General features: G+C 71.2%; 46 protein-coding genes (2 of these 46 only partly in view). 20 read left to right on the plus strand and 26 right to left on the minus strand.

Annotation, left to right across the window (positions count from 1 at the left end; all coding sequences use genetic code 11):
* The 3 genes from ABZT47_RS01230 to manA all read right to left on the minus strand — a co-directional run.
* Positions 1-702: the 5' portion of a sulfite exporter TauE/SafE family protein gene (locus ABZT47_RS01230; RefSeq protein WP_354834736.1), read on the minus strand. The gene continues 36 nt to the left of window position 1, outside the view; 702 of the gene's 738 nt are visible here — the first part of the coding sequence; it begins with the start codon at positions 700-702; its stop codon lies off the left edge, out of view.
* Between the two features lie 162 nt (positions 703-864).
* Positions 865-1,386, minus strand: coding sequence for a hypothetical protein (locus tag ABZT47_RS01235; RefSeq protein ID WP_354834739.1), 522 nt, complete (start codon positions 1,384-1,386; stop codon positions 865-867).
* Between the two features lie 12 nt (positions 1,387-1,398).
* Positions 1,399-2,484, minus strand: coding sequence for a mannose-6-phosphate isomerase, class I (gene manA / locus ABZT47_RS01240; protein ID WP_354834742.1), 1,086 nt, complete (start codon positions 2,482-2,484; stop codon positions 1,399-1,401).
* A 465-nt stretch (positions 2,485-2,949) separates the two neighbouring features.
* On the opposite strand from manA, the gene ABZT47_RS01245 reads away from it, so the two are divergent.
* A complete protein-coding gene (locus ABZT47_RS01245) occupies positions 2,950-3,993 on the plus strand; it encodes a DUF2293 domain-containing protein (protein WP_354834745.1) in 1,044 nt (347 codons plus the stop codon).
* A 58-nt stretch (positions 3,994-4,051) separates the two neighbouring features.
* Here ABZT47_RS01245 and ABZT47_RS01250 read toward each other — a convergent pair whose 3' ends face one another.
* The 3 genes from ABZT47_RS01250 to ABZT47_RS01260 form a co-directional block, all read right to left on the minus strand.
* Positions 4,052-4,645, minus strand: coding sequence for a TIGR03086 family metal-binding protein (locus tag ABZT47_RS01250; RefSeq protein ID WP_354834748.1), 594 nt, complete (start codon positions 4,643-4,645; stop codon positions 4,052-4,054).
* Positions 4,646-4,969: 324 nt separating this feature from the next.
* Positions 4,970-5,416, minus strand: a complete 447-nt coding sequence (locus ABZT47_RS01255) for an SRPBCC domain-containing protein (RefSeq protein WP_354834751.1) — start codon at positions 5,414-5,416, stop codon at positions 4,970-4,972.
* Complete coding sequence (locus ABZT47_RS01260) at positions 5,413-5,754, minus strand: metalloregulator ArsR/SmtB family transcription factor (protein ID WP_354834754.1); 342 nt, start codon at positions 5,752-5,754, stop codon at positions 5,413-5,415. The genes ABZT47_RS01255 and ABZT47_RS01260 overlap by 4 nt, the downstream gene beginning before the upstream one ends.
* A gap of 263 nt (positions 5,755-6,017) precedes the next feature.
* Between ABZT47_RS01260 and ABZT47_RS01265 the strand changes: the two genes are divergently transcribed.
* Positions 6,018-8,075: an N-acetylmuramoyl-L-alanine amidase gene (locus ABZT47_RS01265; RefSeq protein WP_354834757.1), complete on the plus strand. Its 2,058-nt coding sequence runs from the start codon at positions 6,018-6,020 to the stop codon at positions 8,073-8,075.
* 131 nt (positions 8,076-8,206) lie between these two features.
* Here ABZT47_RS01265 and ABZT47_RS01270 read toward each other — a convergent pair whose 3' ends face one another.
* Entirely contained in the window at positions 8,207-9,595 is a 1,389-nt protein-coding gene (locus ABZT47_RS01270) for a glycine--tRNA ligase (protein WP_354834760.1), read from the minus strand.
* 190 nt (positions 9,596-9,785) lie between these two features.
* On the minus strand, positions 9,786-10,070 hold the full coding sequence (locus ABZT47_RS01275) for an antibiotic biosynthesis monooxygenase family protein (RefSeq protein ID WP_354834763.1): 285 nt from the start codon (positions 10,068-10,070) through the stop codon (positions 9,786-9,788).
* A gap of 80 nt (positions 10,071-10,150) precedes the next feature.
* Here ABZT47_RS01275 and ABZT47_RS01280 point away from each other — a divergent pair, with 80 nt between their 5' ends.
* Positions 10,151-10,609: a DUF6703 family protein gene (locus tag ABZT47_RS01280; RefSeq protein ID WP_354834766.1), complete on the plus strand. Its 459-nt coding sequence runs from the start codon at positions 10,151-10,153 to the stop codon at positions 10,607-10,609.
* Between the two features lie 26 nt (positions 10,610-10,635).
* Here ABZT47_RS01280 and ABZT47_RS01285 read toward each other — a convergent pair whose 3' ends face one another.
* The 4 genes from ABZT47_RS01285 to ABZT47_RS01300 form a co-directional block, all read right to left on the minus strand.
* Positions 10,636-11,025, minus strand: coding sequence for a Fur family transcriptional regulator (locus tag ABZT47_RS01285; RefSeq protein ID WP_354834769.1), 390 nt, complete (start codon positions 11,023-11,025; stop codon positions 10,636-10,638).
* Between the two features lie 74 nt (positions 11,026-11,099).
* Entirely contained in the window at positions 11,100-11,933 is an 834-nt protein-coding gene (locus ABZT47_RS01290) for a metal ABC transporter permease (RefSeq protein WP_354834772.1), read from the minus strand.
* Entirely contained in the window at positions 11,930-12,685 is a 756-nt protein-coding gene (locus ABZT47_RS01295) for an ATP-binding cassette domain-containing protein (protein WP_354835438.1), read from the minus strand. The genes ABZT47_RS01290 and ABZT47_RS01295 overlap by 4 nt, the downstream gene beginning before the upstream one ends.
* Positions 12,686-12,759: 74 nt before the next feature.
* Positions 12,760-13,752: a metal ABC transporter substrate-binding protein gene (locus ABZT47_RS01300; protein WP_354834775.1), complete on the minus strand. Its 993-nt coding sequence runs from the start codon at positions 13,750-13,752 to the stop codon at positions 12,760-12,762.
* A gap of 208 nt (positions 13,753-13,960) precedes the next feature.
* On the opposite strand from ABZT47_RS01300, the gene ABZT47_RS01305 reads away from it, so the two are divergent.
* Positions 13,961-14,509 carry a CGNR zinc finger domain-containing protein gene (locus ABZT47_RS01305; protein ID WP_354834778.1) on the plus strand — a complete coding sequence of 183 codons (549 nt, stop codon included), beginning with the start codon at positions 13,961-13,963 and terminating at the stop codon, positions 14,507-14,509.
* A 104-nt stretch (positions 14,510-14,613) separates the two neighbouring features.
* Here the strand turns inward: ABZT47_RS01305 and ABZT47_RS01310 are convergent, their stop codons facing one another.
* Positions 14,614-15,387, minus strand: a complete 774-nt coding sequence (locus ABZT47_RS01310) for an isoprenyl transferase (RefSeq protein ID WP_354834780.1) — start codon at positions 15,385-15,387, stop codon at positions 14,614-14,616.
* A gap of 98 nt (positions 15,388-15,485) precedes the next feature.
* Positions 15,486-16,214 (minus strand): DNA repair protein RecO, encoded by a 729-nt coding sequence (gene recO / locus ABZT47_RS01315; protein WP_354834783.1) that lies wholly within the window; start codon positions 16,212-16,214, stop codon positions 15,486-15,488.
* 302 nt (positions 16,215-16,516) lie between these two features.
* Here recO and ABZT47_RS01320 point away from each other — a divergent pair, with 302 nt between their 5' ends.
* Positions 16,517-18,094 (plus strand): CDP-alcohol phosphatidyltransferase family protein, encoded by a 1,578-nt coding sequence (locus tag ABZT47_RS01320; RefSeq protein ID WP_354834786.1) that lies wholly within the window; start codon positions 16,517-16,519, stop codon positions 18,092-18,094.
* On the plus strand, positions 18,091-18,810 hold the full coding sequence (locus tag ABZT47_RS01325) for a DUF5941 domain-containing protein (protein ID WP_354834789.1): 720 nt from the start codon (positions 18,091-18,093) through the stop codon (positions 18,808-18,810). Before ABZT47_RS01320 ends, ABZT47_RS01325 begins: the two co-directional genes overlap by 4 nt.
* A gap of 46 nt (positions 18,811-18,856) precedes the next feature.
* Here the strand turns inward: ABZT47_RS01325 and ABZT47_RS01330 are convergent, their stop codons facing one another.
* Together ABZT47_RS01330 and ABZT47_RS01335 are read right to left on the minus strand one after the other, a co-directional pair.
* On the minus strand, positions 18,857-19,582 hold the full coding sequence (locus ABZT47_RS01330; RefSeq protein WP_354834792.1) for an ABC transporter permease: 726 nt from the start codon (positions 19,580-19,582) through the stop codon (positions 18,857-18,859).
* A complete protein-coding gene (locus ABZT47_RS01335) occupies positions 19,579-20,340 on the minus strand; it encodes an ATP-binding cassette domain-containing protein (protein ID WP_354834795.1) in 762 nt (253 codons plus the stop codon). The genes ABZT47_RS01330 and ABZT47_RS01335 overlap by 4 nt, the downstream gene beginning before the upstream one ends.
* Positions 20,341-20,433: 93 nt before the next feature.
* Here ABZT47_RS01335 and ABZT47_RS01340 point away from each other — a divergent pair, with 93 nt between their 5' ends.
* The gene (locus tag ABZT47_RS01340; protein WP_354834798.1) at positions 20,434-20,901 is read left to right on the plus strand and encodes an Lrp/AsnC family transcriptional regulator; all 468 of its coding nucleotides are present in this window, start codon (positions 20,434-20,436) and stop codon (positions 20,899-20,901) included.
* Between the two features lie 36 nt (positions 20,902-20,937).
* Here the strand turns inward: ABZT47_RS01340 and ABZT47_RS01345 are convergent, their stop codons facing one another.
* Positions 20,938-21,396, minus strand: coding sequence for a hypothetical protein (locus ABZT47_RS01345; RefSeq protein WP_354834801.1), 459 nt, complete (start codon positions 21,394-21,396; stop codon positions 20,938-20,940).
* Between the two features lie 662 nt (positions 21,397-22,058).
* Between ABZT47_RS01345 and ddaH the strand changes: the two genes are divergently transcribed.
* The gene (gene ddaH / locus ABZT47_RS01350) at positions 22,059-22,859 is read left to right on the plus strand and encodes a dimethylargininase (protein ID WP_354834804.1); all 801 of its coding nucleotides are present in this window, start codon (positions 22,059-22,061) and stop codon (positions 22,857-22,859) included.
* A complete protein-coding gene (gene rocD, locus ABZT47_RS01355) occupies positions 22,856-24,124 on the plus strand; it encodes an ornithine--oxo-acid transaminase (protein ID WP_354834807.1) in 1,269 nt (422 codons plus the stop codon). The genes ddaH and rocD overlap by 4 nt, the downstream gene beginning before the upstream one ends.
* A 54-nt stretch (positions 24,125-24,178) precedes the next feature.
* Here rocD and ABZT47_RS01360 read toward each other — a convergent pair whose 3' ends face one another.
* Positions 24,179-25,054 (minus strand): endonuclease/exonuclease/phosphatase family protein, encoded by an 876-nt coding sequence (locus ABZT47_RS01360; protein ID WP_354834810.1) that lies wholly within the window; start codon positions 25,052-25,054, stop codon positions 24,179-24,181.
* 815 nt (positions 25,055-25,869) lie between these two features.
* Here ABZT47_RS01360 and ABZT47_RS01365 point away from each other — a divergent pair.
* A complete protein-coding gene (locus ABZT47_RS01365; protein WP_354834813.1) occupies positions 25,870-34,611 on the plus strand; it encodes a DNRLRE domain-containing protein in 8,742 nt (2,913 codons plus the stop codon).
* 256 nt (positions 34,612-34,867) lie between these two features.
* On the opposite strand, the gene ABZT47_RS01370 is transcribed toward ABZT47_RS01365, so the two are convergent.
* Together ABZT47_RS01370 and ABZT47_RS01375 are read right to left on the minus strand one after the other, a co-directional pair.
* Complete coding sequence (locus ABZT47_RS01370; protein WP_354834816.1) at positions 34,868-36,448, minus strand: alkaline phosphatase D family protein; 1,581 nt, start codon at positions 36,446-36,448, stop codon at positions 34,868-34,870.
* A gap of 175 nt (positions 36,449-36,623) precedes the next feature.
* Entirely contained in the window at positions 36,624-37,142 is a 519-nt protein-coding gene (locus ABZT47_RS01375; protein ID WP_354834819.1) for a MarR family transcriptional regulator, read from the minus strand.
* A 97-nt stretch (positions 37,143-37,239) separates the two neighbouring features.
* Between ABZT47_RS01375 and ABZT47_RS01380 the strand changes: the two genes are divergently transcribed.
* The 5 genes from ABZT47_RS01380 to ABZT47_RS01400 all read left to right on the plus strand — a co-directional run bounded on the left by ABZT47_RS01380 (position 37,240) and on the right by ABZT47_RS01400 (position 41,792).
* Positions 37,240-38,334 (plus strand): substrate-binding domain-containing protein, encoded by a 1,095-nt coding sequence (locus tag ABZT47_RS01380; protein WP_354834822.1) that lies wholly within the window; start codon positions 37,240-37,242, stop codon positions 38,332-38,334.
* Between the two features lie 226 nt (positions 38,335-38,560).
* Positions 38,561-40,012, plus strand: coding sequence for an APC family permease (locus tag ABZT47_RS01385; protein ID WP_354834825.1), 1,452 nt, complete (start codon positions 38,561-38,563; stop codon positions 40,010-40,012).
* Complete coding sequence (locus ABZT47_RS01390) at positions 40,009-41,019, plus strand: acetamidase/formamidase family protein (RefSeq protein ID WP_354834827.1); 1,011 nt, start codon at positions 40,009-40,011, stop codon at positions 41,017-41,019. Before ABZT47_RS01385 ends, ABZT47_RS01390 begins: the two co-directional genes overlap by 4 nt.
* A 234-nt stretch (positions 41,020-41,253) precedes the next feature.
* Positions 41,254-41,535, plus strand: coding sequence for a hypothetical protein (locus ABZT47_RS01395; RefSeq protein ID WP_354834829.1), 282 nt, complete (start codon positions 41,254-41,256; stop codon positions 41,533-41,535).
* Entirely contained in the window at positions 41,532-41,792 is a 261-nt protein-coding gene (locus ABZT47_RS01400; RefSeq protein ID WP_354834832.1) for a hypothetical protein, read from the plus strand. Before ABZT47_RS01395 ends, ABZT47_RS01400 begins: the two co-directional genes overlap by 4 nt.
* 168 nt (positions 41,793-41,960) lie before the next feature.
* On the opposite strand, the gene ABZT47_RS01405 is transcribed toward ABZT47_RS01400, so the two are convergent.
* The 5 genes from ABZT47_RS01405 to ABZT47_RS01425 form a co-directional block, all read right to left on the minus strand.
* A complete protein-coding gene (locus tag ABZT47_RS01405; protein ID WP_354834835.1) occupies positions 41,961-42,890 on the minus strand; it encodes a Gfo/Idh/MocA family oxidoreductase in 930 nt (309 codons plus the stop codon).
* 87 nt (positions 42,891-42,977) lie between these two features.
* Entirely contained in the window at positions 42,978-43,493 is a 516-nt protein-coding gene (locus ABZT47_RS01410; protein ID WP_354834837.1) for a hypothetical protein, read from the minus strand.
* Between the two features lie 53 nt (positions 43,494-43,546).
* Positions 43,547-44,476 carry an NAD-dependent epimerase/dehydratase family protein gene (locus ABZT47_RS01415; RefSeq protein WP_354834839.1) on the minus strand — a complete coding sequence of 310 codons (930 nt, stop codon included), beginning with the start codon at positions 44,474-44,476 and terminating at the stop codon, positions 43,547-43,549.
* 38 nt (positions 44,477-44,514) lie between these two features.
* Positions 44,515-44,859, minus strand: coding sequence for a YrdB family protein (locus ABZT47_RS01420; RefSeq protein ID WP_354834842.1), 345 nt, complete (start codon positions 44,857-44,859; stop codon positions 44,515-44,517).
* A gap of 214 nt (positions 44,860-45,073) precedes the next feature.
* Entirely contained in the window at positions 45,074-48,691 is a 3,618-nt protein-coding gene (locus tag ABZT47_RS01425; protein ID WP_354834845.1) for a S8 family serine peptidase, read from the minus strand.
* 578 nt (positions 48,692-49,269) lie between these two features.
* On the opposite strand from ABZT47_RS01425, the gene ABZT47_RS01430 reads away from it, so the two are divergent.
* Positions 49,270-49,590: a CU044_2847 family protein gene (locus ABZT47_RS01430; RefSeq protein WP_354834848.1), complete on the plus strand. Its 321-nt coding sequence runs from the start codon at positions 49,270-49,272 to the stop codon at positions 49,588-49,590.
* Position 49,591: 1 nt separating this feature from the next.
* The gene (locus tag ABZT47_RS01435) at positions 49,592-55,879 is read left to right on the plus strand and encodes a trypsin-like peptidase domain-containing protein (RefSeq protein WP_354834851.1); all 6,288 of its coding nucleotides are present in this window, start codon (positions 49,592-49,594) and stop codon (positions 55,877-55,879) included.
* On the opposite strand, the gene ABZT47_RS01440 is transcribed toward ABZT47_RS01435, so the two are convergent.
* On the minus strand, positions 55,842-56,312 hold the full coding sequence (locus ABZT47_RS01440; RefSeq protein ID WP_354834854.1) for an ATP-binding protein: 471 nt from the start codon (positions 56,310-56,312) through the stop codon (positions 55,842-55,844). The genes ABZT47_RS01435 and ABZT47_RS01440 overlap by 38 nt on opposite strands.
* A gap of 137 nt (positions 56,313-56,449) precedes the next feature.
* Between ABZT47_RS01440 and ABZT47_RS01445 the strand changes: the two genes are divergently transcribed.
* The 3 genes from ABZT47_RS01445 to mdcA form a co-directional block, all read left to right on the plus strand.
* The gene (locus ABZT47_RS01445; protein ID WP_354834857.1) at positions 56,450-57,274 is read left to right on the plus strand and encodes a helix-turn-helix transcriptional regulator; all 825 of its coding nucleotides are present in this window, start codon (positions 56,450-56,452) and stop codon (positions 57,272-57,274) included.
* A complete protein-coding gene (locus tag ABZT47_RS01450) occupies positions 57,262-57,474 on the plus strand; it encodes a DUF397 domain-containing protein (protein ID WP_354834860.1) in 213 nt (70 codons plus the stop codon). The genes ABZT47_RS01445 and ABZT47_RS01450 overlap by 13 nt, the downstream gene beginning before the upstream one ends.
* A 179-nt stretch (positions 57,475-57,653) precedes the next feature.
* Positions 57,654-57,671: the 5' portion of a malonate decarboxylase subunit alpha gene (gene mdcA, locus ABZT47_RS01455; protein ID WP_354834863.1), read on the plus strand. 1,659 nt of this gene lie beyond the right edge of the window; 18 of the gene's 1,677 nt are visible here — the first part of the coding sequence; it begins with the start codon at positions 57,654-57,656; its stop codon lies off the right edge, out of view.

Below are 57,671 nucleotides of genomic sequence, written 5' to 3' on the forward strand. Positions count from 1 at the left end.
GGCCAGGGTGATGCGCTCGAACCAGGTCCGGTTGATGTGCCGGACGACCACGCGCCCCGCCACGCCTCCCGCGACGACGGCGGCGGCGGTGGCCGCGGCGAAGACCAGCGTGGCCGGGGTGACCAGGCCGAGCGCGACGCTGAACGGCACCTTGAAGGCGTTGATCGTCAGAAAGAACCACGCGGTCGTGCCGAGGAAGCCGAGCATCGGCAGGCCCGCCGCCAGGAAGTACAGGGCCATGATGGGCCCGGCGGCGTTGGCCGTCATCGTGGTGAAGCCGGCGAACACTCCCGCGAACGCCGCCACCGCGGGCCGGTTGGCGAGCGAGGCGTCCGATCCGCGCCGCCGGTTCCACAGGCTGAGCGCGATGATCACCAGCAGGATCGCCCCGATGATCCGCCGCATCTGCGCGTCGTCGACCCAGCGCACCACCACGGCTCCGACCAGCACCCCGGCGGCCACCCAGGGGAACAGCTTGAGCAGCCTCGGCCAGTCGGCGTGCCTGCGGTAGGAGACCACGGCCACCACGTCGCCGACCAGCAGCAGGGGCAGGAGCATCCCCGTCGAGCTCTTCGTCGGCAGGACCAGGGCGAACAGCGCGACCGCCACCGTCCCCGCGCCGGAGATCCCGGTCTTGGAGAAGCCGACCAGGACGAGCGCGAGCACCAGCACCGCCCACTGGGCCAGGTCGAGCGCCGGCATCAGCCCCGTCTCCGGCCCGCGCGCCGCACGGTGCGCGGAAGGTGGTGGGTGCGAGGCATCGGCCTTCCGCGGCCGGGCGCCGCGGCTCTCAATCTGAACTCCAGCACCACGGCAGAATACGGGCAGGTGCGGATTTGTCGGGCGGCGGGCGGTGAGTCGCGGTCAGCCGGAGAACAGCTCGTCGGGGTGGGGGTCGAAGCAGACCAGGTCGTGCCGGTCGGCGAGGCGCAGGACGGTGCGGCACACCTCGGCGGCGCGGGGGAAGACGATGGACATCACGACGAACTCGTCGCCGACCGTCAGCGGCGTCGCCCACGGCGAGGTCGCGTAGTCGCCGTCGGTGAGGTCGGGGAACTCCTCGGTCAGAGCGTCGTAGAAGGCGGCCACCTGCGGGACCGGCCCTGAGACCGGTTCAGGGAGCGGCTCGGGGAGCGGTTCTCGCACGGGGTCCGGGACCGGCTCGCGCACGGGATCCGGGACCGGCGCCGGAATCAGCTCCAAGGTCGCCTCGGCGACCGGCTCAGGGATCGGCTCTGAGGCCGGCTCGGATACCGGCTCAGAGGCCGGTTCCCGGGCGTCCGAGGCGGGCGTGGTCCCGCCGGCGCGCCAGGCCGCGTACCTGCGCGCCGCCTCCTCGGGCGTGAGCGGGGGACGCGCGTACCAGACCCCGAGGTCGACGCTCATGGGCCTCCTCGCTCAGGTGCCGGGCTCGGCGACGAAGACGGTGCCGGTCGTGCGGACGGTGAGCGCGGGCCCGGCGGCCGGGACGAACACCGACTCCCCTTGGCGCAGCTCGGTCGTCCCGGCCGTCGCCGTCCCCTCGGTGACCAGCAGGATGCGCGGCACCCCCGTGGGAAGGCTCGGCTCGGCGTCCGCGCCGTCGATCCGGCGCAGGCGGAACTCCGGGCTCGGGGTGTCGTACACCCCGCCGGGGCCGGCCGCGAGGGCCAGCGGCGCGGTGGCGGGGTCGGTGATGCGCAGCAGTTCGGCGACGTTGAGCGGCTTGGGGGTGAGACCGGCGCGCATCACGTTGTCGGAGCTGCCCATGATCTCCACGCCGAAGCCCTTGAGATAGCAGTGGAGCACGCCGGCGCCGAGGAACAGGGCCTGGCCGGGGGCCAGCTCGTGCCGGCGCAGCAGCAGCGGAGCCAGGCACGCGGGGTCGCCCGGGTAGCGCCTGGCCAGGCGAACCACCAGCTCGTAGTCGGGGTGGTGCACCGCCGAGGCGGCCCACACGATCTGCTCGGCGGCCTGCCGCTTGCCGAGCAGGGCCTCCAGCGCTCCGAGCGACTCCCCGCCCTCCAGCAGGGAGACGACGTCCTTCAGGTCAGGGACGCCGAGCCGGTCGACGAGCATCGCGGCCTGCTCCGGCGGGCGGAACCCGGCGAGCGCGGTGAACGGCGTGAGCGCGCACACCAGCTCCGGCTTCGGCCACGGGTCGCCGTAGACCCCGCGGGCGTGGCCGTCGACGGCCTGCTCCGCGGAGGGATGGACCTGAAGCGACAATGGCTGGGCGACGGCGATGAGCTTCAGCAGATACGGCAGGCGCTCGCCGAACGCCTCCAGCGTGGCATCGCCGAGTCCGGCACGCGGGTCGGCCCCGATGAGATCGGCCAGGGTGCGGCCGTCGTCGCCGCCGAGGCGCGACGGGCCGGAGGGATGGGCACCGAGCCACATCTCCGCTTCAGGACCCGGCGCGGGGACGGGCCTGCCGGTGAGCTCGGCGATGTCCGTACGCGATCCCCACGCGTAGTCCTTGACGGGGTTGGTCAGCAGGTGCACATGTGCTCCTCGGTCGGATGCGGGCGCCGCGCGGCGGCGCCCTCGGCCTGGTGCCCGATAGAGCCCGGCGGCGACCCGTGGGGGCACGGCCGACCCGGGGGACGCGTCCGAACTCCAACGGGCGGAACGTGGTGGGCCCGCCCGCATCATTTCACCCTTCGGGGACATCGAGGTGACCGCCCCTCGAATGTCAATGGCCCTCCCGGCCGCGATGCGCGCTCACCCTGCCCGCCGCTCCCGGGGCCCGCAGGGCTCCATGGGCGGCGCCGGCCCGGTCGGGTTCGGCCGTCGACCCGGTCGGGCTCGGCCGTCGGCCCGTGAGCCCGGGGGTCCCCCGGCCGCCGGGACGGGACACGGCGAGCCGAGGCCGGAAGACCGCGGGCCGAGCGCCCGGAGCACGACCGGGACGACCCGAGAGCGGCGAACCGGCACACGCACGTGCCCGCGTGCGGCAGGGTTGGACGCGTGCGCAGCAAGCTCGGCGGCCGGGTGGCCCAGGCGGCGGAGGTCGCCCTCGCCACCCGCCGGCACGTGACCGCCATCGACGTCCTCACCGGCCTGGGGTGGCTGGCGGTCCGCCACGTCGAGACGTGGCGGCAGGGCCGCGCCGACAGCCTGGAACGGCTGGCGCCCGTGGACCGCCCCAGAATGGAACAGGCCCTCTCCCACCTGCGTGAATGGGCCCTCGCCCGCGGCCTGGTCGAGAGCGAGGCGGCGTACGCGGCGGCCGGCCGCGACCGGCGGCCGTTGCGCTTCACCGCCGACGGCGACGAGGACACCGAGCGCCGGTTCCGCGTCCACTGGATCTCGCCGGAGCTCAGCGAGCCGCGGCGAAGGCAGATCGAGGAACGGCACAACAAGGCCCCCGACCTGGTGGCCGTGGTGCCCCAAAAGGAGTGGTCCTGCGCCGGATGCGGGGACACCGGGCCCTACCTGATCATGGAAGACGAGCAGCCGCACTGCCTGACGTGCGTGGACATGGACCATCTGGTCTTCCTTCCCGCGGGCAACGCCGCGCTGAGCCGCCGCGCGAAGAAGGCCAGCGGCCTTTCGGCCGTCGTCGTCCACTTCAACCGGCGGCGCAAGCGGTACGAGCGGCTCGGCGTGCTGGTCGAGGAAGAGGCCCTGGCACGCGCTGAGGAGCAGTGCCTGGCCGACGAGGAGGTGCGGCTGCGCCGACGCGAACGCGACCGCGAACGGCGGGCCGGCGAGGACGCCGACTTCCAGGCGAGGATGGCCGAGGAGATCCGCCGCCTGTTCCCCGGCTGCCCGGCCGAGCGGGCGGGCGCCATCGCCGGCCACGCCGCGGTGCGCGGCAGCGGCCGGGTGGGACGCACCGCCGCCGCCCGCGTGCTGGACGAGAACGCGATCACCCTGGCCGTGGTCGCGAGCGTGCGCCACCTGGACACCGACTACGACGAGCTGCTGATGTCGGGCGTCCCGCGCATGACCGCCCGCGAGCGCATCCGCTCCCGCGTCGACCAGGTCCTGACCACCTGGCGCCCCTGACCTCCCACGCCACCCTGTCCGCCTCTGGTCTGCTCTGTGGCAGGCCGTCCGGGGGACGTCAGGGGCGGCGTCCGGTGAAGCAGAGGAACGCGGTCTGCGGGTCGGCGTCGCCGGGGGGCGTGACCTCCCCCTGGAAGGCGCCGGCGCTCTGCAGGGCTGCGTAGTGCGGGCGCAGCTTCTCGTGCGTCCTGACGACGGCGTCCCGGTCCAGGGTCTCGTCCCCGCCCACGGCGCGGGCCAGGTCCCAGGTGTGGACGAGCAGTTCCATGGCCCCCACGCTGTCGGCCGCCTCCGCCACCGCGACCGGCCCGATCGGGCTGTAGGGCAGGGGCGTCGCGGCCAGCTCCGGATCGGTGAGGACGGCGCGCAGATCCGCCCGGGCCTCGGCGTAGGCGGCGGCGAGGTCGGCGTCCGGCTCGATCCGCGGCGCGTCGGCCATGCCGGACACGCCCACGCCGTGGGAGGGCCGGGGCGGGGTGCCGCGGACGACCGCGATGATGCCGCGGTGCCCGTTGACGACGTGCCCCACCAGGTGGCGGGCCGTCCAGCCGGCGCAGGGCGTGACCCGGTCCCATCGGTCGGCGGGCGTCGCCTCGACGCGTGCCAGGAAGTCGCCCGCGAGGCGATCGAACCGCTCGGCGATCTCGGACATAGCTAAATCCAATCGTTGATATCGGGACAAGAAGGGCTTTCGAGGTCGCGACCTCCGCCGCGGCCGGGGGTCTCCCCGAGGGCCGGGGGCTTCGCATGCGGTCACGGTCAGCACGAGGTCGCGGACCGGACCACGATCGGGGTTCCACCGGAGGTCCTCGCACGGGCCAGGTCCGCACGAGGCTGCCGAATGAACCACGGTCAAGGGTTCCGCCGGAGGTCTTCGCACGCGGCCAAGGCCCGCCCTAGGTCGCGGAATTGACCACGATCAGGGGTTCCACCGGAGGTCTTCGCACGCCGTCGGGTGCCGCACGAGGGCGCGGGTTCACATGCGGTCGAGGACGGCTCGCAGGCCGCGCAGGACGCCCGATCGCCAGCCGCCGCCCATGATCCGGCGGGCGCGCTGCTGGAGCGGGTTCCCTGGGTCGAAGCCCTCGTGCAGGAGGAACAGCCGGGTGCCCCTGCCCTCCGGCTCCAGCGTCCAGGTGATCGTCCAGTCGGCGTCGTTGCCGGGGTCGGCGTCCCGCCAGCCGATGCGGAGCATCCTGCCGGTCTCGAAGGCGAGGACTTCGGCCAGGACCGTGCCGGAGAAGCCGGTGCCCGGCATGGGAACCGCCCGCATGGTGTACCGATGGCCGACCTGGAGCCGGAAGTCGCCGGGCATCAACCACCGGGCGAGCAGGTCGGGCTCGGTCAGGGCCCGCCACACCTTGGCGGGCGGATGCGGCAGGAACTCGTCGAGGTGGACGACGGCCGGGTCGTCGCCGGTCATCGCTCGTCGTCCATCTGGTCGAGCAGGTCGCGCAACCCGGCGAGCCGCTCGCGCCAGAACCGCTCGAAGGGGCTGAGCCACTGCTGCACCTCGTTCAGCGGCACGGCTTCTAGCCGGTAGAGCCGCTGGCGGCCGACCTTGCGCTCGGCGACCAGCCCCGCCTCTCGCAGCACCCGCAGGTGTTCGGAGAAGCTCGGGCGGGCCATCGTGAAGTTCCCGGCCAGCCGCTGCACCGGCTGCGGCCCCTCGTCCCTGAGCAGCCGCAGCACCTCGCGCCGCACCGGGCTGGCCAGCGCGGCGAAGACCAGATCCTCCGCCGGAGCGTGTGTGGGTGGCATGCGTCCCACTATACGTAGGAGATTTCCTACCTGTCATCCCGGCCCGCTTCGGCGCCGCTGATGCCGGGCGGGGCGGCGTTCCGCATGAACGTCACATAGGAGTGCAGAAGACCTCGCCAGGTGAAGGCGGTCTTTGACACGCCGCATGACAAGCAGTGGATCGGGCGACGGCAAGTCGTAAGGTGACCGTCGATATCCCGGGCTCACGCAGTCCCGCAGGAGCGTTCGCACTGCCCGCGTGACTGCCTGAGAAAGGGTCCTCCATGCGCAGAACGCCGGCCGCCGCCGTCCCGCTGGCGGCCTCGCTGGTCCTCGCGGGCCCCGCCTCCCCACCCGCCTGGAGCGCTCCGGCGCCCGCGTGGTCCCGGCATCAGGCCTCCGGGGCCACGCCTGCCCGGTCCCAGCAGGAGCCGTCCGTAGCCGCGCCCGCCCTGTCCGGACAGAAGGCGTCCATAGCCGCACCCGCCCTGTCCGGACAGAGGGCGTCCATAGCCGCACCCGCCCTGTCCGGACAGAGGGCGTCCGGGACCACGCCCGCCCGATCCCAGCAGGAGGCGTCCGGGGCCGCGCTGTCGCGGCAGCGGGCGTTCCAGGTCGCGGCGGCCAGGTACGGCGTCCCGGAGCAGATCCTGCTCGGCGTCTCCTACCTGGAGTCACGCTGGGACGCCAACCAGGGACTGCCCAGCACCTCCGGCGGATACGGGCCGATGCACCTCACCGACCCCCGCCTCGCCCTGCACGGCCGTCACGGGCCCGGGACGGCCGAGCGGGCCGCCCGGCTCACCGGCATCCCGGCCGACCGGCTCGTCCGCGACCCGGACGCCAACGTGCTGGGCGGCGCCGCACTGCTCGCCCGCCACCAGAAGGCGCTCGGCCGGTCCGCGAGCCGTGACCCGGCCGGTTGGTTCGACGCCGTCGCCCGGTACTCGGGCGCCACCGAGGCCGGCAGCGCCCGCCGGTTCGCCCGCGAGGTCTTCGCCCTGATCGAGCGGGGCGCGGGCCGGGTCACCGACGACGGCCGGCAGGTTTGGCTGCCCGCCGCACCGGAGATCGCTCCGCGCATGGAGCACGTCGAGCGCGAGGGGCCGCCCGAGGCCGGGGCCGGGAGGGCCGAGTGCCCGAAGGGCCTTGCCTGCGAGTGGCTGCCGGCGCCGTACCGCGAACTGCCCGGCGGCGGCTACGGCAACCACGACCGGTCCGACCGGCCGCGCCGGCACCGCATCGACTACATCGTCATCCACGACACCGAGGAGACCTACGGCAAGACGCTGCGGCTGGTGGACGACCCGGCGTACGTGAGCTGGCACTACACCATCCGCTCCTCCGACGGGCACATCGCCCAGCACGTCCGCGCCCGGGACGTCGCCTGGCACGCCGGGAACTGGTACTTCAACGCCAAGGCCATCGGCATCGAGCACGAGGGGTTCATGGCCAAGGCGGGCGCCTGGTACACCGAGGCGATGTACCGCGCCTCCGCCCGGCTCGTGCGCTACCTGGCCCGCCGGTACGGCATCCCGCTGGACCGCGCGCACATCCTGGGCCACGACAACGTCCCGGGCACCGTGCCGGGCACGGTCGCCGCGATGCACGTCGACCCCGGGCCTTACTGGGACTGGGGCCACTACTTCGAGCTGCTGGGCAACCCGATCAGGTCCACCGGCGGCGACCGCGGCGGCCTGGTGACGATCAGGACCGACTACGCGCGCCACCGCCCGCGCTACACCGGATGTGCGGAGCCGGGCGAGCCGTGCCCGCCGCACGGGTCGTCATCGGTCTGGCTGCACACCGCGCCCAGCGACGACGCCCCCCTGGTCAGGGACGTCGGCCGCAGGTCGGACGGCGCGTCGACCCACGACGTCCACGACCACGGCGCGCGGGCGACCACCGGCCAGCAGTTCGCCGTGGCGGGTCGCAGCGGCGACTGGACGGCCATCTGGTATCTCGGCCGGCGTGCGTGGTTCCACGACCCCGACGACGCGCCGACCGCCGTCAACGCCACCGGGCTGGTCGTCACGCCCGGACCCGGGCGCGCGAGCGTGCCGGTGTACGGCAGGGCCTACCCCGAACCCCAGGCGTACCCGAAGGGAGTGCCCGTGCAGCCGATCGTGCCGTTGCAGTACACCATCCAGCAGGGGCAGCGGTACGCGGTCGGCCTGGCGACGCACGGCGAGTACTACCACTCGACCTCCTTCGACGAGAAGGCCCACCGGCTGGTCCGCGGCCGCACGATGTACTACCAGGTGCAACTCGGCCACCGCGTGGCCTTCGTCAAGGCCGACGACGTGGAGATCATGCCCTCCACCACCGACCTACCCGGCTGAGGCGTCCCATCAGGACACGCGCCTCCGCCGATCTACCGCGGGTGTACGCCGGCACGCGGGAGCCCCTGGACCGCATCCCCGGAGGCGGCCGCCGCGGGGGGCGGCCGCCATGCTCGGGCGTGCGGGCGGGGTCAGTCGTTGAGGTGCTGGCGGAGGTAGGAGTCGACCTGGTCGAGGGCGATGCGCTTCTGGGCCATGGAGTCGCGTTCGCGGATCGTCACGGCGTGGTCTTCGAGGGTGTCGAAGTCGACGGTGACGCAGAACGGCGTGCCGATCTCGTCCTGGCGGCGGTAGCGGCGGCCGATCGCCCCGGCGTCGTCGAACTCGACGTTCCAGCGGCGGCGGAGCTGGGTGGCCAGGTCACGGGCCTTGGGCGACAGGTCGCTGTTGCGTGACAGGGGCAGCACCGCCACCTTGACCGGCGCGAGGCGGTGGTCAAGCCGCATGACCGTGCGCTGCTCCATGACGCCCTTGGCGTTCGGGGCCTCGTCGACCGTGTACGCGTCGATCATGAAGGTGAGCGCGCAGCGGTCGACGCCGGCGGCCGGCTCGATGACGTAGGGCACGTAGCGCTCGCCGCTGTCCTGCTCGAAGAACGACAGGTCGGTGCCGGAGGCGGCGGCGTGCGTGGTGAGGTCGAAGTCGGTGCGGTTGGCCACGCCCTCGAGCTCACCCCACTCGGAGCCGGTGAAGTTGAAGCGGTACTCGACGTCCACCGTGCGCTTGGAGTAGTGCGACAGCTTGTCCTTGGGGTGCTCGTACAGCCGCAGGTTGTCGCGGTTGATGCCCAGGTCGATGTACCACTGCAGGCGCGTGTCGATCCAGTACTGGTGCCACTCCTCGTCGGTGCCGGGCTTGACGAAGAACTCCATCTCCATCTGCTCGAACTCGCGCGTGCGGAAGATGAAGTTGCCCGGGGTGATCTCGTTGCGGAACGACTTGCCGATCTGGCCGATGCCGAACGGGATCTTCTTGCGGGACGACTGCTGCACGTTGAGGTAGTTGATGAAGATGCCCTGCGCGGTCTCGGGGCGCAGGTAGGCGAGGCCCGAGTCGTCCTCGACGGCGCCGAGGAAGGTCTTGAGCAGGCCGTTGAACATGCGCGGCGCGGTGAAGGCGCCCTTGGTGCCGCAGTTGGGGCAGGTGAGGTCGGCCAGGCCGTTCTCGGGGGCCCTGCCGCCGTGCTTCTCGGCGTAGGCCTCCTCGAGGTGGTCGGCGCGGAAGCGCTTGTGGCACGACTGGCACTCGGTCAGCGGGTCGACGAACTCCCTGACGTGGCCGCTCGCCTCCCAGACCTCGCGCGCCAGGATGACCGAGGAGTCGAGGCCCACGACGTCCTCGCGGCCCTGGACCATGGACTTCCACCACTCGCGCTTGACGTTGTTCTTGAGCTCGACGCCGAGCGGGCCGTAGTCCCAGGACGCGCGCAGACCCCCGTAGATCTCGCTCGACGGGTAGACGAGCCCGCGGCGTTTGGCGAGGCTGACGATCGTGTCCATGATGTCGGTACGGCGGGCCATCAAGAATCTCCATCCGGCTGGCGGTCGGGGTTGGGTTGGTCGATCAGAGGGCGCGTCACCTGCCCGATCACTCCAAGCTTAGGGGAACCGCCGACGCGACCAGCCCACAATCACCCGCGCGCCCCGGGGAGCCTGCCCGCGGACGGCCCCGGCGGCCTCCTGCGAGGCTTCCCGGGCTACCGCAGGACGGTCATTCCGGGCTGCTGGCGATGATCTCGAACGCGCTGGGCTCGTTGATCATCAGGGTCATGAGCGGGTACATGTCCATGCGCGCCGCCGACAGGGCACGCCGGTAGTAGCCGGCCCCCTCCCACTCGCTGACCAGCGCCCACAGGTCGGGCTCGTCCACCGACCTGCCGATGTGCCCGCCGAGGAACCCGGTCTGGGCGGCCAGCGTGGCGAGGATCGTCCTGGCGCCGTCCACGAACTCCCCGGCCTGCGAGCCGGGCACCGAATACCTGATGAGCGCGAGCATGCCGCCCAGCATGCCAGCCGCCGCGGGATGCGGCGGACGGCGGCCTGCAGGCTGGGGGCGTTCGCCGTTAGGCTCGAACCGTGGCCGACAAGCACACGCGCGGTGACTCCTCGCGCTCCTCGTCTTCTTCGGCGTCCTCTCCGGCGTCATCTTCGGCGGCGCGCGGGCGCGCCGTCCCCGCCCACCCGCTGGCGCGCGACCGGCGTCCCGCCCCCCGGCCGCTGCCCCCGGGCGAACAGTTCCTCACTCCCGGCGCGACGGGCCTGCGCGCAGCGGTCGAGCGCAAAAGCGCGGTGCCGCTGGTGTTCCTGTACGGACTGCCGCGCTGGATCATCCCTGTCGTCCTGGTGATCCTGCTGCTGGTGGGCTTCGCCGTCGCCGACTGGCGAGGCGGCATCGCAGTCCTGCCCGTCCTCGGTTTCGTGGTGTGGCTGGCGTACATGTCGTGGCCGTCACTCGGGCACTGGGCACGGCTGATGCGGGTGGCCATGGCCGCCTTCCTCATCGCCATGGCGGCCAGCCGCTTCGGCCTCTTCTGACGCGTCTCGGGGGACGGTCAGGACGGTCAGCCGGTGGGGGTGGTGGTGGCGCAGGAGGCGCAGGTGCCGAAGATCTCCAGGGTGTGGGTGATCGCCGTGAAGCCATGCTCGGCCCCGACGACCTCCGTCCAGCGCTCGACGTCCGGGCCGGCCACCTCGACCGTGCGGCCGCAGTCGCGGCAGACCAGGTGATGGTGGTGTGTGCCGGTGGCGCACGCCCGGTACACGCATTCGCCGTCGTCGGTGCGCAGGACGTCGACCTGGCCGGACTCGGTCAGCGTCTGCAGCGTCCGGTACACCGTGGTCAGCCCGATCTTCGCGCCGTCGGCGCGCATCTGGGCGTAGATGTCCTGGGCGCTGCGAAAACCGTCGCTGTGGGTGAGGATCTCCCGCACGGCGGCCCGTCGGGTGGTCATCGGCGCACCTCCTCTCGCGTGTGTCCTGTCCGCCTGGCCTTTGCCTTCACGTGCGGTGAGCACGCGACCGCCGGTCATGGAGCGGCCTCGCGGGCGCGGCTCCGCCGGAGCAGCCGACCGGCGCCGAGCGCCAGGACGAAGCCGGCGAGGGCCAGCAGGACGATCGCCGCGCCCGGCGCGACGCTCGCGTAGAACGCCGAGGTCAGCCCGCCGACCGTCGCCACGACGCCGAGGACCATCGCCAGTGCCATCGTCGTGCGAAAGCCGCGGGTGAGCTGCTGGCTGGTGGCCACGGGGACCACCATGAGGGCGCTGACCAGCAGCAGCCCCACCACGCGCATCGCGATCACGACGGTCAGCGCGGCGGTCACGGCCACGAGCAGGCTGAGGAAGCGCACCGGCAGCCCGTTGACCTTGGCGACCTCCTCGTCCTGGCACAGGACGAACAGTTCGCGGCCGAACGTCGCCACCACGCCGAGCACGAACGCGGCCAGCACGGCGATCACCCACACGTCCTCGGTGGTGACGCTGCTGATCGACCCGAACAGGTACGACGTCAGCGTGGCGTTGCTGCCGCCGGGGGCGAGCCCGATCAGCATCACGCCGCCCGCGATGCCGCCGTAGAACAGCAGGGCCAGCGCCACGTCGCCGGTCGTGCGGCCCCGGGCGCGGACCAGTTCGATCGCGACGGCCCCGAGGATGGAGACCAGCACCGCGGTGAGCACCGGGGCGGTGCCGGTGAGGAACCCGAGCGCGACGCCGGTGAGCGCCACGTGGCCGATGCCGTCGCCGAGCAGGGCGAGCCGCCGCTGGACGATGAAGGTGCCCACCGCCGGGGCGGCGAGGCCGACAAGAAGCGCGGCGATCAGCGCGCGCACCATGAAGTCGTACTGGAAGATCTCGATCATTGCGTCGTCCCCGAACCGATCGGGCCGCCGGCCACGTCGTAGGCGGGCGGGCGCTCCCGCTCGTGGCCCGGACGCGGGTGGCACCCCGTGCCGCCGCCGGTCGCCGGCCCGTCGTGGGCGACCCTGCCGTCCCGCAGGACGATCGACCGGGTGATGAGCGGGGCCATCGGGCCGATCTCGTGCGCCACCAGCAGGACGGTCTTGCCCTGCCGCACCAGGGTCGTGAGCGTGCCGGCCAGGTCCGCCTGGCTCTCGGCGTCCACGCCGGCCGTCGGCTCGTCCATGACGAAGGCGTCGGGCTCACCGGCCAGCGCGCGGGCGATGAGCACCCTCTGCTGCTGACCGCCGGACAGCCAGGCCACCGGGTCGCCGGCGCGGCCGGTCAGGCCGACGGCGTCGAGCGCGTCCGCCACCGCCGCGCGGTCCTGCCGGCCGGCGGGACGCAGCCGCCGTTGCCGGGCGACGCGGCCGGAGGCCACCACCTCGCGAACCGTGGCGGGGACGCCGCCGCCGACCGAGAGCCGCTGCGGGACGTACCCGACGCGCCACCATTCGCGGAAGCGGCCGGGCGGCACGCCGAACAGCTCGGCGGAGCCGGCCGACAGCGGGGTCAGCCCGAGCAGGGCGCGGACGAGCGTCGACTTACCTGAGCCGTTCACGCCGAGGATCGCGACCACCTCCCCGGCCTCGATGCGCAGGTTCACCCCGCGCAGGACCGGCCGCCCGTCCAGATGGACGTGCCCGTCGGTCATGGCGAACGCGGCGGGCGCGCCGGCGGTCCGCGGCGCCGGCCCGGAGACGCCGGCCGCCTGTGCTGATCGGGTCATCATGAGCATCCAAGCGCGGTGCGGAGGACGGAGAGGTTCTGGCGGGCGGCGGACAGGTAGTCCCCCGACGCCGGGCGGCTCTCGATGGGGTTGAGGACCGCGGTCGTGGCGCCGACCTCCTTGGCGAGGACCGCGGAGACCTTGGGGCTGAGGAGTTCCTCGGTGAAGATGGTGGTCACCTTCTCCCGCCGGGCCGCCGCGGCCACCTCGGCGATGCGCGCCGGGGACGGTTCGGCCTCGGGGTCGAGGCCGCTGATGCCCACCTGCTTCAGGCCGTACCGGTTCGACAGGTAGCCGAACGCGGCGTGCGAGGTGACGATCGTGCGGCCGGCGCAGGTGGCGAGCCCCTTGCGGAACTCCTCGTCCAGGGCCCTGAGCTCCCCCGCGGTGGTGTTCGCCCTGCCGGTGTACGCGGAGGCGTGCGCGCCGTCCGCCTGCCCGAGCCTCTTGCCCAGGTCGGCGGCCACCGTTGCCAGGCGGTCGGGGTCGAGCCAGAGGTGGGGGTCGTAGGACACCGGCTCGTGCGCCTCGCCTCCCCCGGCCTGCTCCTGGTGCTCCTGCTCACCGGTGCCGGTGAGGACGGGAACCAGGGAGGCGGCGTCGAACGCCTTGTCCGGCGCCTGCTGCTGGACGGCCTCGTCGACGGCCGGCTGGACGCCCTTGATGTAGACGACCAGGTCCGCCCGCTGGATGTCGGCGATCTGGCGCGGGGTCAGCTCAAGGTCGTGCGGCTCGACGCCGGGCCGCGTGAGGCCGGTGACCGCGGCGTCCGGCCCGCCGACGCGCGTCGCCAGCCATTCGAGGGGATAGAAGGCGGCGAGCACCTTGGGGCCGCCGGAAGGGCCCGCGCTCCGCGTGGAGGCGGAGTCGGCGGGAGCGCACGCGGCGGCGGTGAGCAGGGCCGCCAGGGCGGCGAGGACGCTCAGGAAGGTGGTGGGGCGGCGGGGATATGTCGATCGTGCACAGTGATCGTACCTGGACGAAAAGGGCATCACACTGCCGAGTATCGCGCAAAATGAAAACCGTTGTCAAAACCGTCCGCCACCTTCGCGAGTCCGCCCACCCCGCACGCAGGGAGTGTCCCCGTGGCGGCGGGTCACGGGATACGCTTCCCTGGCGGTGGAGACCGGGATGTGATGCCGTCCGCGCCGCGCCCCGGTGACCCGCGCCCTGTCCACGACCGGCCCGGCAGGAGACGACATGCCGTTCAGCCATGACATGGTGTGCTCGCTGGCCGCCGTGGCCGACCTGGTCAACACCGCTCCCGAGACGGGCGGGCTCGACGGGCTCACGAGCGTCGCGGAGCTGGACGCCTACGTCCGGCGCAACGAGCTGAGCGGCGTCGAAGGCGTCGGCGCGGGCGACCTGCGAGAGGTCCGCGCGCTGCGCGCCACGTTCCTCGCGATCTTCGCCGCTCCCGACTCCGCCTCGGCGGTCGCGCTGCTGAACGTGCTGCTCGAGCGCACGCGCATCACCGCCCACCTGACCGAGCACGACGACTACCCCCTCCACGTGCACTACTTCGCCAAGGGGGCGCCGGTGGCCGAGCACCTGGCCGCCGAGCTCGGAGTGGCCCTGGCCCACCTGCTGGTCGACGGCGAGTGGGAGCGGCTGCGCACCTGCGCGGCCCCCGACTGCGGGCGGGTCTTCGTGGACGAGTCCCGCAACCGCTCGCGCGTCTACTGCGACAGCCGCACCTGCGGCAACCGCATGCACGTCGCCGCCTACCGGGCCCGGCGCCGGGCCTGATCGCGGCGGGCCCGGGCGGCACGGCCAGACCCGGTTGGAGGCGGCCAGACCCGGCTGGGGAAGGTCGGACCCGGCTGGGGAAGATCAGACCTGGTTGGGGAAGGTCAGACCTGGTTGGGGAGGGCGCCGCCGTAGCGGCGGTCGCGCTTGGCGTAGATCTCGCAGGCCTGCCACAGGTCGCGGCGGTCGAAGTCGGGCCAGAGCTGGTTGAGGAACACCATCTCGGCGTAGGCCGACTGCCAGAGCAGGAAGTTGGAGGTGCGCTGCTCGCCGGAGGAGCGCAGGAACAGGTCGACGTCGGGGATCTCAGGTTCGTCGAGGTAGCGGGCGAAGGTGCGCTCGGAGACCTTGTCGGGCCTGACCCGGCCGGCGGCGATGTCCTGGGCCAGCCGCACGGCGGCGTCGACGATCTCGGCCCGGCCGCCGTAGTTGACGCAGAACTGCAGGGTCAGCGTGCGGTTGTCCCGCGTCATCTCCTCGGCGTCCTGCAGTTCCTTGATGACGCTCTTCCACAGCCGCCCGGGACGGCCGGCCCAGCGCACCCGCACGCCCATGGCGTGCAGCTCGTCGCGGCGGCGGCGGATGACGTCCCGGTTGAACCCCATGAGGAAGCGGACCTCGTCGGGCGAGCGCCGCCAGTTCTCGGTGGAGAAGGCGTAGGCGGAGAGGTTGGGGATGCCGAGCTCGATCGCGCCCTCGATCACGTCGAACAGCGACGCCTCGCCCGCCTTGTGCCCCTCGGTCCGCGGCAGCCCGCGCGTCTTGGCCCAGCGCCCGTTGCCGTCCATGACGATGGCGACGTGCCGGGGGACCAGATCGCGGGGGATCGGCGGCGGGACGGCGCCTGAGGGGTGCGGGGTCGGCGGGCGGACTCTCACGGTCTGCTTCTCCTGTGGGTGTGTGTCGGAAAGGCGCGCGGCCGCGGAGCCGGCCGTCGTGCCGGGTCCGGCGGCGGCGCGCCCGGGCGCGCCGGCCTTCAGACGCGTTCGACGTGCCGTAGCGAGCGTATTCCGTGTTCCAGGTGCCATTGCAGATAGGCGGCGACCAGCCCGCTGCACTCGGCGCGGTGGCGGGACTCCGAGGCGTCGGCGGAGGCCCAGTCGCCGCGGGTCAGCGCGATCATGAGGCCGATCGTCTCGGCGGCCGGGACGGCGGCGCCCGGCGGGCGGCACCCGCCGCACACCACGCCGCCCGCGGCGATGGCGAAGGCCCTGATCGCAGGGGTCGAACAGCGGGCGCAGGACTCGAGGGCCGGCGCGTACCCGGCCACGGCCAGGGAGCGCAGGAAGTAGGCGTCCAGGACGAGCCTGGCCTCGTGGCCGCCCTCGACCAGGGTGCGCAGGCCGCCGAGCAGCAGCAGGAACTGCCGCAGCGCGGGCTCCTTCTCCCCCACGGTGAGCCGGTCGGCGGTCTCGAGCATGGCGGTGCCGGCGGTGTAGCGGGGGTAGTCGGAGACCAGCCCCTCCCCGTACGGGCGGAGCGTCTCGGCCTGGGTGATCACGTCGAGCGAGCGCCCGGTGTGCAGTTGGAGGTCGACGTGGGTGAAGGGCTCCAGCCGCGCGCCGAACCTCGACTTGGTGCGCCGCACGCCCTTGGCGACCCCGCGGACCTTGCCGGTGCGCTTGGTCAGGACCGTGACGATGCGGTCGGCCTCGCCCAGCTTCTGGGTGCGCAGCACGATGCCCTCGTCGCGGTACAGGTTCACCCGCCCAGTCTAGGGACGACGCGACACCTCCGATGGACGAATCGGACGCGCTCGCCGGCCGCCGGCCGGCGCGTGGGAGGGTGGAACCGAACGGTCGCGGGTCGGGAGGCGGCGCATCGCGCGAGCAAATCGGGCGAGCGCCCATGAGACTCGTAAATCCGGATGCGCCTCCCGGAAGCGACGAATCGATCTCGGGTCAACCCTGGATGGCATCCTTAGGAAGAACAGTCACTAAACTTTGCCCCCTGGCGACACCCCCTGAAAATCGCCTCCGCCCCCTGCACGCTGCCTGAAAGGGTGACATGACCCGCGTGGTCCTGCTGGGCGCCTCGCCCGGCCCGATCGGTTCCCCTGAACCACACGTCCCGCCCGGTCGCCTGGCGCTGACGTCGCTGCCCGGTTCGCCCACCGTCCTGGACCGGCTGTACGGCCAGGTCACGGCGATGGACCCCGACCCGATCGCCATCGTGCGCCCCGAGGAGGCCGGCGACCACCGCCGCTTCCCCGGCCAGGTCGTGGAGTCCGCCGACCTCGCGGCCGACCTGCGCGCGCTGGCGGACGCCGCCGAGCAGGCCACCGACAACCTGTTCCTCATCCCGGCCGGCGTCGTGATCCACGACGAGCTGATCTACCAGATCACCAAGGCCAAGCGCGGAGCGCTGGCGCTCATCGCCAGGGAGCCGCGCCCGGAGGACGAGAACGGCGAGCGCATCGGGTACGAGATCCCGATCGAGGAGGCCGAGCCCGAGATCGGCGACCACATCTACGAGGGGCTGCCGGTGCGCGCGCGCGTCGGCCGCTCCCGGATCATCTCGGTCGGCTCGGCCCACCACGCGGTCACCCGCCCCAACGCGGTGCTGCTCGGCCCGCTCCACCTGCACCAGCGCCACGCGGCGACGCTCGCCGAGGCGGCCCGCGAGCTGGCCGACCTGGCCCACCTGTTCGGCCCCGAGGACGACCTGGTCCAGCTGCTGGCGCTCGGCCTGGTGCGCAAGGGCGTCTCGCTCGGCAGCCGCGGCCGCAGAGACCTGTTCTTCAGCCGCGTCGGCACGCAGGCCGAGGCCGACGAGGCCGTGGCCGTCATGGCGACCTACGACGAGGACCGCGCGCGCCTGAACAACGCGGTCAAGGGCGCCGACGGGTTCTTCACCACCTACTTCGTCAGCACGTACTCGCGCTTCATCGCCCGGTGGGCGGCGCGGCGCGGCCTCACGCCCAACCAGGTCACGCTCATCTCGATCGCCCTCGGCGTGCTGTCGGCGGTGGCCTTCGCCACCGGCACGCGGGCCGGCGCGGTGACGGGCGGCCTGCTCATCTACTTCGCCTTCGTCTTCGACTGCGTGGACGGCCAGGTCGCCCGGTACGCCCGCAAGTTCGGCGTGCTCGGCGCGTGGCTGGACGCCACCTTCGACCGCGCCAAGGAGTACGTCGTGTTCTTCGGCCTGGCCGTCGGCTCGGCCGTGGCCGGTCAGGGCGACGTGTGGACGCTGGCGCTGATCGCCCTGTCGGTGCAGTCGGTGCGGCACCTGCTCGACTTCTCCTACGGCGCGGCCAGCAGGCGCAGGCCGCCGAACCCGCTGCCGACCCTGGCGCTGACCGTCCCCGACGACCGGCCGCTGCGCGACGCGCTGGAGAAGCGCAAGGCCTCGCGCACCGGCGGCGTGCGCGGCCTGCTGAAGATGTGGACCAGGGCCGGGCGGTTCCGCGCCGTGCACTGGGCCCGCAAGATGATCGTCTTCCCCATCGGTGAGCGGTTCGCCGCCATCGCGATCACCGCGGCTCTGTTCGAGCCCCGGGTCACGTTCCTCACGCTCGTGATCTGGGGTTGCGTGGCGGCCGCCTACACCCTCACCGGACGTCTCATGAGGTCGCTCGCATGATCACCCACCCGCAGGCCGCATCCGTTCCCGTCCCCGACCCCGACGAGGAGCGCCGCCGCATCCAGACGGCCCGCCTGCTCGCCTACCGTGACGACGGCCCGCTGGTCGCGCTGGTGCGCGGCAAGCTCGGCCCCGGCCTGCCGCCGGTCCCGGCCGGGCTGGCCACGCTGCTGGCGGTGGCGGCCATCGGCGCGACGGGCGTGCTGTCCGCCGGCCGCGGCGCGATCATGCTGCTGCCGGTGCTGGTGATGGTGCTGCTGATGGTGCCCACCGCCCCGCGCGACCACCTCGGGCGCTTCGACTGGCTGGTCCCGCCGCTGATCAGAGGCACCGAGTTCCTCGCGATCATCGTCCTCGGCCTGGCCTCCGGCATGCCCAAGTGGCTGCTGTTCGTACTGATCTACGTGATCGGCTACCACACCTACGACACGGTGTACCGGACGCGGCAGAGCATCTGGCCGGCCCCCTGGGTGTTCCAGGCCGGGCTCGGCTGGGAGGTCCGGCTGCTGCTGCTCGGCGTGGGCGCCGCGCTCGGCGTGCTCACCTGGGTGGTCGCCGTGATGTCGGTGTACCTCGGGGTGCTGTTCGCCATCGAGAGCATCACGAGCTGGGTGCGGCTGGACAAGCAGACGGCGCTCGCCCAGGCGTCCGACGACCTGGAGGCCTCCCCCGAGGACGCCCTGGAGCAGGCCACCGGCGAGGCCGAGAAGGCCTAGCGGCGCGGCGCCCGCCCCGCGAGGCGGGCGCCGGCCATGGGTGCGGTCAGGCGTTCTCGGCCTGGAAGCGCCGGGTGCCGACGATGAGGCACCCGACCGTGAACAGCGCCGTCACGCCCGCGCCGAGGAGCGCGGCGCCCGAGGTGTAGGACCCGGCGAAGCACGCGCGCAGCCCCTCCACGGCGTAGCGGAACGGGGTGAGCCGCGACAGCGCGTCCAGCCACGCCGGCGCCAGCGACATGGGCAGCAGCGCCCCCGACAGCAGCAGCAGCGGCACCAGGACGGTGCTCATGATGGGCGCGAACAGGTCGGGGTTCAGCGTCAGCGCGAGCGCGTACGACAACGCCGACAGACCGGCCGCGAGCAGCAGCATGAGCGTCAGGCCGAGCAGCACGCCCGGCAGCGGCGCGCGCAGCCCGAAGGCCCACCCGAGCGCGACCAGCGCGACGGCCTGCACCAGCAGCACCAGGACGTCTTTCAGCACCCGGCCGAGCAGCAGGGACATGCGGCTCGCGGGCGTGACGCGCAGCCGTTCGAGCACCCCGGCGCGCTGGTCGAAGACCACGCCGAACCCGCTCATGCCGGCGCTGAACAGCCCGAGCTGCACCAGCAGACCAGGGACGAGCACGTCCCACGAGCCGACGCCGCTGCGGGCGAACAGCGGGCCGAACAGCACCAGGTACAGCACGGGCTGCAGCGCGCCGAAGACCAGCGCGAGCTTGGTGCGCATGACCTCGCGCACGTAGTGCCGGGCGAGGATGAGGCCGGTCACGCGGCGGCCCCCTGGTCGCGCAGCGCGCGGCCGGTGACGGCGAGGAAGACCTCGTCGAGCGTCGCCGCGGGGCCGATCTCGGCCTTCAGCGCCGCGGGCGCGCCCTCGCGGACGATGCGCCCGCCGTCGATGATCAGGACGCGGTCGCACAGCGCGTCCGCCTCCTCCAGGTAGTGGGTGGACAGGAACACCGTCAGGCCGTGCTCGGCGCGCAGCCGCCTGACGTGCTCCCACAGGCCGGCCCTGCTCTGCGGGTCCAGGCCGGTGGTCGGCTCGTCCAGGAACAGCAGCGCGGGCTCGTGGAGGAGCCCCATCGCGATGTCGACGCGCCGCCGCTGACCGCCCGAGAGCGACGCGGCGGGACGGGCGTCCATGCTGGCCAACTCCAGCCGGCCGAGCAGTGCCTCCACCCGTGACCGGGCGGCCGCCGCGTCCATCCCGTACAGCCGCGCCTGCAGCCGCAGCTCGTCGCCGACCCGCGAGGCGGGGCCCACGGTGCCGCCCTGGGGGACGTAGCCGATGCGCCTTCTGACCTCGGCGGGCTCGGCGAGCAGGTCGCGGCCGGCGACGGTGGCCGTGCCGCCGGTGGGGCGCAGCAGCGTGGTGAGCATCCGGAGGGTCGTGGTCTTGCCCGCGCCGTTCGGGCCGAGGAAGCCGACGATCTCGCCCGGGGAGACGTCGAGGTCGACGCCGCGCACGGCGTCCACGGTGGCGGCTTTGGAGGTGTAGGTCCTGCGGAGACCTCTGGCGTGAATCATGTCGAGCACAGTAACACCAAAATTGGTGTCACTTAAAGATTGGAGTGACCCCGGGCTGTGTGCGGAATACGGTCCGGCTGTATACAGGTCTCCGTGGAGTTGGACGCGCTTGATCGTGCGATCGTGGGGGCCCTGGTCGAGGACGCCCGGTCGACCTATGCCGAAATCGGGCATCAGATCGGTCTTTCGGCCCCCGCGGTCAAGCGGCGCATCGACCGGCTGCTGAGCAGTGGCGCCATCACCGGCTTCACCGCCCGCGTCGAGCCGTCCGCCCTGGGCTGGACCACCGAGGCCTACGTGGAGCTGTTCTGCCGGGGCAAGACCTCCCCCGCCGAGATCGGCCTGGCCGTCTCCCGCCACCCCGAGGTGATCTCCGCCTGCACGATCACCGGCGAGGCCGACGCCCTGCTGCACATCCGCGCCAAGGACGTCCGGCACGTCGAGCAGGTCATCGAACGGGTGGCCGCCGAGCCGTTCGTCATCCGGACCAAGAGCGCGATCGTGCTGTCCCGCCTGATCGACACCCCGCACGCCCGCGACGCGATGCCGCAGTCGTCCTGACCCTCGCCCGGCGGGCCCCTCCAGCCCATATGGCGCCTACGAGGTGCCGCTGTACAGGGTGGCGAGGCTCCCGCACATACCATTCGACGAGCCGATCCACAGGATCGTGAAGCGGTAACCCTGGCTTCTCCTGGTGACGGCCTCGGCGCAGAAGGCTGGACGCATCTCCTCAGGTGTGGTGGTCCGGGGGACGTCGAGCGGCAGCCTCTTCAGCAGCCAGCAGACTCCGCTGTCGACCAGGGCGTCGATGTCCCCCCGGACGACCGCGACCATGCCGATCGACCACGGGGTGGCGTCGTGGTGGTACACCCCGACCGCCAGGTGGTCGGTCTCATAGGCGCACTCCGCCGCGTCGTTGACCGCGTTCACCCGGGAGATGAACCGTTCGAGCCCGCCCCGGAACTCTCTGAACTTCTCCGACTCCCCTTCGGGGATGAAACCGACGACCTCTTCGGCCAGGCCCGCGATGCTGACGCAGGGGTTCTGCGTGATCACACTGATCCCGTCCGCCGATGGGAAGTCGGGCAGTTGGGACCGCGTGATGGGCCCCGGCTGGGGGCACACCGGCCCTTTGGGCTTTTTGCTCTTCTTCGGTTTCTGGACCTGCCCCTGCTCGGTCTCCGTGGCGTTCGAGCCTCCCCCGGAGTCCTCGTCCGGACATGACGTGGCCAGAAGGCAGAGCGAGACGAGAACGATCAGAAAGCTGACCGTGACGGAACGGCCGGCCGCGAACACGGACACACGAGATCGACGACGCATCAGGCTTCCCCCACCGATGTCCGGCACTCACCCTTACCTGCCTATCGTCGTCACATCCTCGTCCGGGCCGGGGGGCGCAGCGACGTCCCGGTCCACTCAGCGGACCGCCGCCCGCCGGCCATGTGATCGCGGACATGACCGCGGCGCCAGGACGGCCCGCGCGACGTCACACCGCCGACATCGTGCCGACACGGCGGCGAAACATAGCGGGCCCCGGAGGAGGGGGCCAGGAGGAGATCTAAAACAGAGCAGCAGGATCGCCGCAACGGATCGCCGCGAACCGGGCCGAGCACGCAACCGATCGACGTGGGCGCGCAAGCTCCGCACCTGGTTCACGGCGATCGTCGTTTCTAGGCTGATGCCATCCCTGACCAGCCGTTTTCCCGACGGAGTGATAGATGGCGCACAGCCGGCACTACCTCATGTGTCGTCCCGACCACTTCGCGGTCGAGTACGCGATCAACCCTTGGATGGACCCGGAGGCCGGCGCCGACGCCGCCACCGCCGTGCGCCAGTGGGAGGGGTTGAAGGACGCCTATGAGGAACTGGGGCACAAGGTCAGCCTGATCGACCCGATCGACGGCCTGCCGGACATGGTGTTCGCCGCCAACGGGGCCCTGGTGGTCGGCGGGCGGGTGTACGGGGCGCGGTTCGCGAACGCCGAGCGCGCCGCCGAGGGCCCCGCCTACCTGCGCTGGTTCACCGACAACGGTTTCGCGACGGCCATGGAGCCCACCGAGACCAACGAGGGCGAGGGCGACTTCCTCACCCTCGACGAGGTGATCCTGGCCGGCACCGGCTTCCGCACCGCCATCACCGCGCACAAGCAGGCCCAGGAGTTCCTCGGCCGCCCGGTGGTGACCCTCCAGCTCGTCGACCCCCGCTACTACCACCTGGACACGGCGCTGTTCCCGATCGACGGGCGCAACGTGGCCTACTACCCGGGGGCGTTCTCGGCGGGCAGCCGCGAGGTGCTCCGCCACATGTTCCCCGACGCCGTGCTCGCCTCGGCGGAGGACGCGGCGGTGCTCGGCCTCAACGCCGTCAGCGACGGGCACAACGTGGTGATCAACGTCGAGGCCGGCGAACTGGCCCTTGAGTTGAAGCGCCGCGGCCTCAATGTCATCCCCGTCGACCTCAGCGAGCTGCGCAAGGCCGGCGGCGGTCCGAAGTGCTGCACCCTGGAGATCCGCGTATGAGCACCACCGACGAGATCATCGAGCTGAGCGAGCGGCGCAGCGCGCACAACTACCACCCGCTGCCCGTCGTGGTCAGCGAGGCGCGCGGCGCGTGGGTGACCGACGTGGAGGGCAGGCGCTACCTCGACTGCCTGGCCGGCTACTCCTCCCTCAACTTCGGCCACGGCAACCCGGCGATTCTCAACGCCGCCCAGGAGCAGCTCCAGCGGGTGACGCTGACCAGCCGCGCCTTCTTCCACGACCGGTTCGCCGACTTCTGCGCGGGCCTCGCCGACCTGTGCGGCAAGGACATGGTCCTGCCGATGAACACCGGCGCCGAGGCCGTCGAGACGGCGGTCAAGGTCGCCCGCAAGTGGGGGTACGAGGTCAAGGGCGTCGCCCCCGGCCGGGCCGAGATCATCGTCATGGACGGCAACTTCCACGGCCGCACCACGACGATCGTCAGCTTCTCGACCGACCCCGACGCGCGCGACGGCTTCGGCCCCGCGACGCCCGGCTTCACGATCGTGGAGTACGGCTCCGCCGAGGCGGTCCGCGAGGCGATCACTCCCGACACGGTCGCGGTGCTGCTCGAACCCATCCAGGGCGAGGCGGGCGTGCTGGTGCCCCCGGCCGGCTACCTCATCCGGGTCAGGGAGATCTGCACCGAGAACAACGTGCTGTTCATCGCCGACGAGATCCAGTCGGGCCTCGGCCGCACCGGCGACACCTTCGCCTGCGAGCACGAGGGCGTGATCCCGGACATGTACGTGCTGGGCAAGGCGCTCGGCGGCGGCGTCGTCCCGGTGTCCGCCGTCGTCGCGGACGCCTCCGTCCTCGGGGTGATCAAGCCGGGGCAGCACGGCTCGACCTTCGGCGGCAACCCGCTGGCCTGCGCGGTCGGCGGCGCCGTCCTGGACCTGCTGAAGACCGGCGAGTACCAGGCTCGGGCGCGCGAGCTCGGCGCGCTCCTGCACGAGCGGCTGCGCGCCCTCATCGGGCCCGCCGGCGAGGGCGGCCACGGCGTCGTCGCGGTGCGGGGACGCGGGTTGTGGGCCGGGGTGGACATCGACCCCTCCATCGCCACCGGGCGCGAGGTCTGCGAGGCGCTCATGCGGCGCGGGGTGCTGGCCAAGGACACCCACGGCTCGACCATCCGCCTCGCCCCGCCGCTGGTGGTCTCGGAGGAGGACCTCAACTGGGCCGTCGACCGGCTCGCCGACGTCCTCACCGAACTGTCCGGTTCCACCGAACCCGCCAGGACGCCGGAACTGTCCGGCCGTTAGCCCTTCCGGACACCTCCCGGGTGCGGCACCGCGCCGGCCGCACCCGAGCGGGGGTCACCCGAGCAGCGTCACCTCGCCGTACAGCAGCTTGTGGTCGGAGCAGTCGCCGCCGCCGGCGCTGGAGCAGGTACCACCGTGGACGACCCTCGACGTCATCTGCGCATCGAAGCGGCCCTGGTTGGCGAAGATGTAGTCCAGCTTGCCCTCGCCGTGCGTCGGCTCCCCCTTGTTGGGCTCCTGCCAGGCCACCTCGTAGAACTTGCCGCCGCCCCCCGCCTCGGGGGCGTACATCCGCTGCAGGTGCCAGCCGGGCGTGGCGTTGAAGTCGCCGGCCAGGATGTAGTGCCGCTGGTCGATGTCGGCGGAGAACTTGCTCGCGATCGCCGCCGCCTGAGCCTGGGCGTTGCCGTCGTTCGGATCGGTGTGGATGGAGCAGGTCCGCACCGGGCGGGCGAAGGCGGCGGTCAGGCAGGTGAAGCCGCGGGTCTCGGTGGTCCGGCTCTCCACGATGTTGTTACCGCTGAACCAGTAGTCCTTCTCCTGGCTGATCGCCGCCTTGGTGAAGATGGCGTTGCCCGCCCAGATGTCGGCGCCGATCCAGCCGTTGCACGCGTTGACCGAGCTCGATGCCCTGCCGAAGTGCCACGACATCGAGATGCCGTTGGCGCGTAACCTGTCCCGCAGGTACGTCGCCTGGCTGTGGCAGATCTCGTTCAGCGTGACGATGTCGGGGTCGAGTTCCTTGACCTTCTGCACCAGCCGGTCGATGACCGGGCCGTCACCGTCGTTCCTGGCGGCTCCCGCGATGTTCCAGTGCAGGACCTTGACGGTCTGAAGCGGCGCGGCCGACGCCTCGGTGGTGAGGGTCGTACTGAGCACAACCGCGGCGACGAGGCCGGACACGACGGCCGGCAGACGTCTGAGATGCATCGCTTTCCTCCTGGACAAGCGCGCTGTGGGGGACCCCGGGCGCCCGTTCCGCAGGCACCCGGTCGCTCCGAACGATCATCACCCGCGCCGCCGCCGGCCGGTAGGGGGGCTCGGATAGGCGCTCAAAGAGACCCTCGCCTGGTGGCGCGCCGAGAAGGCCGCCTGAGATGGTCCGGCGGTACCGGAGGGCAACGCTTCCCCGCCCTACCGGATTGTGCATAAATCGACAAATGCCGTGCACATTACGACATGTACAAGGTGATGGTTCGTTGGCATCTTGAGTGCGCGGGAGATCAGCACGCCGACGGGTGGCGCGAAACGGCGGTGCCAGGACCTCCCGCTACGCGGATCGACCAGACGGGGGAGAGGTCTCGGGGGCCGGCTTCCTTCGTTCTCGAATGTTCGAAGGGTAGTGGCGCATGCGTCGATCAGGGGTTCCGTCGTTCCATCGTGCGAGTCTCTCAAGGGCTCGCCGTCTCCTGGTGGTGCTGGCCGCGGTGCCGGGATTACTGCAACTGCAGTCCCTCCCGGCGGCGGCGGATCCGGTGGTCATCCGGCTGGACATTCCCCGTTCCCCGGGCACGGGGGCGGCGACGGAGATCCCGGTGCAGAACTCCGGGTCCGTCCGGGGGCTTTCCCACTCGGTGGGCTCGGAGGCGACGCGGGCCACCGGAGGCGTCGCATCCGTCCCCGGCGGTCCTCGTGCCAAGCAGAGTGACCGACGACCTCCCGGCACCCTGCCCTTGGAGGTTCGGCATGCCGGCACCGGGAAGCCGGCGACGGGAGGCCTGAAGCAGCCGCCGCCGACGGAACAGGTGGCCACACCACCGGATCCGCCGGCCCGGCCGACCGAGCGTGCGTCGGCATCCCTCAAGGCCAGGGAGACCGGCAAGCGGGTGCCCATCTCCGGGGAGACCACCGAGTCCACTCTGGTCTTCGCCAATCCCGATGGCACGTTCACCGCCGAGATCAGCAGCGGCGCGGCCCGTGTCCGGCGATCGGGCGGGTGGCTCGATGTCGACACCGGCCTCGTGCCGGCCGACGGTGTGCTGCGCGCCAAGGTCGCGGTGGCCGACGTGGAGTTCTCCGCGGGCGGCGCCGGCGCCCCGATGGTGCGGCTGCGCCACTCCGGCGGCAGGTCACTCGAACTGACGTGGCCCACCGCGCTGCCGAAGCCGGTGGTCAAGGGCAACACGGCGACGTACGTTGACGCCGCGGGGCCGAACGCCGACCTCGTGCTGACGATGACTCCCCGAGGGTTCAGCGAGGACATCGTGCTCAGGAAGAAGCCGGTGGACCCGCTACGCGTGGAGATCGGCGTCGAGGGCCAGGGACTCACTCTCGGCAAGGGGAAGAACGGGCGTCTGGAGGTCAAGGGCGCCGATGGGGACATCGTCGCCGCGGCGCCGGAGCCGTTCGTCATCGACGGAACGCGGGCCAAGAACGCGGGCCGGGACAAGAAGGCGCACTCCGCCGGCCTGCCGGCCCGCGCCGTGACCCCCGGCAGGATCGAGACCAGGCTCACGGCGGACGGCCAGGGCCACCAGAGGCTGTCGCTCGCCCCGGACGCGGCGTTCCTCAACGCCCCGGACGCCGTCTATCCGATGGTGGTCGACCCGACCTTCTCGCTGTGGGCCACCACGGACACGTACGTGATCAGCAGTTCGCCGAGCTCCTCCTATGGCGGGTCGTCATTGCTGTACGTGTCGAACGCCGGATACGGCGAGGAGGCCAGGTCCTTCATCAACTTCTCCGGGGCCAACGTCAACGGCGCCACGATCTCATCCGCCACGCTCACCCTGACCCACGATTACGACTCCAGCTTCAAGTACATCGATGCGCAGATCAGCCGGGTGACCTCGTCCTGGGGAAACAGCACGACCTGGCGCACCCAGCCGAGCTACACCAGTGAGGGCGCCGTCTGGGCCGACGGCACCGGCACGGCCAACGTGAACGTCAAGAGCATCGTCCAGGCGTGGGCGGGGGGCGCGCCCAATTACGGCTTCGCGCTCACCGACTGTTTCTCCTGCCTGATCTACTCGGCGGAAAGCTACGAGGGTGACCCGCCGGAGCTCTCCATCACCTACAGCTACCCGCCGGTTCTGGGCACCATCAACGGCGGACCGAAGGCGATCAAGGACAACACCACCTATTACTACAAGACGACTCCCACGCTGAGCGCGGTGGTGAGCGACGCCGACGGCGGCACCGTCTCGGCGCGGTTCGAGATCGAGCACGACCCGGCGGCGACGAGCCAGGGCAGCGGAACGATCTGGTCCGGCGCGGGGAGCACGGTGAACGCCGGCTCGCCCTCGGTGGTGACGATCCCCGCGGGAAAGCTGAACGACGGATGGAAGATCCGCTGGCGGGCCGCCGGTACCGACGGCTCGACCACCACGGCGTGGTCGGCCTGGCAGTACGCGACGATCTCGACGGCGGCGGCGAACTACGCACTGCCGTTCGCGTCGGTCTTTTCGCCGATCAACAACACCCAGGTGGGCACCCTCACGCCGGTGCTGGCCGCGCACGCCGATCCGTGGGCGGGCGGCATCGCCTCCTACTGGTTCCAGGTCTGCTCCGGCACGCCGGGCACTTCCTGGGCGTGGTGTGAGAGCTCGCCCTCCTGGACGACGTCCGACAACTGGACGGTGCCCGCGGGGAAACTGGCCTGGGGCAAGACCTACTGGTGGTATGCCATGGCGACCTTCCAGGATGCCACCGTCACCTCCTCCTGGCGGTCCTTCACGGTCGTGCCGGAGCAGGCCACGATCAACTCCTTCCTCGCCTCGGGCGTGGAGGACCGGGAGTTCAACCCCGAGGTGGGCAACTACACCCACACCGAGACCGACCTGGAGGTGGCGGCCGTCGGCCTGCCCCTGTCGGTGCGGCGCACCTACAACAGCCTCGACCCGCGCACCGACGGCGCGTTCGGCCTGGGGTGGTCGACCCGCTGGGACACCAAGCTCACTTCCGAGCCGGCCACCAAGACCCTGCTGATCACCCACCCGGACGGCCGTCAGTTGCGGTTCGCGGCCAAGGGGGACGGCACATACGCCTCGCCCTCCGGCGTGTACGCCACGCTCTCCGCGCTCCCGGGCGGCGGCTGGCGTCTGATGGACAAGTCGGCCACCTCGTACTGGTTCGACGCCGGCGGCCGGCTGACCAAGGTGAGCGACCACCGCGGCCGTACCCAGGACCTGGTGTACGGCACGAACGGCAGGCTGGCCAGGGCCACCGCCACGGGCGGCCGTTCCCTGTTCTTCACCTGGACCGGCAACCACGTCACCGCGGTTTCCACCGACCCGGTGAACGGCGCGCCGATGACCTGGACCTACGCCTACGACGGCGACAAACTGACCAAGGCGTGCCCGCCCGGCACCTCGTCCGCCTGCACGGCCTACAGCTACGGCACGCCGTCGCGCTACCAGAGCCAGGCGATCGACGGCGGCCCGGTGGGCTACTGGCGGCTGAACGACTCGTCGGGCGCGATCGGCTCCAAGATCGTGAGCTCGGTGGGCTGGGACGGCGGCGCCAGCGACGCCAAGATCGCCGGCGGCTCCGCGGACGCCACCCTGCGGATGCTCGGCGCGCTGGACGGCAGCGGCAACACCGCCATGCGGTTCAAGGGCACCGCCAACTCGGCGTACGTGTCCCTGCCGCCCGCCACGATCAGCGGCAAGGGCGGTGACCTGGCGGTGGAGGCATGGTTCAAGACCGCCGCATCGGGCACCGTGGTGGGCTATCAGAACTCTGCGGGATCCCCCACGTCGTACACGCCGGCCATCTACGTCGGTACCGACGGCAAGCTACGCGGCCAGTTCTGGACCGGCACGGCCAACCCCATCACCAGCACCAAGGCCGTCAACGACAACGTCTGGCACCACGTGGTGCTGGAGGGCGCCACCAACACCCAGACCCTGTACCTGGACGGCGCCGTGGTCGGCACGCGGACCGGGACGATCAACCACGCCGGCCAGTGGGACGCCAGGATCGGATACGGGTACGCCGGCGGCAGCTGGCCGGCGACGGTCTCCTCCCCGGGCCCGTTCCCCTTCGCCGGCGACATCGACGAGGTCGCCGTCTACCGCAACGCGCTCGGCCTGCCGCGGATCGCGGAGCACGTCGCCGCCAAGACCACGCAGCCACAGATCATCAAGGTGGTCAGCCCCGAGGGCCGGGTGGTGGCCGAGAACACCTACGCGACCGATGGCGGGCGCCTGCTCACCCAGATCGACGACGACGGCGGCACCTGGAAGCTCTCCGCCCAGGAGATCAACGCGATCTCCGACACCCAGGCGACGAGCAAGACCACCGTGACCGACCCGCTGGGCGGCACCATCACCTACGTCGGCGACGCCCTGCGCGACTACCGCGTCATGTCCCGCACCGATCAGCTGGGCAAGACGGCCACCGTCGAGTACGACACCGGCGGATTCCCCGCCAAGACGCTCGACCCCAACGGCAACATTGAGGAGACGCTGCACAACGCGCGCGGCAACATGATCGGCCGTAACCGCTGCCGCACGGGGACCACCTGCTACTGGGAATGGTTCGGCTACGAGGAGCCGGCCGATCCGTTCGACCCGCGCAACGACCAGATGCGCAGCTTCCACGACGCCCGCTCGTCCAGCTACCTGGACGACACCTACGCCTGGCGCTGGTCGTTCAACGCCTTCGGCGAGGTCACCGGCAAGACCGTCCCCGGCGGCCACGGGACCCCGACCGTGATCGGGGAGGACTGGGACTACACCGACGGCACCGAGGCCGCCGTCGGCGGCGGTACCACGCCTCCCGGCCTGGTGAAGAGGTACCGCGACGCCAAGAAGAACCAGACCACCTACGCGTACACGGCGGCGGGTGACCTGGCCAAGGTCACCGGACCCACGGGCCTGGTGACCACATACACCTATGATTCCCTGGGCCGGGTCACCGGTGAGACGAGGGTGTCGTCCGCCTTCCCCGACGGGGTGACGACGACCACCGCCTACGACGCCCAGGGCCGGGTCGCCTCGGTCACGTCCCCTGGGGTGAAGAACGAGATCACCGGGGTCACCCACACGGCGAGGAAGACGCTCACCTACGACTGGGACGACAATGTCCTGACCACGACGGTGGCCGACCTCACCGGTGGTGACGCCGCCCGGGTCACGACCTCCACCTTCGACGGCTTCGGGCGGCTGGCCACGTCCACCGAGCCGGAGGGCGGGGTCGAGACCTACGGGTATGACGTCATGGGGCGGAAGGTGAGCGTCACCGACGCCCTCGGCGCCAGGTACGCCTACGCCTACACCGCGCGCGGCGAGCACGCGACCACAACGCTCAAGGGCTGGACGGGCAGCCCGGTCGCGCCGCAGCCGGCCACGGATGTCGTGCTGGAGTCCTACGCCTACGACCCGGCCGGGCGGCTGGCGTCGGAGACGGACGCCATGGGGCGCACGACCGCCTACACCTACTTCAACGACGACCTCACCGCACAGGTCACCGCCAAGGGGGCGAAGCTCAACGGCTCGACGACCGGTCGGGACGTGGTGCTGGAGTCCAGCACCTATGACCCGTCAGGACGCCTGACCGCCCAGGTGCTCGACGGCGGCCTGCTGCGGGTGGAGGTCACCTACGACGCCAGGGGGCGGCGTATCGGCCAGGTCTCCGACCCGGCCGGGCTCGCCCGCACCGAGACCCTCACCTACGACGACAACGACCAGGTGGTCAAGGTCACTCAGAGCGCCGCGGGCAGCGATCGCGTCGAGGTCACCGATTACGTCTACGACGCCGCCAACCAGCCGATCAGGGTCACGACGCGCAACGACGACCAAGATCTGATCAGCACCATGCGGGTCGACGATCGCGGCCTGGTCACCGCCATCACCGACCCCCGCGGCAACCAGGAGGGCGCGACGGCGGCCGACTACACCACCACGATCCGCTATGACGAGTTCGGCAACCCGGTGGAGATGACCCAGCCGAAGGTCGCGGTCGAGCGCGCCGGCGCCGGCCCGCAGGCCGCCCAGCCGGTGTCCCGCATCGGCTACAACACCTTCGGCGAGCAGACGCACCTCGTCGATCCGGAAGGACGCAGAAGCAGCTCGGTGTTCGACCGGGCCGGACGACAGGTCTCCCACACTTCGCCGGCCTACACCCCGCCGGGTGGCCAGACGATCACTCCGACCGTCACCGCCACCTACGACAAGGCGGGCCGGCAGATATCGTCGACCGACGCGCGAGGCAACACCACCACCGCCCGTTACGACGCGCTCGGCCGGAAGGTGCAGGTCATCGACCCCGCCGCGGGCGGCGCGGCCGCGGGCGCCTGGACCTACACCTACGACCTGAACGACGAGGCGTTGTCGCTCACCGATCCGACGGGCGCGCGGATGGAGGCCACCTATGACGACCTCGGGCGTCAGATCACCTTCACCACGTTGGAGCGCAGACCAACCACGGCCGCGTACGTCACGAAGCTCGAATACGACGACGCGGACAATCTCCTCAAGACCATCCGGCCGACCGGCGACAGCACCACGCGCGCCTACAACGCGCTCGACGAGCTGACCTCGTACACGGACGCGGCGGGCGACCGCACCACGTTCGCCTACGACCTGGCCGGACGGCCGACTCGCACGACCAATCCGCTCGGCGTCGCCACCACGGCGGCCTACGACCTCGCCGGACGTCAGACCGCGACGGCCGACGTGGACGCCTCCGGAGCCGTGCTGCGCACCCACCGCTTCGGCTACGACGCGGCGGGCAACCCGACCAGCCGGACCAGCGCCTCCGGGCACACCTCCACCAGGACCTACGACGCACTCGGCCGCCTGGTCGAGCAGCGGGAGCCGGTGTCGGCGAGCGAGACGATCACGACCTCGTTCGGCTACGACGCCTCCGGCCTGCAGACCCGGGCCACGGACGGACGGGGCAACGCCACCTACACCACCTACAACCCCCTCGGCCTGCCGGAATCGGTGATCGAGCCGAGCACGCCCGCGCACCCCAGCCCGGCCGACCGTACCTTCACCGCCGTCTACGACGCCGGAGGAAACCAGGTAGGCGGCCTGCTGCCGGGCGGGGTGAAGATCCAGCGGACCTTCGACGAACTGGACCGGCTGGTCAAGCAGACCGGCAGCGGGGCCGAGGCGGCCACCGAGGACGAGAACTACACCTACGACCTAGCCGGCCGGCTGCTCGGCGCCGACGAGCTGTCCTTCAACCTCAACGACCGCGGCCTGCTGCTGAAGAGCAGCGCGTCGGGCAACGACGTCAGCGCCTACGCCTACGACGGCTCCAACCGCCTGGTCCAGCGCACCGACGTCAACGGCGTCGCGTCCTTCACCTGGGACGCGGCGGACCGGCTCAGCCAGATGACCGACCCGGTCTCCAACACGACCATCGGCTACGGCTACGACCAGGCATCGCGGCTGACCAGCATGTCCTACGGCGCGGGCGGCGCACGCCGCACCTACGGCTACGACCCGCTCAACCGGCTGGTCAAGGACGAGCTGAAGACCGACCAGGGCGCGCCCATCGCCTCGATCGCCTACGGCTACGACATCGACGACAACGTGACGTCGAAGACCACGGCCGGCACCGCGGGCGCGGGCACCAGCAGTTACACCTACGACTGGGCCGACCGGCTCACCTCCTGGACGGGCACCGACGGCAAGACCACGACCTACGGGTGGGACGCCGCCGGCAACCGGATCCGCGTGGACGACAAGGTCTACACCTACGACCAGCGGAACCGCCTCACCTCCGGCGACGGAGCCACCTTCACCTACACGGCCCGCGGCACGCTGGCCGAGACCTCCGACGGAAGGGTGCGGATCACCAAGTCCGACGCCTTCGACCGGCTGATCCAGGACGACACGGTCACCTACGACTACGACGCCCTGGACCGGCTCTCCACCCGTTCGGAGAACGGCACCACGACCAGGTTCGCCTACGACGGCGTGGGCGACGACATCATCGCCGTCACGGACGGCGACAACCGTAAGAAGGCCGCCTATGGCCGCGACCCGTACGGGCGCACGGTCAGCCTGGCGGACACGGGCAGCGCACAGCTGGCGTTCAGCGACCTGCACGGCGACCTGGTCGGCACGTTCTCGGCCAACGGCGCCGCACTGCTCGACTCCATCGCCTACAACCCCTTCGGAGAGGTCATCGCGCAGAGCGGCGCGACCCACGATCTCGGCTACCAAGGCGGCTACACGGACCCGACCACCAAGAAGGTCAACATGGCGGCCCGCTGGTATCAGCCGTCCACGGGAAGCTTCGTCTCCCGCGACACCATGTCCCTCCCCGCCGACCCTTCCGTTCAGCTCAACCGCTACATCTACGCCAACGCCAATCCGCTCGCCAACGTGGACCCGGACGGCCACGCGGCGAAGAAGACCACCAAGAAGACCGTCAAGACGGCGAAGAAGACCAAGACCACGAAGGCCAAGAAGCAGGAGTACGACGCATGCAAGAAGCAGGGGTTCAAGAACAAGAACGGCCTTAACTGCAATGCGGAGAAAAAGCTCAACAACGAGTCCAAGAAATTCAATGCCGACTGCAGGGACGGGTTCAACGCCAAGGGCGAGACGAAGGCCTGTGCCCAGGGCGCCACTTCCTATGTCGCCTGCCGGCTGGGTGGAAGCGGTCAGCGCAACTGCGAAGGCAAGGGAGTCAAGGAGGCATGTCTCTCATTGGCGGGGGCCGGTCTCTGCGGTGGCTCCGTAGACGCTTATAACGCGTGCCGGGCGAATAGCAAGATCGCCCGCTCGGTCTGCATAGAGAGCAGTTCCCAATATCGCGACTGCATGCACCGGTACACGAACGCTCATGGCACGTGTGTCGGGGCGTCCGTGGCGTACGGACGCTGTCGTTCCGACGGCCGGAACAGCGGTGACGTCAAGCAGTGCACGGTCGTCCGGGAAGTGTATTCCGTGTGCGCCTACCAGGGCAGCCTGTCCGGGCTGGGCGGACGCAACGGATTCAACTTCGATGCCGCCGTCTGTAACGAGGTGGCGAACGACACGATCCGGTGCTTCACCAAGGTGAAGGGCTCGCTGGGCGACTGCTTCTCCGCGGGCGTAGTCCAAATGGACTGCATAAAAGAGGCGAACAATCTGGCCGAATGCGGGAAACTCGCGGACGCCATCTACTGGTGCATGCTGAACCCCCGGTCGGACTACTGTGGAGCCAAGCCGGCGGATCCCAACTGCAAGAAGAGCGAGCGGCGCAGAACGTGCACGACCTATTACTCTGCGGTACAGTCATGGTTCGCCTCCGGCATCTACAAGAAGTCCGACCTGACGACTCCAGGGATCTGCCAGGCCACCAGCTTCCTGTCGTACGTACCTGGAGCGAAACCGGTGGAGACCGTGGCGAGCACCATATGCGGGCTCATCGACAACGGAGTCAAGATTCTGAACGGGCTGGACAGTGGGAATTCCTTCAACGAGAGCTGGAAGAAGGCGCGCCTGGCACATCCCGGTAGCGGGATCAACTACGTGGAGGACTGCGTCCTCATCTCGGGGGATGTGGGGACCGCCTGCGTCATTTCTGTGAGACGCGCTTAAGGTTCCTGCCACCGGTCCGCGCGGCCCGCTCCGGCGGGCCGCGCGCCCGCGACGATGCCAGGTCCCCACTGAACGGAGCGGTGAGGCTACTCGGCCGGTCGGAGGCCGGCGTCGGCGGACGGCCGTCGCCGCGGAAGAGGCCCCGGTCTCGGCCCCGCGGACGCCGGAGCTCCCTGGCCGCTGAGCCGCCTCCCCCGCGAGTGCCCGGGTCGCCCGTCGTGTACCGGCGGTGGCGGCCCGGGTGCGGGCGGAGGGCTCAGGGGGCGAGCGTGATGCGGGTCATCTCCTGGAAGTCCGGGCGGGCGGTGTGCCAGCGGACGCTCGCGGAGCGGCCGTCGAGGTCGAGCGAGGCGAGCGCGTTCGGGAACCACGGCCCGTTGGTGATCTTCCACCGCAGCGCCCGCCGCGGCAGGCGCACCGTGCGAGTCAGGATGCCGCCGACCAGGCTGGCCACGCCGAACGACCCGATCACGTTGGCCAGTCGCAGGCTGCGGCTGAGGGGGTTGCGGATCGGGGAGCACACCGCCTGGTAGATGCGCGCGGACTCGAGGTCCGCCGACGCCGGGCCGGCGGCCGCCAGGTAGGAGTAGTGGACGTCCCCCGACAGCAGCACGATCGTCGCCGGGGCCCTGCCGCGCCGTCCCGCGGCGACGTCCACCAGCAGGCGTCCGAGCTCCTCGAACGACCGGCGGAACGCCCCCCAGTGCTCCAGGTCGAGCGCCTGGCGGATCTTCTCGCCCCACACCGCCCCGCGGTGCCCCCACGCCCCGCCGGCGACGGCCTCGTTCCAGCTCTCGACGTCGAAGATGCCGCTGGGCAGGAACACCGGGACCGAGGACCCGATGAGCAAGTGGTCGACGTCGCCGGTGGCCACCTCGGTGAACCACTCCCACTCGGAGTCGTCGAGCATGCGCCGGTGGCCGGGCTCCAGCTCGCGGGCGCACCGCGTGTCCAGCATGACCAGCCGCGTGCGGCCGACGTCGCGCGAGTAGCTCCACCGCGTGGAGGAGGGGTCCTCGTCGGCCTTCTTGGCGAAGGCGTCCAGCGCCGCTCCGCCGTCCCCGTCGCCTGCGCGGATCTCGGCGTACATCGGGTCGGCCTTGCGCTCGGACGGCGAGAGGTTGCCCAGGTGCTGGTAGACCCAGTAGGCGCCGAGCGCGGACAGCACGCGCGTCGGCCACCACGGCACCTCGGCCATGGTGCGCCGCCAGGCCATCGAGGTGTTCCAGTCGTCGCGCACGTCGTGGTCATCGAAGATCATCGCGGTGGGGACGGTGGACAGCACCCAGCGGACCACCGGGTCGCTCCACGCCTGCCGGTACAGCTCGGCGTACTCCTCGAAGTCCACGATCTCGTCGGGGCCGTCCTCACGGCGGGAGCGGATGTAGTCCAGCATCTCCTGGGACGGCTCGTCGGCGTACACCTGGTCGCCGAGGAAGATCAGCAGGCTCGGCAGGTCCTCGCCGTCCAGCAGTCGCAGGCCGAACTCGCGCAGCACGTCCTTGCCGTGCGTGCGCTCGTGCACGGCGTCGTGCGGCACGCTGGTGCGGCAGGACCCGAACATCACGCGGTTCATCTCGGCCAGCGGGCAGATCTTGCTGTCGGGGTAGCCCTCCAGGGGCCACACCCTTCGCCCGTCCAGCTCGACGGAGTACGCGCCGGTCTCCTCGACGTCCACGATGGCGTAGTGGTGGCCGTGCACGGTGAACGTGCGTTCGGTGGCCCGGGCGCCCGCCACCTCGATGGCGACCTCGCACGGATCGCTCGTTTCCACCCATATCGACGCGCTCGTCTCATCGACGTAGCGCAGCATCGGCCCTACCAGCAAGTCGGGCACGTTACCTCCCCTTTTGAGCAGCGTTATGAACCATATGCTCAACTCATCCGGTGGTGGAGGACGGCCTGCCTAAATGGCACGGCGATGACCCGGGCCCGCCGAGCGGCCACGGCGCGGATGCCCCCCCATGGAGCGGTCGCCACGCGCCGCGTCCACCTCGGCGAACGCGCGGAGGTCAGCCGTCGAGCGAGCGCACCAGGTGTTCCAGGTCTCGCATGAGCCGTTCTGTGCGGACGGCGCCGTACGTCGCGAGGATCGCCCGGTGGTGCTCGGCGATGCCGGCCTCCAACCGGCTGAGGAGCTCACTGCCCCGGTTTGCGAGGAATACCGCCACTTTGCGACGATCGGCCGGATCGTGCCCTCGGTAGACGACGGCGCGCTCGACGAGCCGGTCCACGGCCTTGGTCAACGTCGGGTGCGGCATCAGCGCCGCCCCGGCCAGATCGCCCATCGAGTGGCCACGCCCGTCCGCGAGCGCCTGGAGGATGCGCCACTGCTCGACGGTGACCTCCTCGGCGGCGAGCGCCGCCGACAACCCCCGGTTGACGCTCCGCTCGGCGCGACTGAGCAGGTACGCCAGCGACGCCCCCAGCCCGCCCCCCGCCTCCGCGTCCCGGACCTCCCGCGTGGCCGCCGGGGCCTGGGCCGGCACGGCGGGCCTCGCGGTCGTCCCGCCCTCGTCGGCGCCGCTCACCACGGGCCTGTCCGTCCGTCCTCCGGCAGAGCGGTTGCCGCCGTCACCACTGAGGGCTCCCTTCGTCCGCGAACGCGCCAGGAGGATACTCTTCCACGTGGCCGAACCTGTCGCCCTGGTCATCGACCCGCTCGAGGCCCACCTGCTGCGGGCGGACGCCCTGCGCGTCGGCCTGGTGGTGCCCGTCTCCGGCGTGCTCGGGCTGCTCGGGCCGTGCGCCATCAACTGCGCGGTGCTGGCCGCGGCCGAGATCAACGAGGCCGGCGGGCTGCTGGGCAGGCCGGTCGAACTGGTGCTGGTCGACGGCGGCCGCCCACCCTGCGAGGTCGCCCGCGAGGTGGCCGGGCTGGTACACGCAGGAGCCGTCCAAGGGCTGGTCGGCACGCACGCCAGCGACGTGCGGGCGGCGATCGAGCGCGCCCTGGGCGGCGCCGCCCCGCTGGTGTACACCCCGCCGTACGAGGGCGGCGTCCGGCACCCGGGCGTCTACTTCCTCGGCGAGCCCGCCTCCCGCCAGGTGGGCCCCGGGCTCGACTGGCTGGTCGAGCGCAGGCGGGCCCGGCGGTGGTTCCTCCTCGGCAACGACTACGTGTGGCCCCGCCTCGTCCACGCCTCGGCGCGCCGACATCTGCGAAGGCGGTCGGCGACCGTCGTCGGCGAGCGGCTGCTGCCCTCCGGCACCCGCGCCTTCGGGCCGCTCATCGAGGAACTGGCCGCGGCGCGTCCCGACGCGGTGCTGCTGAACCTCATCGGCAGCGACCTGGTGGCGTTCAACCGGGCGTTCAGGGCCAGCGGGCTCGACTGCGCGCGGCTGTGCGGCGCGCTGGAGGAACACGGCCTGCTGGCCATCGGCGGCGACGCCTCGGGCGAGTTGTACGCCGCCATGGGGTACTTCGGCAGCCTGGCCACCGACGCCAACCTCGCCCTGGCCGAGCGCTACACCCGCCGGTTCGGCTCGGCGGCGCCGCTGCTGAACGGGCACGGGCACGGCTGCTACGAGGGCGTGCTGATGCTGGCGGCGCTGATCCGGCGGGCCGGCTCGACGGCCGTGCCGGCCATCGAGGCGGTCGCCGACGGCACCTCGATCACCGGCGGCCGCGGCCCGCTCACGCTGCACGACCGCCACGTGCGGCAACGCGTCTACGTGGGACGCGCCGATGGCCTGGACTTCGATGTCGTGACCTCCATGTGAGTCGCGCCGGTCCGCGCCGGGAGCGCGACCCTCGCTCGTGCGGCGCCCGCCTCCCTTCGCCCGCTCCGATCCCTCAGCCTGGTGTTCCGGCTTCGACGGCCTGCCGTCTCGTGTGACGCGCGCGTAACGGTGTGGCGGCCGTCGTAAATCTTTCCATAGAAATCTTTTCACTTTCAAGGAATAGCTCTATCGTACGGCTCTGCCCCCGCATGTGAAGGAGCCGTCCATGTCCTCCCCGTCCGGAACGTCGCCGTCCCCCTCCGACGCCCCGCTCGGCGGCGCGTCCGATTCGACCCCGGCCGCCGGCGTCGAGCGTTTCGGCTACAAGCAGGAGCTGCAACGCTCGCTGAGCTTCGCCGACCTGCTGATCTACGGCCTGATCTTCATGGTGCCGATCGCCCCCTTCGGCATCTTCGGCGGCGTCTTCCAGGGCTCGGGCGGCATGGTGGCGCTCGCGTACATCATCGGCATGATCGCCATGGCCTTCACCGCGTTGTCCTACGCGCAGATGGCCCAGGCGTTCCCGATGGCCGGCTCGGTCTACACCTACGCCGGCCGGGGCATCGCCGCGCCGGTCGGCTTCCTCGCCGGATGGGTGATCCTGCTCGACTACGTGCTCGTGCCGGCCCTGCTGTACCTGATCGCCAGCGCCGCCATGGCCTCGTTCGTGCCCGTCATCCCGATCTGGGCGTGGCTGATCGGCTTCATCGTGCTCAACACGGCCGTCAACTACCTCGGCATCGAAATGACCGCGCGGATGAACAAGATCATGCTGGTGGCCGAGCTGATCGTCCTGGCGATCTTCCTGGTCATCGGGATCACCGCCCTGGCGCAGGGCAAGGGCAACGGCGACCTGCTCAGCCCGCTGTACGACTCCTCGACCTTCTCCTGGCCGCTGGTGTTCGGGGCCGTGTCGGTGGCGGTGCTGTCGTTCCTCGGCTTCGACGGCATCTCGATGCTCGCCGAGGAGAGCCGCGAGGACACCCGCAGGCTCGGCCGCTCCATGGTCGCCGCGCTCGCCCTCGCCGGCGTGCTGTTCGTCGTCCAGACGTGGGTGGCCGCCCTGCTCACCCCCGACCGGTCGGCCCTGCTCGCGAAGGGCGACCCGGCCGGAACCGCCTTCTACGACACCGCCGAGTACGCGGGCGGCCACTGGCTGAGCGTGCTGACCGCGGTCGCCACCGCCGTGGCCTGGGGCTTCGCCAACTCCCTGGTCGCGCAGGCGGCCACCTCCCGCCTGCTGTTCGCGATGGCCCGTGACGGGCAGCTCCCGAAGTTCCTCGCCAAGATCCACCCCAAGCACAAAATCCCGGTCAACGCCACGTTCGTGGTCGCCGCCGTCTCGCTGGTCTTCGGCATCTTCATGAGCCGGCTCGCCGACGGCATCCAGGTGCTCACCTCGCTGGTGAACTTTGGCGCGATGACGGCCTTCCTCGCCCTGCACGTGTCGGTCATCGTCCACTACGTGATCCGGCAGGGCAGCCGCGACTGGTGGCGCCACGTCATCGCCCCGTCCATCGGCTTCCTGATCCTGCTCTACGTCGTCATCAACGCCAACATCGCCGCCCAGGTGCTCGGGTTCGTCTGGCTGCTCGTCGGCCTGGCGATCCTCGCCTACTCCTACCGCGTGGGCCGGCGTCCCACCCTGCCCGCCATGACCACGGAGGTCTCCGAGTGAACGTCGTCTCCTACCGTCCCGCCGCCGACGAGCTGTCCTACACCTTCGGCGGGCGCCCCGCCGTCGGCACGGTCGAGCCCGGCACCGTCCTCGAGCTGTACACCGAGGACTGCTTCGGCGGGCGCGTGCGCGGCGTGGACGACCTGCCCTCCGCCGTCTGCGAGTTCCCCTACCTCAACCCGGTCACCGGCCCCTTCCACGTCCAGGGCGCCGAGCCGGGCGACACGCTCGCCCTGCACTTCATCTCCATCGAACCGGCACGCGACTGGGCGGTCTCCACGACGTTCCCGCACTTCGGGGCGCTGACCGGCACCCACACCACGGCGATGCTCCAGCCGCCGCTGGACGAGGTCGTGTGGATGTACGAGGTGGACAAGGAGCGACGCACCGTCACCTACCGGGCGCGGCGCGGCGACTTCACCGTGGAGATGCCGCTGGACCCGATGCACGGCACCGTCGGCGTCGCGCCGGGCGCCTCCGAGGCTCGCATGACGATCACCCCGGACGCGCACGGCGGCAACATGGACACCCCCGAACTGCGGGCCGGCGTCACCGTGTACCTCGGCGTCAACGTCGAGGGCGGCCTGTTCGCCGTCGGCGACGGCCACTGCCGGCAGGGGCACGGCGAGGTGTGCGGCACGGCGGTGGAGGCCGCCATGAACACCGTCGTCGCCGTCGAGCTGATCAAGGGCGTGCTCACGCCGTGGCCCCGGCTGGAGGACGACGCCCACCTGATGTCCACCGGGTCGGCGCGCCCCCTGGAGGACGCCTACCGCATCAGCCAGCACGACCTGGTGACCTGGACCTCCACGCTCACCGGCCTCGACCTGCTCGACGCCTACCAGCTCGTCAGCCAGGGCGGCGAGGCCCCGGTCGGCAACGTCTGCGACACCAACTACACGATGGTCGCCAAGCTCCCCAAGGCCTACCTCGGCACCCCCGACATCTACGAGGGCGCCCACTCCCGCCTGCGCACCCTCGGCGAGCGGTACCTCGCCTCCCGCTGAGGGGCGCGCGCGATTATGTGAATACATTTCTCTTGTTCGGCCGGGCGTGGCCGCGACGGAACATTTCTCTTTCCGAGCGGCCACGGACCCGGCCGACGTCTTTCCGCGGCGGGCGGGCCGCTGTACTAGTGGAGGAGACGAACGACCGGCTCTCGGATGACCACCGCGCCGCACCCGACCCCCGGCCACGTTTATCGGACAAAATCCTCCGAAACCGAGCGAATGGGGCAGCGGATGGCAACCGTGACGCTTTTCCGCAATGACTTCGCCTGGACGATCCCGCCGCGCGGGCCGGACGGCCACGTCTACTTCTGGCTGGAGAGCCCCCTGTTCGGCAGGGGCGCGGTCACCGTCACCGCCGTGGCCACCTACGCGCCGGAGAGATATCTCGAGGTGACCCAGCTCGCGACCCGGGGCGACTACGCGGGCCGCTTCTATCTCGACATCGTCGTCACCAACAACGGGCCCATAACCGTCGGCGGCTTCTACGTCCACACAAGTGTGATATCCCCATGACAGAAAGCGGGACGGAAATGCGCGTCGTCGTGGTGTACGACCCGGCCGGGAACATCAAATCGATGGCCACCGCTCCGGAAGGCGGGGCCCTTCCAGGAATGGCATTGGCCCCCGGCGAGGAACTCGGGACGATCGACGTCCCCGACCTGCCTCACGACCTGGACCCCGAGGAGACCAACAAACGGCTCACCGCCATCGCCGAACGCCACATCGTCGAGCCGAACGACACCCGGATGCGCCTCCGCGTGAAGGAGTGACCACCAGGCCGCCTCGCCCCCTCGGCGTCCCCCTGCCCGAGAACGCCGACGGCGACCGCCCAGCGCGACGGCCCGCATACCCGGTGAGCGTCACGGTCGGGCATGCCGGGCGAACGTCACCGCCTCACGTACCGGGCGAATCTCACGGCGCCGCGGGCCTGGCGAAGGTCATAGTGTGGCGGCGGCGACGATCTGTTCGCAGAGGGCGTGGGTGCGCAGGGCGTCGTCGGCGGTGATCAGGCGTCCCTCGCGGACGGCGGCGAGGAACTCCAGGCACGCCTGCTCGATGCCGCGCTGCCGGGCGACCGGCGTCCAGTCGGGCCTGCGCGCGAGGGTCTCGCCGCCGTCGAAGTCGACGACGTCGCCGAGGTTCACCACCCGGCGCTTGACGCCGCCGCCGATCACCTCGCAGGTCTCCTCGACCGCCCCGCTGACCCGGCTCATCATCCCGATCGCCGTGAACCCTCCCCCACCATGAGCCGCGATGGGCGGACGGTCCCCGGTGAGGCGCAGGACCACGTGCTCCAGCAGGCCGTCCCGCACGCGCACGTCCACCGAGGTTTCCGAGATCTCGCCCGGCGCCAGGAATCGCAGGGTGTCCACCACGTGGATGAAGTCGTCGAAGACGACCCGGCGCGGGTCGTCCGCGAGGCCGGTGCGGTTCTTCTGCATGACGACCAGGTCGCGCGGCAGGTCCAGCAGCCCCGCGTACCCGGGCGCGTACCTGCGGTTGAACCCCACCATGAGCGAGAGCCCGCGCTCCTCGGCCAGGCGCGCGACCTTCTCGGCCCCGGCGAGGTCGTACGCGATCGGCTTGTCCACGTAGACGTGCGCCCCGGCCCGCAGCAACGCCTCCACGATCTCCACGTGCGCCTCGGTCGCGGCATGGACGAACGCCGCCTCGACGCCCTCCGCGACCACCTGCTCCACCGAGGTGAACCGCGCCGGAACGCGGTAGGCGTCACCGAGCCGGTCCAGTCTGCCCCGGTCACGCGTGCACAGCAGCAGCTCCAGGCCGGGTGTGGCCGACAGCACCGGCAGGTAGGCCTTCTCCGCGATGTCCCCGAGCCCGATCATCGCCACGCGCGTCCGATTCATGCCGAGAGACTATGAGGCGGCCTTTCAGAACGAGAACCGAGGGCGGTTCAGAGCACCAGAGACGCCGCCTGGCACGTGGCATGGGCTTCAAGGACGCGGGGTGAGGGGCGACTCGGAGAGCCTGAGCTGCAGGGCCGGGAAGCGGGGCGCCACGAAGCCGGTCGCGCGGTACAGCTCGGCGCCGTCCCCGGTGGCGTTGAGTTCGATCACCTTGGCCTCGGTCTCGTCGCGGAACCAGGCCAGCAGCGCCGCGAGGCACGCCCGCGCGTGCCCGCGCCGTCGTCGCCGGACGTCGGTGCTGATGTTGAAGACACGGCCCTGTGTGCCCGTGAGGTTGGACGGCCCGGGCGCGCGCCGCTCGATCATGCCCACCGCCGAGCACACCACGCCCAGCTCCGGATCGTCCATCACGAAGGCGGCGAAGCCGCCGGTGTCCGCGAGCCGCTCGGCGAACCACGCCTCCGCGGCCTTGCGCCACTCCGCGTCCTCACCGCCGACGGGCGCCCCCATCTCCTCCAGCATCAGCGCCCGCAGCCGCGTCAGCGCCCCCGCGTCCGCCACCACCGCCCGCCGCGCGGCGCGACCGGCTTCCTCCTGAACCATGGCGGACATCAAACCACCCGGGGACGAGCGTCGCCGCCCCGTCTTCCGAGGGACTATCGGGCGCGCCACCAGGTCAGGGTCTGCTTCAGGGCGACGTCCATCGGGGTCGGCGGGACGCCGAACGTCGACTCGAAGGCGGAGGAGTCGACGACGAACGGCCGGACGAACTGGTAGCGCGTCTCTTCCAGCTCGCGCAGCAACGGCGAGAACAGCCCCGCCGCCCGCATCACCACATGCGGGATGGCCGAGACGCGGGGCGCGGGTGCCCCGGCCAGCTCCGCCATCCGCTCGGCCAGGTGCCGGACGGTCGTCGCGGGCGGCGTGGGCACGTGCCAGGGCCGTCCCCAGGCCCGCTCGTCCACCGCGACCGTCGCCAGCGCCCGCACCACGTCCGGAATGTAGGTGAGACTGTGCGGCTGGTCGGGATCGGCGGGCACCCGGATCGGCTTGCCGGCCATCAGCGGCTTGAGGAAGCGGTCGCTGAAGATGGCCTGGCCGGACATCCCCGGTCCGAAGAAGTCGGATCCGCGCACCTCGGTCGCCCGCACACGGCCCGCCTCGTGCGCGGCGAGCGCGTCGCGCCACATCGTGGCGCGCACCTTCCCCTTCGTCCCGGTGGCCGCGAGCGGCATCTCCTCCGTCATCGGACGGTCCACCGGCCCGTACCCGTACAGGTTGCCGGTGACGACCAGCACCGCCCCGCTGCGCTCGGCCGCCGTCAGCAGCGCGGCGGCCATCGGCGGCCAGTCGCGCGCCCATTCGTGGTAGCGCGGGTTCGCGCAGTTGTAGAGGGCGTCGGCGCCTTTGGCGATTCCGGCGAGCCGGTCGGCGTCGCTCGCGTCAGCGGCGACCCGGGTGATCCCCGGATCCGCCGGCCCCGAGCCGGAGCGGGTGACGACGACGACCTCGTGCCCCGACCGCGCCAGCATCTCCGCGAGCTGCCCGCCGACCTGCCCCGATCCGACGATGACGTGCTTGCCCATGTTCGACCTCCTTGTGATGACGCCTCTTCGGCGGTGTCTCAGACCTGGTGCCACAGGAGCCGCAGCGCGGCGTTGACGACGAACAGCGCGGCGAACACCACCGAGGTGGTGACGAGGCCGGCCCCCGCCGCGGCCGCGACGCCCCCGCCGAACCAGAGGACCTCAAGGGCCGCCCGTCCCAGCCCGTGCACCGGGATGCTCGCCTTCGGCGACCCGAAGACGCCCCAGACGACCGCGAACAGCAATGGCCCACCGATGCCCAGCAGCAGTTTGAGCCCCCAGTTCGGGCTGAACGTGAACCCCCAGTACCCGACCGCCAGGTAGACGCCCAGCTCCAGCAGGAACATCAGGCCCGCGCTGGCGCCTTTCATCACGGTCAGCATCGAACGGCCTCATCTCGACGAACACATCGCTCTCTTTCGAGAGCAATGCTCTCGCACGGAAAGCACCGCCGTCAAGAGCAGTGCTCTCGCTTCATTCTCCCGCTCCACCGCGCACCCGGCCGACGCGCGGGCCGCCGGCACTCTTTCAAGACAGACGAAACCGGCGGGGCACACCGTTGTGCCCCGCCGGTCGCGTGAACCGGTTCTCTCAGGACTACTTCAGACCGAAGGCCCGGGTGATGGTCTGGGAGATGCCCTCGCCGTCGCGCTGGTCGGCGGTGACCCGGATGGAGACGTAGCCGGCTCGCTGCGGCGCGCGCAGGGACGCCCGCCAGGTGCCCTTCTTCTCCTTCAGGTCCTGCCGCTGCCAGGTGGCGCCGTCATCGTAGGAGACCGCCAGCGTCACCGCGGAGATCGGGTTCTTCGCGAAGTCGCCGTTGAGCAGCACCGGCGTGATGGACAGGTCCGACGCGCGCCCCGCCCGGCCCTCGGCGTCCACGTCGATTCCGTAGTCCAACTGGACCAGTGGGATGGCCGCGAAGTCCGCCCCCACCGGGGCGCCGGAGATGAACCGCCATTCGGTCTGGCCGGCGATGGAGTAGGGGTTCACCGTGCCGTCGTTGTTCGTCTGGACGACGATCCGGTAGGGCAGCCGCTGCGGTGCCAGGTCTCCGGCGTTGAGGTAGGGCCAGCCCACGACCTGGGCGACCTGCCTGTCCCCCTGGTACATCGTGATCGTCTCGACCACGCCGGGGATGCCGGACCCGCCGCTATGCGCCGCTCCCGCGTCGCCGAAGCCCTGGATGTCGGCGCTGAGCCCGGTCTCGCCGCGGAACGGGCCCTCGGCGCTGATCATGCGCGGCCGGGTGATGGGGCCGAACCACCGGTCCTTCTGCACGCTGCCCGGCCGGTAGGACAGCCGGTCGGTCTGCGACCCGCTCCAGCCGTTCGCAGAGGCGGTCTGCTGCCAGACGACCCCCTCTCCGGTGGAGACCCAGTCGGTGCGCCTTCCGGCGGCGACCCGCTCCATCGGGAACGGCGGAGCCGAGTAGTACTCGTACGGTGGGAACTCCGCTCGCATCTCGGTGACCTGCAGCTTGGAGGGCGGGGAGAACTCCAGGTCGACGCGGGCGAGGCCGCGCGGGTCGGTCTTGGCGGAGGGGTCCTCGGGCACGCCGCCCTGGTGGTAGTCGACCAGGTCGTACAGGTACTCCGGCGCCGGGTGGGCTTCGACGTCCAGCCGCAACGCCTTCCTGCCCGCGGCGGCGATCTCCTTGACCAGCGCCTCCCCCTCGTCCATGGTGACCGAGGCCACGGGGATCGGGCCGGTCGAGAAGCCGTCACCGGCGCCGTACCAGTCGCTTCTGCGGCCGGGTGCGTTGTTGACCACCAGGAGCGTCGCCGCGCCGGCGGCGTGCGCCGCCGCCGCCTGGTCGGCGGGGGTCACGGCGCCGGCGCGTACGACCACGGCCTTGCCGCGGACCGACAGGCCGGCGTAGTCCGCCTGCGAACCGTTGCCGGCGAACGCGGCGTCCAGGCGCGAGGCGCCGTCCGGCATCGCCGCGGAACCGGGCTGCACGAGGACGTCGTCAAGGTCGTGGCCCCGGTAGCCGATCTTCAGCGGCGTCTGCGTCGCGCGGAACCGGGTGGTGAAGACGAAGCTGCCCTTGGTCACCTTCTTCTTGCTCGGCAGGGCCCACAGGCCGTCATTGGCGGCCGGGAGCATGATCACCTCATGGAGGGCGGTGCCGTCGCCGGGGGCGGGCGTACTGGAGGTGAAGGAGCGGAAGATGTCGACCCTGCTGTCGACCACGGCGGTCGGCTTGGGCGTGGCCACCTTCACCTGGCGTGCCCGCGAGGCGTCGAGCTCCACGGTGCGGTCGGCCGTCAGGTCGACCTCGGGAGCGATCAGCATCGCGACCCCGAGGGAGTTGGGGCCGTGCAGACCTTCCAGGTCCGGGATGGCGAGGACCGTGTAGGAGCCGGGAGCCCAGCGGCTGGTGAGCGTGCCGTCCGGGACCCACATGAAGGTGCTGCCTCCGTCGGCGCCCTTGATCTCGACATCGCCGCTCAGGGGGCGGCCGGCGCGGTCCTTCAGGTGGACGGTGAGGGCGTACTTCTCGGACTCGACGGAGACGCCCACGACCGTGTGCACCTCACCGGCCGCGTGCCGCGCCCTGACCTGGGCGGTGTACCTGCCGGGCGCGAGCCCGCCGGGGTTCACCGTGACCTCGACCGCCGAGGTCCCGCGCGCGGGCACGGTGAGGTGGTCGGCGGCGATGTCGAACGCCTTCTCGGGCGAGCCGCCACGGTCGACGGACAGGTCCAGCGTGACGGGGGCGTCCGTGGTGTTGGTGTAGGTGATCTTCTTCGTGACCGGCTGCCGCGGCTGTCCGCCGGACGACCACTGGACCAGCCCGGCGTCCACCGATCCGCTCGCGACGACCTGGTCCTTCACGTAGGCGGCGCCCACGTCCAACCGGCCGGCGCCGGCCTGGTAGGGGCTGTAGTCCGGCGTCGGCGCGCTGGTGCTCATCAAGGCGTCCTTGATCTGCCGCGCCGTCCACTCCGGGTGCTTCTGGGCCAGCAGCACCGCCGCCCCGGCGACGTGCGGCGTCGCCATGGAGGTGCCGCTGTCGGTCCGGTAGTAGCCCTCGCCCCACTCCATGTACTGCGAGCGCGCCGCCAGCACGTCCACGCCGGGAGCGGTCAGATCGGGCTTGAGCCCGTCGTCGTTCAGGCGCGGCCCGGCGCTGGAGAAGTCGGCGAGGTGGTCGGAGCCGTCCACCGCGCCGACGGTGAGCGCGGCGTCCGCGGTCCCCGGCGAGGCGACGCTGTAGGGGCCGGGTCCGTCGTTGCCCGCGGCGACGACGAAGAGCGCGCCGGTCTCGGCGCTCAGCCGGTTCAGCGCCTGACTCAGCGGATCATCCTGGGTGTGCCAGCCGCCGACGCCCAGGCTCATGCTGACCACCTTGGCGTGCTCGGTCCGCGTGGCCCACTCCATGCCCGCGATGACCCCCGAGATCGGCCCGGAGTTGCCGTCGTCGAGAACCTTGCCCACCACCAGGTCGGCGCCGGGGGCGACGCCCCGCTCCTTGCCGTCGGAGGCGGCGCCGGTCCCGGCCACCGTCGAGGCGGTGTGGGTCCCGTGCCCGTTCCGGTCGGTGACCTCCTGGCCGGGGATGAAGCTCTTGGACGCCGCGACGCGGCCGGCGAGGTCCGGGTGGGTCGCGTCCACGCCGGTGTCCAGGACGGCGACCCGCACCCCGGTTCCCACGCCTCCCGCGGCCCAGGCCGCGGGAGCGCCGATCTGCGCGGTGGTGTCGGCGAGGGTCGCCTTCGCCTTGCCGTCCAGCCAGACCTTGTCGATACCGGCGGCGAACGGGGGCGCCGCCTGGTCGTCCGGCGCGCCGTCGGACCGCTTCGCCGAACGCCCGTTCTCCCGCGCGGCGCCGGTGAGGGCCGACCAGAAGGCCGTGGCCTGCGACCGGCGGGCACGGAGCGCCTCACCGCCGATGGAGGGAAGGCTGAGCGTGGTCCTGGCACCCGGCAGCGCGGGGCCGGCCGGGGCTTCGCTCTTACGGGCGGACGCGTCCTGCGCACGAGTGACGATCAGGGGAAGCTCGGCGCTGTGCGCGTCGTCGTAGCCCTGCGCGACCAGCCGCGTCACGTCGAAGAGCTGCTTGTCGAGCCGGCCGGCCGCGATGTAGGCGACGGCCGGGTCGGGGTACACGTAGGTGTCCCCGCCCTCGGTGGAGATGCGCACAGAGCCCGTGGCTCCCGGCGCGCGCTCGACGTCCACAGAGGAGGCGGCGCCGGTCCGCTTGGTCACTTTCACCTTGTCGCCGGTGATCAGCGTCACCGTGGCGGTCGCACCGGGCGCGCCGCCGCTCGTGGGCGGCGCTCCCGTAGGCGCTTGCGCAGGCGAAGCACTGTGCGCCACCGCTGGGGTGATCACAACGGCGGCGAGGGCCGCGGCGACGGACGCCGCGGTCCTCCGGGGGGTACAGGGCCTCACTTAGCCTCCAGAGTCGATGAACCGGACGAATCCGATCACCCCCGGCAAGGCCCTGTAAAGGACTTGAAGTTACTACTTTCTTCCTATAGTTTGCCCTTTTGTTAACTTTTCCGACATAAGCCGCAAATCTGGACATCCACCTCGGCGGCCCCTCCCGTGGACGTCCGTGACGGTGCTCGGCACATCCCGAAGGTCGCACGTCCTGCTAGATCATCGCGGCGGGACCTCCTGCCGAGTCCGGCCGAAATTGTGACCGACACGACGGCACGCATGCGCGAGGGCGGCGACGCGGCGACCGGTCGGCACAGTCTCAGTGTTCGACCGATTACGCGCGTATACGATCTGCTGAAGCCCTTACGGCGGTTTCCGTCCCCCCATGCCCCGGAGTCGATGTGAGCGAGCTGATGCGCATGCCCCTGGCCGACGGCGGCCAGGTCGTCGTGGAGATCGCGGACAACGAGCCGGCGGTCCGGCGGGCTTCACGCACCGGGGACAAGATCGAAGCGGCCGTGGACTCCCTGCAGTCGGCGCTCCAGCCCATCCGCGAGGCCGCCGAGGCCGCCCTGGAGACCTTCCGCAAGTCCGGTCCGGACGAGGTCGAGATCGAGCTGGGCGTGAAACTCAACGCCGAGGCAGGGGCCGTCATCGCCAAGTCCTCCCTCGAAGGACACCTGACCGTCAAACTCACCTGGCGCCGCGTCGCGGAGTCCTGACATGCGCCGCTGGTCGGTTCGCGTCCGCGCGGGCTCGGGGACGTGCGGCGCCGGCGTGCTGATCGACGACCGGCACGTGCTCACCTGCGCCCACGTGGTCAACGCCGCTCTTGGCCGGCACGCCGCCGAGCGCTCCCGACCGGCGGACCCGGTCGAGCTCGACTTCCCGATCGCCGCGGGCGGTGCGCGGTTCCAGGCATGGGTCTCCGACGACGGCTGGTTCCCCATCGAGGACGACGAGCGCGGTGACGTGGCCGTCCTGGAGCTCCGCTCCACGCCGCCCGACGGCACCGCCCCCGCCGAACTGACCGAGCGCGCCGAACGCGGCACGGCCGTGCGCGCCTACGGCTATCCCCCGGGACTCGACACGGGCGTGTGGGCGGTGTCGTACGAAGTCGGCGACCCCGGCGGTCCCGAATGGGTCCAACTCGACGCCACACGCGCCGTCGGCAGGCGTATCCAGCGCGGGTTCAGCGGCGCCGCCGTGGAACGCGACGACACCGGCCAGGTCGTCGGCATCGCCGTCACCGAGGACGGCGACGACGGCGCCAAGGTCGCCTGGATGCTCCCCGTCTCGGCCCTGCTCCGCCGCTGGCCGCGCCTGACCGCCTCCTGCCGGCCTACCCACTCGGACGGGCCGGCCCGCTCGGAGATGACACCGGTCCCTCCAGAGCTCACCGGCGTTCTCCGCCAGATGTGCCAGGTCTCCGATGACCTCCCCTATCCGCTGCGCGGCGCTCACGGACGCTTCCCCCTGTCGGAGGTGTACGTACGGCAGAGCGTCGCCGCCGCTCCCGAACCGCGCAGACCGTGGGAGGAGGACGGCGAGGAGTTCCCGGAGGAGGACCGGCGGCCGTCCGCGGGCCTGGCGCAGCCGTTCGAGCAGGTCTTCGAGCAGCACGACCACCTGGTGATCGAGGGCGCGGCCGGCCTCGGCAAGACCACCCTCGGCAGGATGCTCGTCCGGCACTTCGCGAAGGCGCTGCTTGACGGCAAAATCCAGGACGGCGAAGCGCCACTGGTCCCTGTCATGCTGCCGGCCCGCGTGCTGGCCCTCCATCTCCGCAGCGGCTGGCCCGAGGCGTTGCGGGCCTCGGTCACCGCGGAGTACGGGCCGTCCGACGGCGAAGTGGCGGCGTCCCTGTTCACCGGGAAGGTGAGCGGGCGCCGGTGGCTGGTCGTGGTGGACGCTCTGGACGAGATCCCCGACCAGGATGACCGCGAGCGGTTGCTGACCGCGCTCGCGTCCCGGTTCCCCGGCGACGACGGCCCGGCCCGGTTCCTGGTCACCACCCGTCCGCTGTCCCCCGGCGAGATCGACCGCCTGCGCGGTCCGAGGGTCGGCTTCTACGAGCTGCAGCCGTTCGACGAGGAAGCCCTGGTGCAGTTCGCCCGGAACTGGTTCGACCCGGATGACACGCCTGCGGGGAACGCGGCGGCGGAGGAGTTCCTGCGGCAGGTGCGGCTGGCCGGCCTTGAGGAGGTGCTCGTCGTGCCCCTCCTGGCCACCGTGGCCGCCCACCTTCACCAGTCCCGCCGCGACCGCCCGCTGCCAGCCGGACGGTACGAGCTGTACGAGGAGTACATCGGACGGTACGCGCAAGCTCGGATCGACGCGGGAGCCTCGTCACTGGCCACCCTGGACGAGGTCCCGGGCGGTCCGCGGCTCGCGGCGTGGCTGTACGAGCACCGGGTCGCGCTGATGGAAGCGCTGGCCACCGCCTACACCACCACCGAGACCCCGCTCATGGACGTCGCGCGGCGCTACCTGGCCGACCATGCCCCGATGCCCGCCCGCATGCCCCTGGACTGGGAGAGCGCCCTCGCCGAGTGGCTGTCCCAGACAGGCGTGCTGTCGAGGAGCCGCACCCGGCTGCGGTTCCTGCACCAGACCTTCGCCGAGCACCTGGCCGCCACCGCCCGCGCCAAGGCCCTTCCCAAAGAGTTCAGTGCCGGCGAACCGCCCTGGGAGAAGCTGGTGAGCGACCTCCTACTCGGCGACGACGCGGCCAACCTCGTGGTCCTGCACTATCTGCACCTCGTGGGGCCGGGCGCGGCACTCTTGGACGCGCTGCAGAACGGCACTCTCGACCAGCGCGCCACCGCGGACGGCCTGGTCGAGAAGGGCGCCCCCGTCTCGGACGCCCAGCTCACGGCTTACCTGACCCGGCTGGAGAACTTGGTGGGAACGGGTTCGGTGACGGACCTGGAGGAGGTGATCGCCCTCACCCGCCACGCCCCCGTCCGCGAACGACTCGAAGGACTGCTGGCTGACGCATCCCTCGGCCCCGCGATTAGGATCTCCCTCATCGACCTGCTCCGAGAGCGATCGGGCGGAGTGCGTCGCGACGGACCGGCGTTATTGCGGTCTTTCGCCACTGCCGAGCATGAGGCGAAGATCCGGTGCGACGCGGCGACCGTCCTGTCCAGGTTCGGCGGCGATCACCGCGATGAGGCCGCGCGGTTGCTCGTCGCCCTCGCCGAGGACGGCGACACGGAGATCACCGACCGCTTCTCGGCCACCGAGAGCCTGGCGCGGCTGGGCGGCCGACATCGGGCGCACGCGGCGGACCTGCTCCACCGCTTGGCCACCGACCCGGCGGTGACCGTCTGGCACCGCGTGGAAATGGCTGTGGAGCTGGCCAAATGCGGTCACGAGCAGCGGTCGCGAGCCGCAGAGATTCTGCGCGACCTGGCCATGGACCACTCTTTCCCGGGTTGGGAGCGACGCTCAGCCGCCGAAAAGCTGCACAAACTGGGGGGCCGCCACGTCCACGAGAGCGTTCACCTGCTGGGACGACTTGCACACGATCATCGCCGTGATCGATTCGACCACGCTCTGACTCTGGCCGCTCTCGTGAAGATCGAACCATCCCGTCGTCCCGAGGCCGTTGAAGCGCTCCTACGGGCGATCACGGATCTTCGCCTCAGCTCAGGGGTCAGACTCACCGCTGCCCGCGAACTGGCGGAACTCGGCGGAGCGCACCGGTCGACCGCTGCCCGGGTCATGTTCGACCTCGCCGTACGACCCGACGCCGGGAGCATGGTGGGCAGCCGCTACAGAGCGGCAGAGGACCTGATCGAACTCGGTGCCGGCTTCAAGGCGAGCGGCGTGCAGGCCTTCTACGCGATCAGCGTCGACGCAGTGCAGGCCGCGCACCTCCGCATGACGGCCGTCCAACTCGCGCAATTGGACGACGGCCATCGGATGCCGGCCGCCGACCTCCTGCTGAGACTGGTCGCCGGGCCCGCGCTCCCGTTCGGCCGCCGCCTCCAAGCGGCGAGCACGCTGGCCAATCTGGGAACGCGTTTCCTGCCGGGCATCCTGCGCTTCGTCGACGAACTCTTCCGTCACCCCTTCTCCTCGTCGGCCGAACGCGTCCTGGCGATGGCGACACAGGCGACGCTCCGGCCCGGCGACACACCGTTGGCCGCCACGCTGATCCATCGGCTGGCGATGACCGCGACAGCCTCCGCCGACGCCCGCTCCAACAGCGCCCAGGTACTCGTGGACCTGGGGGCCGCGCATCTCGACCAGGCGGCGGATCTGTGGAGGCGCTTGGCCTCCGACCACGCGGCGCCGCTCCGATCCCGGCGAAACGCGGTGGAGCGACTGCTCGATCTGGGTGCCCGATATCGTGAGGGAGCGGGCGCGTCTCTCCAGCGATTCACCGACGACCCCTCCATCAACGCAAGCGAAAAGACCCTTCTGCTTCTTGAGTCTCACCACCTGGCCTCCTCGCTCGGCGCCGACGTCTACGACCGCATCGCCTCCGATGTCACCGTCGATCACGATGAGAGGAGATTCGCCGTCCGCCAGGGGCACGCCGGCGACACCGACCGGCACCGCCGGGCCGTGGCCCTCCTGCACCAGCTCGCGACGGACCCCGCCGCCACGACGACGGCTCGTCTGAACTCCGTCCAGGAGCTGGCGTCCCTCGGCCCGGATCATCGTGCGCGATGTCTCGAGATCCTGGGGCGGATGGCCGAGGTGTCGGGTACCCACGTCCGGCATCGACCGGCGATCCTGGCCGATCTCGCGAAGCTCGACCCCTCACAGCGCGACAGCGTCGCCGAGCCTCTGCACCGGCACGCCACCGACCCGCTCGTCGCCCCTGACTCACGCCGCGAGGCCGCCGCCGAACTCGGCAAACTCGGCGATGAGCATCGCGAGCGCGGCGCGGAGGTCCTCACGCGGATGAGCCTCGACGTCCTCCTCGACGCACAGGTACGCCGCGAGGCGGCCGGTTCGCTGATCAAGCTGGGTGAGCAGGAGGAGAACACCGGGGTATACCTGCTGTACCGGCTGGCCACCGGTACCGGCGACGCAGGTGAGCGCGAGCCGGACGATCGCCGCCTGGCCGCGCGGGACCTCGCCAGGCTGGGCGGCGAGCGACGGGCACAAGGAGCGGAGGTGTTGCGCCGGCTCGCGGCGGATGCATCGGCCGATGCCGACGTACGCCTCGCGGCGGCGCAGGATCTCGCCGGCCTGGGCGGCGACGAGCGGGACGAAGGCGCGGAGCTCCTGTACCGGCTCGTCGTCGAACTCGCCGACGATCCTGACGAACGCCTGCGAGCAGCGCGAGAGCTCGTCGCGCTCGGGCCCGTCGCCCAGTCCCGCGCCCTGGTCCTCCTCGGCGAGTTGACGACGGACACCGGCGCCGACATCACGGTCCGCCGGTGGGCGGCGGAGTTCCTGGGCGGGCTACTGTCCCAGCAAGCACTGGAGACCGCCGTGACGGGACTTCACCGCCTGGCCGGAGACGGCGACGTGGACTTCTGGAACCGGCTGTGGGCCATCGAGTCCCTGGCGAAGCTCGGCCCGGACGCGCGGCGGCTCGCCTTCGAGGCGGTGCGGGCGTTCCGCGAGGAGGCGGACGGGCCGGACGGCGACCTGCCGCGGGCGCTCGCGGTCGCGGCGATGGCCGACGTGAGCGACGCCTGCCACTTCGACGCGGTGGACCTGCTGGTCCGACTGGCCGAAGACACCTCACGTCCAGGTCGTGAACGGCTTCAGGCCGCCACAGGTCTCCTGGAGATCAGCGACATTCATGCGAAGCGGGGCACCCGCCTGCTCGGACTGATCGCCGAAGATCCTGCGGTCCGAGCATGGGGACGCCGCCAGGCCGCCGAAGCCCTTGCCCGTTTCGGGCCTTCCTGCCGTGCGCAGGCCGTCGACCTGCTCGACGCCATCGCCGCCGACGTCTCCGCCGACCCCTGGGCGCGGGCGGAAGCCGCGATGGCCCTCGCCGAGCTCTCCGCCGACAAGCGCGAACGCGCGATCGCCCACCTGCGGCGCATCGCGCTGGGCCAAGGCGCCTCCGGCGACCAGCGCCGTCACGCCATCGACATGCTCCTCGGCCTGGGGCCTCAGGCGCGTGCCGCGGGGGTCAAGGCGCTCCAGTCGATGGCCGGCGACCGGAGAGCCGGAGACGACGAACGATGGGAAGCGTTGGCCGTCCTGGTGGAACAGGAGGAGGACCGCGACCTGCTGGCCCGAACCCTCCACGAACTCGCAGGCGAAACGAGCGCCGATGCGGGCGTGCGGCGAGCGGCGGCGGAGGCGCTGGCGATGCTCGGCGACGAGCGACGCCGCGAAGCGGTCGAGGCGCTGCGGAACCTGTCCGCCGACACGACCGTCGCGGGCGCCCACCGGGCCCTGGCGCTGGACGCCTTGGCCACCATGACCTCGGACGCGTCCGTCCAGGAAGAGGCCGGTGAGGCGCTGGCGCGGGAGGGGGCCGACGCCTCCACCCCGGCGCCGCTCCGTCGTCTGGCCGCCGAGGCGCTGGCCCGCCGTCACCTGGTACACCGGGGCAAGGCCGCCGAAGTCCTGCACGAGATCGCCACGGACGACTGGGCGGAACCCGAGGAACGGCTCCTGGCCGCCCAGGCATTGGCCGGAACGGGACCCGGCGGCCGGGAAGCCGCCGTCCGGCTTCTTAAGGAGTCCATCACCAACCCGCTCGCGAGCCCGTACGAGCGAGCCGTCATGGCCATGGCCCTGGCTGGGCTTCGGCCGTCGTACCGGAGGTCCGCCGGTGACCGCGCCCGAGCACTGCTGGATGATCCCGGCTTGCCGGCCGACCGGCGGCTGACGATCGCGCAGGGTCTCGCCGAGCTTGGGACGCCGTATCGGCAGGCCGCCATGGCCGCCCTGCATGATCTCGTGGTCGACTCCTCGTCCGACAGCGGGACGAGGTTCCGCGCGGCCGAGGTCCTCGCCCGCGTGGCCGGCGCCAAGGGCCGGGTCAAGGGGCCGATCTCGCCTCGTGACGCGCCGAAGTGACCAGGGGCGGCGCGAAGCGGATGGAGCACCAGACGATGCGGCCGAGGCCGGGGCCGGAAGCGTGGGTGCCCCACTCCTCGGCCAGTTCGCGGATGATCAGCAGCCCCCGGCCGTTCTCCGCGTCCGGCTCCTCGCGCACCACCGGTTCGCCGTGCGGAGCCCCGGGGTCGTTCACCTCCACGTGGATCGCGCCGTCGCTCTCCACAAGCGTCAGGGCGATGAAATCGTCCCGCCCGCATCCGGCGTGCGTGATCGCGTTGGTCACCAGCTCCGAGACGGCGAGAACCACGTCGTCGGCCGCGGGGTGATCGGCGCTCAGCCATCGGCGCACCTGACGACGCGCGAGCGGCACTGATTCGCGGACCCCCGGCAGGGCCGCCCTTCCCAGAACATTCGGCCGCGGATTCGCAGGCCCCATCGTTTCACCGTCCATTTCTGAAATCCGATGCCCAGGACTTCCGACGGTGCCAGAATCCGACTACCCTAAGTGCTTGATCGACTTCAACGAGTTATCAACGCATCGACTGAAACCCTCGGTGAAACGCTGAGGAAGGCCACCCGGAGCCCCCCATGCCAAAGGAAAGCGAGCTCAACCCGTCCGAATCCCCGACCGCCCTGTTCGGTTTCGAGCTGCGACGACACCGGAAAGAACGCGGATGGTCGCAGATCCGCCTCGCCCGTGCGATCCCCTACTCCGTGGGCACGATCAGCATGATCGAGACGGCGCGGCGCTCCCCGTCCGAGGACTTCGCCAGCCGCTGCGACGAGGCACTACAAGCCGAAGGCGCCCTCATGCGCCTGTGGCCCATGGTCAGCCGCCCCACCGCTCCCCCATGGTTCCGCCCCTGGTTGGACGTGGAGACCACGGCCGAGTCCCTTCGGACATGGGAACCTCTCCTCGTTCCCGGTCTTCTCCAGACCAAGAGCTACGCACAGGCCATGTTGAGCGGAGAACCCGGCGTGAGCCCGGAGGAGGTCGAGGAACACCTGTCGGCGCGAATGGAACGACAGGCGATCCTCGGACGCCCAAAACCCCCCATGCTCTGGGTCGTCCTCGATGAGGGAGTGCTGCACCGGCACATAGGCAGTCCGGCCGTAATGGCCGAGCAGCTCACCTACCTCCTCGAAGCCGGTCAGAGCCCGAGGATCGTCATCCAGGTCCTCCCCTTCCGCGCCTATTCCACGACGGGTCTCCTGGGCGGGTTCGCCATCGCCCAAGCTCAGGGGACCCCCGACACCGCATACGTAGAGGCGGCCTCGAATGCCCAAGTGACCGACTGGACAGAAACCGTGCGGACCCTAGCATTCAGATATGAGGGAATTCGCTCCGAAGCATTATCACAACGCGATTCCCTAGAGCTGATCAAGGAGACGGTGCAGCGATGGACGAGCTGATCCGCGAGCTGCGGGCAGCCGAGTGGATCAAATCGACCCGCTCAGGAAGCAATGGCGGCAACTGTGTTGAGGTCGCGCGTCTCTCCGGGAGCCGTCGCGGCGTGCGCGACAGTAAGAATCGCCTAGGACCGGTGCTGGTGTGCGAGGGGGCGGCGTGGGAGGTGTTCGTCGGCGGGTTGAAGCAGGGGGCCATCTCCTGACGCGGAGTCCCAGCGGTGCGCCCGTGCCCGGCCTGTTCGGTGGCAGAGGGATCAACTCATCCGTTCGGGCATCACGGGCCGCCGGTTCCTCGCGAGGCTTCCCCACCGAAGCAGCGGAGGACATTTTGCGGGGGTATGGGTTAGTTGCTCCGTGTTCGGAGGCATGGTGAGCAGCACCCATGTTCGCGACCGGGGGC

This window comes from Sphaerisporangium sp. NPDC005289 (genome assembly GCF_040607455.1).
Classification (GTDB): domain Bacteria; phylum Actinomycetota; class Actinomycetes; order Streptosporangiales; family Streptosporangiaceae; genus Sphaerisporangium; species Sphaerisporangium rhizosphaerae.

Excerpts from the sequence above, each read along its gene's own strand:
- ABZT47_RS01415 (WP_354834839.1), bottom strand. The coding sequence starts at position 44,476 with ATGGGCAAGCACGTCATCGTCGGATCGGGGCAGGTCGGCGGGCAGCTC.
- ABZT47_RS01275 (WP_354834763.1), bottom strand. The coding sequence starts at position 10,070 with ATGCTCGCGCTCATCAGGTATTCGGTGCCCGGCTCGCAGGCCGGGGAG.
- ABZT47_RS01250 (WP_354834748.1), bottom strand. The coding sequence starts at position 4,645 with ATGTCCGAGATCGCCGAGCGGTTCGATCGCCTCGCGGGCGACTTCCTG.
- ddaH (WP_354834804.1), top strand. The coding sequence starts at position 22,059 with ATGGCGCACAGCCGGCACTACCTCATGTGTCGTCCCGACCACTTCGCG.
- ABZT47_RS01410 (WP_354834837.1), bottom strand. The coding sequence starts at position 43,493 with ATGGTTCAGGAGGAAGCCGGTCGCGCCGCGCGGCGGGCGGTGGTGGCG.
- ABZT47_RS01385 (WP_354834825.1), top strand. The coding sequence starts at position 38,561 with ATGTCCTCCCCGTCCGGAACGTCGCCGTCCCCCTCCGACGCCCCGCTC.
- rocD (WP_354834807.1), top strand. The coding sequence starts at position 22,856 with ATGAGCACCACCGACGAGATCATCGAGCTGAGCGAGCGGCGCAGCGCG.
- ABZT47_RS01270 (WP_354834760.1), bottom strand. The coding sequence starts at position 9,595 with ATGGCCCGCCGTACCGACATCATGGACACGATCGTCAGCCTCGCCAAA.
- ABZT47_RS01395 (WP_354834829.1), top strand. The coding sequence starts at position 41,254 with ATGGCAACCGTGACGCTTTTCCGCAATGACTTCGCCTGGACGATCCCG.
- ABZT47_RS01445 (WP_354834857.1), top strand. The coding sequence starts at position 56,450 with ATGCCAAAGGAAAGCGAGCTCAACCCGTCCGAATCCCCGACCGCCCTG.
- ABZT47_RS01435 (WP_354834851.1), top strand. The coding sequence starts at position 49,592 with ATGCGCCGCTGGTCGGTTCGCGTCCGCGCGGGCTCGGGGACGTGCGGC.
- ABZT47_RS01360 (WP_354834810.1), bottom strand. The coding sequence starts at position 25,054 with ATGCATCTCAGACGTCTGCCGGCCGTCGTGTCCGGCCTCGTCGCCGCG.
- ABZT47_RS01285 (WP_354834769.1), bottom strand. The coding sequence starts at position 11,025 with ATGACCACCCGACGGGCCGCCGTGCGGGAGATCCTCACCCACAGCGAC.
- ABZT47_RS01440 (WP_354834854.1), bottom strand. The coding sequence starts at position 56,312 with ATGGACGGTGAAACGATGGGGCCTGCGAATCCGCGGCCGAATGTTCTG.
- ABZT47_RS01405 (WP_354834835.1), bottom strand. The coding sequence starts at position 42,890 with ATGAATCGGACGCGCGTGGCGATGATCGGGCTCGGGGACATCGCGGAG.
- ABZT47_RS01265 (WP_354834757.1), top strand. The coding sequence starts at position 6,018 with ATGCGCAGAACGCCGGCCGCCGCCGTCCCGCTGGCGGCCTCGCTGGTC.
- ABZT47_RS01260 (WP_354834754.1), bottom strand. The coding sequence starts at position 5,754 with ATGCCACCCACACACGCTCCGGCGGAGGATCTGGTCTTCGCCGCGCTG.
- ABZT47_RS01450 (WP_354834860.1), top strand. The coding sequence starts at position 57,262 with ATGGACGAGCTGATCCGCGAGCTGCGGGCAGCCGAGTGGATCAAATCG.
- ABZT47_RS01335 (WP_354834795.1), bottom strand. The coding sequence starts at position 20,340 with ATGATTCACGCCAGAGGTCTCCGCAGGACCTACACCTCCAAAGCCGCC.
- ABZT47_RS01400 (WP_354834832.1), top strand. The coding sequence starts at position 41,532 with ATGACAGAAAGCGGGACGGAAATGCGCGTCGTCGTGGTGTACGACCCG.
- ABZT47_RS01305 (WP_354834778.1), top strand. The coding sequence starts at position 13,961 with ATGCCGTTCAGCCATGACATGGTGTGCTCGCTGGCCGCCGTGGCCGAC.
- ABZT47_RS01320 (WP_354834786.1), top strand. The coding sequence starts at position 16,517 with ATGACCCGCGTGGTCCTGCTGGGCGCCTCGCCCGGCCCGATCGGTTCC.
- ABZT47_RS01300 (WP_354834775.1), bottom strand. The coding sequence starts at position 13,752 with ATGCCCTTTTCGTCCAGGTACGATCACTGTGCACGATCGACATATCCC.
- ABZT47_RS01255 (WP_354834751.1), bottom strand. The coding sequence starts at position 5,416 with ATGACCGGCGACGACCCGGCCGTCGTCCACCTCGACGAGTTCCTGCCG.
- ABZT47_RS01290 (WP_354834772.1), bottom strand. The coding sequence starts at position 11,933 with ATGATCGAGATCTTCCAGTACGACTTCATGGTGCGCGCGCTGATCGCC.
- ABZT47_RS01420 (WP_354834842.1), bottom strand. The coding sequence starts at position 44,859 with ATGCTGACCGTGATGAAAGGCGCCAGCGCGGGCCTGATGTTCCTGCTG.
- ABZT47_RS01235 (WP_354834739.1), bottom strand. The coding sequence starts at position 1,386 with ATGAGCGTCGACCTCGGGGTCTGGTACGCGCGTCCCCCGCTCACGCCC.
- ABZT47_RS01295 (WP_354835438.1), bottom strand. The coding sequence starts at position 12,685 with ATGACCGACGGGCACGTCCATCTGGACGGGCGGCCGGTCCTGCGCGGG.
- ABZT47_RS01325 (WP_354834789.1), top strand. The coding sequence starts at position 18,091 with ATGATCACCCACCCGCAGGCCGCATCCGTTCCCGTCCCCGACCCCGAC.